This is a genomic window from Cytobacillus sp. EB106-05-05-XG126, from assembly GCF_058791715.1.
Map to the genome: position 1 here is coordinate 22,782 of NZ_JBYTDU010000001.1, position 56,622 is coordinate 79,403.

A 56,622-nucleotide genomic window follows, 5' to 3' on the forward strand; every position below is an offset into this window, starting at 1 on the left:
CCGAACTTGCAAAAAGATAGGTAAAATGCAAATAGAAACCCGGAACCTGCAAATAGATGAGTAAATTTGCAAATAGACTAGCCAATCTTGCAAATAGATAGGTAATTACAAATAGATGAGCAAGCCTGCAAATAGACCAGCCGAAATTACAAATAGATGATCGAACTTGCAAATAGACCAGCCGAACTTGCAAAAAGATAGGTAAAATGCAAATAGAAACCCGGAACCTGCAAATAGATGAGTAAATTTGCAAATAGATCAACCAAACCTGCAAATAGGCCCACCCCACAAAAAGCAACCCACCCATTTACGTCTCCAGACCGAGACATAATCATCCTCTTTATTGGTCAAAAAAGGAAAAAATCATACTAAAATAAAGATCAGTACGGTATGATTAGAATAGTTTGAAAAGTTAGATAGAAGGAGGGTCACTATGCTTTCACAATCAGTCATTCATGATGTTATTACGGCAGCTCTGGCCACTGGCGGGGATTTTGCCGAAATATTTGTTGAGGATCGTTTCACCAATAGCCTTGCGCTTCAGGGCGGGAAAATCGAGAGCAGCTTATCAGGCCGGGATTACGGGATCGGCATTCGTCTGTTTAAGGGGCTGCAAAGTGTGTATGCTTACACAACGGATGGATCAAAGGAAGGTTTGCTGAAAGCTGCGGGCAATGCTGCCCAGGCGATCAGAGGAGAAAAAATCATTCAGCCCGCACAGCTGCAAAAGGAAATTATTCCGGCAGGGCATCCTATATCTCTGAATCCGCGCGAAGTGGAGAAGCTCCGCAAAGTAGATGTCATGAAAAAGGCATACGAAATTGCGAAAAACTATCACAGCAGCATCCAGCAGGTTACGGTCAGGTATTTGGATGAAGAACAGAATGTGCTGATTGCCAATTCGGAGGGTAAGTTTGTTGAAGACCGACGGGTGCGAAGCCGCCTTGCCATTCAGTCGATTGCGGCAGAAGGAAACCAAATGCAGCCTGGATTCTATGGACCTGGAGCCCATAAAGGCTTTGAATTTATGGAAAACCTGAACTTGGAGCATTACGCCAATGAAGCATCTCGCATCGCCGTTACGATGCTTGGGGCAGACCCTTGTCCAAGCGGGAAGTTCCCTGTGATTATCGATAATGAATTTGGCGGGGTTATTTTCCACGAAGCATGCGGACATGGCCTTGAAGCTACATCTGTAGCGAAGGAAAACTCTGTTTTTGCAAACCGGATCGGCGAAAAAGTGGCCTCGGATGTTGTTACATATATTGATGACGGCACGCTTGCCAATGAGTGGGGATCGATTACGATCGATGATGAAGGCGAAAAGGCGCGTAAAAATGTCCTGATTGAAAATGGAATTTTAAAAGGTTACTTGATTGATAAATTCGGCGGACGCAGGATGGGCATGGAATCGACGGGATCGGGAAGACGGCAGTCCTACCGCTTTGCACCGACTTCGAGAATGACCAATACGTACATTGCAAACGGCAAGTCCACTCCGGAAGAAATCGTCTCAAATACTGAGTACGGAATATATACCAAATACATGGGCGGCGGCCAGGTCAATACCACAACTGGCGATTACAACTTCGCCGTCATGGAGGCGTATCTCGTAAAAGACGGAAAAATCGGCAAACCGTTAAAAGGTGCTACTTTAATAGGGAATGGCCCGAAAACGCTCCAGCTGGTTGATATGGTGGGAAATAACCTGGACCATGGTGCCGGCATGTGCGGGTCACAGAGCGGAAGCATTCCTGTCAATGTTGGCCAGCCGATGATCCGCGTAAGCGAAATGACTGTTGGCGGAACAAAGGGAGGCGAATAATATGAACCTGCAGGAATTTAAGGAAAAGCTATTTCAGCTTGGCGGGCAGCATGGTTTTACAGATATGGAGCTTTATTATGAGAGAGAGGAAAAGTTCGCCTGCGAGCTTTTCAAAGGTGAAATTGATTCCTACGACACTTCCGAAGTGTTCGGAACCTCCTTCCGAGGCCTTTACGAAGGCAGGATGGGCTATGCTTTTACGGAGAAACTGGATGAGGAATCCCTGTCTTTTCTGATCGAGAATGCGAAGGAAAACTCTCAATTTATTGAGGATGAAGTACAGGAAGAAATCTTTGCCGGCAGCGATAAGTATGTGTCTGGAAGCTACTATTCAAGCAGTCTTGCGGAAGTTACGATTGCTGAAAAAATAAATTTGCTTAAGGAAATAGAAAAGCACATCTATGCCTATGATGAGCGGGTAACCGGAACCGATTATTTCATGGTTCGCAGCGGTGAAACAGAAAGAGTTCTTCTCAACAGCAAAGGGTTGAGCCTCAGCGAAAAGAGCAATCATGCCGGCATCTATGTATCGGTCATCGTAAAGCAGGGAGATCAGGTGAAAAATGGCGAATATTCCAAGTTTACGAGAGACTTTTCGATCTTGAATCCGGAGGAAATAGCCAGGCATGCAGCAGAAGAAGCATTATCACAGCTGGATGCCAGGAGTGCTGAAAGCAAAAACTATCCTGTCCTGCTGAGAAACGATGCAGCCGGCGCCCTGCTGCAGACATACATCCCGATTTTCTCAGCGGAAAACACCCAAAAAGGGCAATCGGCTCTAAAGGGGAAAACGGGTGAAAGCATTGCTGTGGCGTCATTGAATATCATAGATGATCCATTTTTAGAAGAAGGTCTGCTCAGTTCTAATTTTGACAGTGAAGGGGTTGCCACTGCCAGAAAAGATATTGTGAAAGACGGCAGGCTTATTACCTTGATGCATAACCGCAAAACAGCACAAAAAGATGGTGTGGAATCGACAGGCAATGCCTATAAAGCTTCTTATAAGGGAGCTTTGACGGTGGCTCCAACGAATCTTTACGTCAATCCATCCAATCAAAGCTATGATGAGCTGGTATCTTCGCTCTCAGAGGGCATCATCATAACCGAATTATCCGGCCTCCATTCCGGTGCCAATACCGTATCTGGTGATTTTTCCATTGCGGCTAACGGCTATTATGTCAGCGACGGAAAAGTGCAAAACGCCGTTAACCAAATGACGATTGCCGGAAACTTCTATGAGCTGTTAAATAATATTGAAGACATCGGTTCAGACCTGGAATTTTCGTTGGGCTTCATGGCCACAGGCTACATTGGCTCCCCATCTCTATTAATCAGGGAGCTGGCTGTGACTATTGAGTAAGTCAGCGAGCGCATCACTAAGTGGTGCGCTTTTTTGAAAAAATTTTCGCAGAAGGAAATTAAATGGGGGGACTATTTATGGTGAAGATTATCGAAGCAAAAATAGGCGACGCAGTAAAAATATTATCCATTCAAAAGCTGGCATATAGAAGTGAAGCAGAACTTTATGGAGATTTTAATATAGAGCCATTAAAGCAAACCGTCAGCGATGTTGAAAAAGCTTTTGAAGATTATCTAATTTTAAAATACATAGAAGACGGGGAACTAGTTGGTTCCGTTAGAGCATACCAAAAGGATGAAACATGTTATATAGGCAAATTAATGGTGCATCCAGACTTTCAGAATAAAGGTATTGGAAAAGCACTAATGAATGAAATCGAACGTCAGTTTAATGTGGAACGATTTGAATTATTTACCGGCAGCAAAAGCGAGAAAAATATTAGATTCTATGAAAAGCTCGGTTACGCGGGATATAAGACAGAAAAGCTGGAGAGAGAAGAAACTATATTTATTTTTATGGAGAAGTTAGCGAAAGCAGGCACAACTGCTTTTTAAGATTAAAAAGGAGGCCCCATCAATGAAAACCCTAGAAACCAGCCGCCTGATTTTGCGCAGCCTTACCCTTGATGATGCAGCCAGGGTAGAAGAATACGCAAGTGATTATGATGTGGCAAAAACGACATTAAATATTCCCCATCCTTATCCTGAAGGGGGAGCAAGGGAATTTATTACAAGTATTTTGGAAGCAGAGAGAAACGGTAAGATTGCGATTTTCGCTATTACGAGAAAAGAGGATAATGGCTTAATAGGACTCATCAATATTACAGGCACTAATGCAAATAGTAGGGCGGAAATCGGCTATTGGATCGGCAAGCCTTACTGGGGCAAAGGGTATGGTACAGAGGCTGCCAGGGCAGTTATTAAGTACGGATTTGAAGAACTGAACCATAACCGGATTTATGCACTTGCCTTTACGGACAATCCCGGATCATGGAGGATTATGGAGAAAACGGGGATGAAGCATGAAGGGATTTTGCGGCAGCATGCAATAAGAGATGGGAGGCCGGTGGATTTGACCTACTATGCCATTCTGCGTGAGGAATACACCGGGTAAGGGAGCCGCTGTTTGAATCGCACTCCACAATATGTTTCAATAGAAGCAAATCCTTTTTAATCATGGAGGTTCATGTGCGGATCATTGCTTCCCATCCTTTTTTTATAGTAAGCAGGAAGATCGACTGGAACCAGCAGCAATACATTGAACAGGAACTTTTTCTTCACTTATTTGAGGATCATATCCTGTCGCCATCAGAAAAGTTTCTCCTTGATGAAGTTTGGGATATGTCATACAGAAATTCCAGCTGCGAATTTGGTTTCCTCTATCTTCATACCAATCGGGGTGTGTTTTCTTTTCAAGTAAAGTCAGAGCCGAGTCACTTTATAAACCTGTATAGAGATCTTAAAAAGTAAAAGCCGGAATTGTCACGATTAACAATTCCGGCTCCATTATTATGCCTGCTCTGTCAGGCGTACAAGCATATGTGCGAGCTTATGCCTTTCTTTATCATCCCCGACCTTCCATAATTCCTTCAGCAGCTGTTCTTCACGGTTTTTTGGCTCCACATTTTCAGCGAGGTAGCCAGCCACTTTTTCTGCGGTTACGGCAAGCTGTTCCTCATTTAATCCCAGCTTTTTGCCAAGCTCAATTCGTTCCGCCAGATAGCTCTTAAATTCATCGAAGCTGCTTAAGATGTCCTCAGCTCGTTCATTCGACATCTTGTCCATTGCGCTCTTAATATTTTTTGTATCCAGTTCACCATCTTGTTTGATTACATGTTCTTGTTCATTCATTTTTGTAAACCTCCCATAGGATTGTTTTCTTATTAAATATCCTTTCAGAAGGAGAGTTAAACTCTTTTAGATTTCACTGGACGGTGTTTCCTGAACAGCTTTCAGTTTCCTGAATTTTACTTTTGATAAAATAACGCCAATTTCAAATAGCCCGATAAGAGGCACGAGGACAAGAATCTGTGAAAATAAATCAGGCGGTGTAATGAGAGCTGATACAACGGCCATGATCAAATAAGCATATTTTCGCATTGAGCTGAGCATAGCTGGGGTGACAACACCAATTGTTGTCAGAAACAATAACAGCAAAGGCACCTCAAACAAAAACCCAAAAGGAATGGTCGACATTAAAAGAAACGAAAAATACTCCCTGGCCGTGATCATCATCGCAAAATGTGATTCACCCAATAGCATTAAAAACTGATAAATAGCAGGGAATATAATAAAAAATCCGAAGCCAAGCCCGCCGATAAAGCTGAAAAGAATGGCCGGAAAAAACATTAGAGATACTCTGCTTTCTTTTTCCGTTAAAGCAGGCTTTACAAACAGCCAGATCTGATAGGAAATGAAAGGAAGCGAAAGCCCCAGGCTGATGCTTCCTGCAATTCCTGTGTACAGCTTAATGACATCCAGCGGTCCAAGCATAACCAGCTCATGATCGTTTGCGAGCATAGGGATCAGCCGGTTGATGAAAAACAGACATAGGGCAAAGCTGACAATAAAGAAAATCAGAGATCGAATCAGCACTTTTCTCAGGTCTGTTAAATGTTCTACAAGGGTTTGTTCGTCCATTTTCATTCTAAACCCTCCTGTTAAAGCGGTTTATCCTTCCGGTCAGCCGTTTCAATTGAACGTGTTTTTTGATCAGGTTCCTCATCATCGCTCATAATATCTCTGGCTGATTTTTTGAATTCTGATAAGGTCCTTCCAAATGCAGACCCGATCTCAGGAAGCTTTTTTGGCCCAAAGATAATTAAGGTTATAACCAGGATGATAATCAATCCGGGTATTCCAATGTTTGAAAGCCCCATGGAGTTCACTCCTTCTTGAAAAATTTCTTAAAAGGTAAGTTAGTATTAGCTTGAACTTCGAGAACTGTCCAGCTCCAGCGCCTACCCCCTCGAGGTCACAAGCTTGTCTAGTTGCGGCTCCTAGGGACTCGGGGTAATAAGCCGTTTCCTTTCAGAAGGAAAAACACCTTATTACAGGAACCGTCTTATGCCTGTCGTCCCTGGGCAGTCGCCTCCACATTTCCGACAATCCTCCCAAAAAGGCAAAGAACACCTTTCCGGGAAGCTCGTCTTGTGCTTGAGGCCCACAGGACAAGGAAGGCTTCGTCAGCATAAACATCGCACGACCAAAAGCGACAGCTTTTGGGAGGATGTGGGTCATGCAGACGTTGCCACAGGACAAGGAAAGCTACGACAGCGATACATCGCACGACCGAAAGCGGTAGCTTTTGGGAGGACGTGGCGTTCTTAGTCTGCGTTCCTTGGTGAGCAAGGCGCTTGCGCTTTTCTTATGCAAGCAGGCCGCCTTCTTTGCTGTATTTGATGATTCCTTCAGCAGCACGGTAGGCGAGTGCCCCAACAGTTCCTGTCGGATTATATCCTCCATTGTGAGGGAAAGCGGAAGCACCAACGACAAAGACATTCTCTGCATCCCACATTTGGAGATAGTTATTTACGGCTGATGTTTCTGGCTCAGCCCCCATGATGACACCGCCTGTATTATGTGTCGTCTGGTAAGGGACGATATCGTAATGCTCCAGCTGCTGCCTGTCGTTAATTTTTGATGGTCCCATTTCCTTCATGATGTTGTCTGTAATTTTTCCAATATAGTTATAAAGATTCTTATCCTGTTCCGTGAAATCGTAAGTCATACGAAGCAGCGGAAGCCCGTAAGCATCTTTATAAGAAGGATCCAGATCCATATAATTGTGCTGAACAGGCATGGATGCTCCCTGGGTGCCAATGCTTAAAGCCCGTGTGAAATACTTGATGGAATTCTCCTTAAACTTACTGCCCCATTTCGGTGTATCAGTCGGAACCATATTATATTGAATCGGACGGTATCCTGACTGGTTGATAGATATAGAGCCGCCATGAATAAAGCCAAGATCCGAGTGGTCAAAATTGTCTCCATTGTAATCATCCACAGTTGCACCGAGGGCACCGGCACCCATGAAGGTGTTAAATTGTTCTTCATCAAAAAAGCCCGCTGACCCGGGAAGGATCTGGTAGCAATAGTTCTTCCCGATCACCCCTGTGCCTGTATCAGGATTGTATGGACGTCCCAGTTTGGATGTCAGCAGCAGGCGGGTGTTATTCATGACATAGCTGGTCAGAATAACCATTTCAGCCGGCTGAATGAATTCTTCTTTTGTCTGGACATCCACATAGCGCACACCGGTTGCTTTTTTGCCGTCATGAATAATTTCCGTTACATTCGCAAAGTTCCGGATATCCACATTTCCAGTTTCTTTGGCAAACGGAATAACGGCTACGGTCGGATCAGCCTTAGCTCCGTATTCACACCCAAAGCGTTCGCAAAACGCACAATACTGGCATGGAGCCATCTTGGCGCCATATTGGTTTTCATAAGCCTCGCTCATATTGCCCGATGGCATTTGGTAAGGTTTCATTCCCAATGATTTCGCGGCTTTTTTAAATCTCGCTGTTATAGGGGTTTCCTTCATTGGAGGATTTGGGAACGGATCCGCTCTTTTTGGCCCCAGCTCACCTTCTTCTCCGCCAATACCTGCGGCTTTTTCAAACTCGAAGAAATAAGGCTCCAATTCATCGTATGTAATGCCCCAATCTTGTACTTGAAGACCTTTAATCTTAGCTTCGCCATATTTTTTAATCGTCTGTGACTTGATTTCAAAATCATAAGGCAGAAAACGGAAAGTATGCCCATTCCAGTGAACACCTGACCCGCCTAAGCCTTCGCCCAGCAAAAAGGAGCCAAGCTGGCGCATTGGAAGCGCCCGTTCCTTCCCGTGGTTGCGGAACGTGATCGTTTCTTTAGAAAGATCTTGCATTAATTCATAGCGTATCCCATAGCGCAGTTCATCATGGACCACATAGTAGTCCTTGACGCCGCGCTCTTTTCCACGCTCCAGGCCGACAACTTTTAATCCCTGTTTCCCAAGTTCAGCCGCAATGATTCCGCCTGCCCATCCGACTCCTACAACGACTGCATCCGTTTTTGGCAATGTTTTCGCCATGTTTACCACTTCCTTAAAAGATAGTACTATTTCGTATATGAATGGAGACTGTTCGGTTTAATTTTCACGAATTTTTCAGACTCAATTTGATTGATATAGCTCATTTGATGGCCAGGAAAGTCTTTCATTTTCCAGCCTTCCATATTTTTGTTTCCGGCATAGGCAGGATCTGCATATACACCTTCAATGGTGGCGGCCCGGAGAATATTAAAGAACGTCCTTGAAGTAACACCCCTGAGCTTCACTTTATCCTCTTCAAAGGCTGTAAGAATTTCATCCTGCTGTTCGCCCTCCAGTTCAGCAAATGGCTTCTTGAACTTTTCATTGCTGTAGGTCTGCAGGGCAGCAAGTCCGACATCAAATACTTCATGCCGTTTTAAAGGGGACTGGTAACCCTGAAAGTTCGACCCAGGAAAGAACGGGCCTTGCATATATTCCCTTGTATTGTTGCCCCATGAGCCCGCAAGCTGATGGTCGATAAAAAATGGAACATCCAAATCATTGGCACCAGGGCCATTTTCATCCTTAGGATAAATTCTCTCAACGGCTGCCTGCAGGATTCCGAATGTCTCGGGGTTTGTGAAATATAAAGGCGACTGCTGATAGGAAATCTGATCATGCCCGTTTGTATGGGCATTCTCTTCCGTTGCTGTACCGTCTTTGTTCATGTTTGCACCAATTAAGCCGCCAAGAATACCGCCTCCTACTAAACCGCCGGCAACTAACCCGGAATTGCGGATGAATCTCCTTCGCGACATGGTTGATTCTTGTTTTTGTTCATGTTCAGACATTTATATGGAAACCTCCTTTTATTTGCCATTATGGAGAAAAATATACTTGTCTAAACAGTTTGATAGGATTATTTTTTGGATTGTGAAAAGAAGAGAGGAGATAAGGGGGTTTTTATGGCATTAAAAAAGATGCAAACCGATTGGTCTGCACCTTTTTTAAGTCCGAATGACGGACAACCTGGAGATTACGATTTGCATAGGGCCGAACCGATTTTAAATATATCGGTTATAGACGAGAGTGCCTTTCGAACGCTCTGCAAACCCTCCCTGGTTTCTTGCAATGCCAATGACGAACCTTGAAGTCGCTGTTACGCTTTTCATCGTCAACCAGTCCCTTCCGTTTTGTTATTGGCCTTGCATTATTTGTTTACCCCGTGAACTTGTCTTAAAACCTGTTTATTTAAAAAATTGGAGTTTTTTTCTTTAATAGATAAAATGAAAGAAAGGGAGTGAAACACGATGAAAACGAAGAAAGAAATCCGTGAGTACATATGGAATTTTCTTGAGGAGAACAAGCTTGGCCGCTTTCCGTTTCCTTTAACGAATAGAATTCCCAATTTCAAGGGAGCTGAAAAAGCGGCTGCATTTGTTTTTACTATGCCTGAATATAAAGAGGCTAAGGTGATTAAGGTTAATCCTGATTCTCCGCAGCTGCCGGTCCGCACCCAAATTCTGAAAGATGGAAAGACATTGCTGGTTCCCACTCCACGGCTGAAAGCAGGCTTTATTATGGTAAAGCCGGAATGGGTACCTGCGGGGGAGGAGCGAAAAGCAGCGAGCCTTAAGCATATTCACTCATACGGAAAAGAAGTTCCCCTCACACAATTGCCGAAGATTGATTTGTTTTTTGCCGGATCTGTGGGGCTTCACCGGGATGGCCGGCGGGTCGGAAAAGGGGAGGGCTATGCTGACCGGGAGTATGCGATAATCAGGGAACTGGGGAATCCTGAAATTCCTGTGATTGGAACGGTTAACAGCGCCCAGGTGACAGAGGAAGATATCCCGAGGGATCCTTATGATCTGACTGTCGACTGGATTGCCACTGAAAAGGAACTGATCAAAACCAATACGCCCTATCCAAAACCAACCGGGATTCAATGGGATCTTGTAACGGAGAAGGAAATGGAAGAGATGCCGGTTTTGCGTGAAATATGGGAGATCACAAAAGGAAAGGCAGCCAAGTAATTGACTGCCTTTTAAGCTTTAACTTCGTCCATTTTCTTTAAAACATCATCAATCTTTGCGTGATTTTCAGGGGATTCATCAATATGATTCCATAAAATTTTTCCCTGTGGCGAGAAAAGCCATGTCCCGCCCTGAATGTAGACATCCTGAGTTTTCATGGATTTCATGACAAACTCCTTTTGTTTTTCATCCTTAGGGATAAAGCCGCCGACTTTTCCTGTAATAAACCCAAGTGCTGCTTTTGAAAGAAGCTTCCACTTTGGCATGGTTTTATGTCCCATTCCTCTATAAGCTTCCCGGGAAGGGTCGCCGAGGATCGGAAAAGGGAACGGACCGAATTGCCCAAGGAATTGACTGATAAAGGTTCCTTTCGAAGGTGCAATGACTATGACTTGAAATCCTTTAGCTTCTACTTCATTTATGCGCTCGCGCAACTGCGCAAGATATTCCCGGCAGACCGGTCAGCCAAGATGGCGGACAAAGACAGCCATTGTGTACTGGCTGCTGATGGCCTGTTCAAGGGTAATGTTTTTATCAGAGTTTTGGGTTTCTAAAATATATTCCATGAATATCCCGCCTTTCGGATTTACATCTGATCATACCTAATTCTCTTGAAGGAATAAAGAATTGCGGCTTGCACATAAAAAAACAGGAGTTCGCACTCCTGTTTAGTCCCGGCTCCCCAATATCCCAAAAATGCGAAGGATATTAATGAACAGGTTGATAAAATCAAGGTATAGGTTAAGAGCCATCAAAGGCACTTCTTCCGGTGACACTCCATACTGCTTCATGCGGTTGAAGTCGAATAGCACATATCCGCTGAACACTAGCACTCCGATGAAGGAGAACGCGAGCATCGCATTAGAGCTTAATGGCCAGATGAGACTGAAAATTCCAATCGCAATAAGTGCGAGCAATGCCGCCATCAGCATGCCGCCAAGGAAAGATAAGTCCCGCTTCGTTGTCGAAGCATAAACGGCTAAGCCTGTGAACACAACCGTTGTCGTCGCTAGTGCTGTTAAAACAGGGTTAGGTCCAATAGCAGCCAGGTAGTGGGCAACAATCGGGTAGGTCGTCATCCCTGAAATAAATGTAAATACATAAAGGAATGTATACCCAATAGCTTTTTTGCGGCGGAGCAGGAAAGCGAAAAGCAGCATTCCGAGTTCAAGAAGCATTAGGGGCAAAAACAGGACTGGAGGGATGAAAACACCCGCCATCGTTCCGGTAAATGCAATCCCCAATGATAAGGCAAACGCCCGTAAAACAGAGGGCAAATAACTGTTATTTGCGGTATGCTGTACATACATTTCTTCATTTCTCCTCTTTAATCATTTGTATATGTATATACGACTGAGCTATTATTTAAGTTTCATAAATTATTTATTTTTTAAAAGGTCTCTTATTTCAGTTAAAAGCTCCACATTTTTATCCACAGCTGGTGCCGGTGCTGCCTCTTCTTTCTTTTTGAAACGATTGTTAATAATCCTGATAAAGAGGAAAATGGAGAATGCCACGATGAAGAAATCCACCACATTCTGTATGAATAAACCATATTTGACCTCGGCGCTGCCGACTTTTATCATCAGATCGCTAAAGTCCACTCCGCCCATCAGCAATCCGACAAGCGGCATAATAATATCATCTACAAGGGAAGATACAATCTTTCCGAAGGCAGCTCCGATTACAACCCCAACTGCCAAATCCAGGACATTTCCCTTTAGGGCGAATTTTTTAAACTCATTCCACATAACAAGTCACCTTTCTTTGAAAAATTACCGTTATTATACTATGAAGAATGTATGAAAACCAGATAGAGAAAGCACCTATTGACAGAAACAGGCTTTTTCTCTATAGTAACTATGACAATTATATTTCTATTATTCCCGTGTGAGCGGGAGAGGTTCATAGCTTCACCCTCTATAAAAAACTATGGCTTTGATTATAATAATCAACCATATCCATGAGAGGATATGGTTTTATTTTTCAAGCTGTACTTTTCGGACCTCTCTTTAGGATCAGCGGGATCATATAAAGGGAGGCTATTTTTATGTCAGGAAGAAAAGATGAGGAATTAACGGATATTACATTATTGGGAAATCAGGGTACTAACTATCTTTTTGAATATTCGCCTGAGATTCTGGAGGCTTTTGATAATAAGCATCCAAACCGCGATTATTTTGTTAAGTTTAATTGTCCTGAGTTTACGAGCCTTTGTCCGAAAACAGGCCAGCCGGATTTTGCGACCATCTATATCAGCTATATTCCGGATCAAAAGATGGTAGAGAGCAAGTCGTTAAAGCTATATCTTTTCAGCTTCAGAAATCATGGCGATTTCCATGAGGATTGCATGAACATCATTATGAATGATCTTATCGAATTAATGGATCCCCGCTATATTGAGGTTTGGGGGAAATTCACACCACGTGGCGGAATCTCCATCGATCCGTATTGCAACTACGGAAAGCCGGGTACGAAATATGAAAAAATGGCCGATTACCGCTTGATGAACCATGATCTATATCCAGAGACGATTGACAATCGTTAAGAACATAGCTTGCTTAAAGTTCATTTTTAAAATAATATCAAAAAAGGCAGAGGAATCTGCTTTTTTTGTTGCAGAAAATATACATAAGTGGGATTATATTTAGGGAATATTCTGTATTTTAATAGAGCAGTACAATAATAAAGCTCTGAAAGGGGACATAATGAAGAAAAGCATACATAAAAAAGATCCTCGCTTTAAAGTAGCAGAGAAAGAAGCGTGGATTGGCATTGGTCTCGTACTCTTTAATTTTATTTGGTGGTATGGGTTTGCCTATGGGCTGGGGTCCGAACCTGCCGATGAGTATACATTCATCATGGGCCTGCCTGCCTGGTTTTTCTGGAGCTGTGTAGCCGGATTTGTCGTCATGGTGATACTGGTATCAGCAGCTGTGAAATTCCTGTTTAAGGAAGTTACGTTCGAAGAAAACGGGGAAGGGGGAGAATCCGAATGAACTGGCAGGTCATTGCTCCTCTTATCTTCTTTTTAATCATTATTTTTCTGGTGGGTTTATGGTCCAGCAGGAAGATTGATACGAGCAGTTCGTTTCTGCAGGATTATTTTCTTGGAGGAAGGCAGCTGGGCGGTTTTATTCTGGCCATGACCATGATTGCCACCTACGGAAGTGCCAGCAGTTTCATTGGGGGTCCTGGTGTTGCATACACACAGGGGCTTGGCTGGGTACTGCTTGCCATGTCACAGGTTGTTACTGGTTATTTCGTCCTCATGGTTCTGGGGAAAAAATTTGCAATTACAGCAAGAAAGTATAATGCTGTAACACTCATCGATTTTCTGAAAGAAAGATATAACAGCAAATGGGTTGTCTGGCTATCCTCTCTCAGCATCATTATTTTCCTGTTTTCCGCCATGGCTGCCCAATGGGTTGGCGGAGCAAGATTAATTGAATCACTGACAGGATTAAGCTATTTATCGGCTTTGTTTATTTTCGCAGCTTCTGTCATGGTCTATGTTGTCATAGGCGGTTTCCGGGCTGTTGCCGTAACGGATGCCGTCCAGGGCGGGATAATGTTTATCGGAACCATGATCCTTCTGGTTGCTGTTATTGTGGCAGGTGGAGGAATACCGAATATTGTCAGCGATCTGTCTTCAGAGAACCCGAATCTGATTACACCGTTTGGCTTTGATGGCGGATTGACCCCTTTATATGTATCCTCATTCTGGATTCTGGTTGGAGTTGGGGTTGTAGGTCTTCCTCAGGTTGCAGTAAGGGCCATGTCTTATAAAAATGCCAGAGCCATGCATAGGGCCATTATCATTGGAACAATCGTGGTCGGCTTTATCATGCTTGGCATGCATTTAATTGGCGTGTTTGCCCGGCCGATTCTTCCCGGAATTGAGGTGGGGGATAAAGTTATGCCGATGATTGCCATGGAAGTCCTTCCACCATGGCTTGCGGGAATTGTGCTGGCTGCACCGATGGCTGCCATTATGTCAACTGTGGATTCCCTGCTCCTTCTGGTCAGCTCGGCGATTGTTAAAGATGTGTATATTAATTACATTAAACCTGATGCTGAAGAAAGCACGGTTAAGAAAATGAGTTTTGCAGTCACAGCCCTGCTGGGGGTTCTGGTATGCATCATGGCGCTCAGTCCGCCCGATTTGCTGATCTGGCTGAATCTCTTTTCTTTTGGAGGACTGGAAGCAGCATTCATATGGCCTGTTGTGCTGGGCCTTTATTGGGCGAAGGGAAATAAATATGGTGCAGTGGCCTCCATGATAACCGGAACGGCTTCCTATATTTTATTCCATACTTTTTATCCCAATGCTTTAGGCATGAATACAGTCGTATTGCCTATTGCTTTATCACTGGCCGCATATATAGCGGTAAGTCTATTTACCGAAAAAACAGCACCTGCGGCAGCAGAAATTTAACCAAAAGGCCCCGGAGAGGTATTCCGGGGCCTTTCGTATTAACCGGCAAAGTGCCTATAGATCAGGCCCTCTTCACTATAATCAAACGTTTGATTGAAGCAGGAGAAGAGTCATATATTAAGGATAAGGGAGGAAACATGGGTTTTTGTAAAAAAATGAGCATATTGATAGGTTTGTAGAAACGATCCCTATTTGTTACACTTAATTAGTTGAAACGTAATTGTAACATTTGACTTAAAATGGAAATGTTTTTTAACATTAGGGAGACTATAATGAAAAATTTTATAAATATGATCATGATTGCCATGCTGTCATCCGTTATAGCAGGCTGTTCAAGTGAAATAAATGCATCTTTAAATACAGAAGAAATAAAACTGGAAAAAGAAGATAAAGTGGAAGCAGAAGATAATATATCAGTACAAGAGGATGGTAAAGATAAAAAAGATACGGTTTGGCTTGAACGCAAGTCACTATTCCAGATTGACGCAGCAGACGGGATCATGAAATATACGGTTTACCTTTTTTCGGAAGACGAAAGAAGAACCATTCTGGAAGAGGACAGTGCGAAAGGAAAGAAAGGCGATTCCTATTTTACAGGACATTATTCAGTATACCTGGCTTTGAAGGGGTCAAAAGAGGCGTATAAACAAGCAGCTCTAAATGACAGTTCTGAAATGTCCTTTAATCCTTCAAAGGAACAGGTTTACACCCAGAAAATGAGGAATAAAACCATCATCTCGATCTTTCAGTCCAAGGGGGAAAACTTAGTCAAGGGCCAGCTGCTGGCGATTAAGGACGGAGAAGTGCAAAGAATCAGTACGGAAAAAGACATGACCACTACCTCCAAAGCGAAAATAAAAACTATTAATCAAAAATATCTTCAAACTGCCCAAAAAAAGAGTGACGGATGGGTTATTTCAACATGGCTTTTTAATGAGGAAGCCCATTCAATGAGCCTGCACGACCAAATCGAGCTTTCAGAAGAAGATCATTCTGAAATCGACTGGATGAACCTGTGGCTGAAAAAGGAAGCCCTTTACTATCCTTTTAAAAACCTGGCACTCAGTGGGGATGCCATTGAGAAAGCAAAACAGGGAATCCCCCTCGGAAGTCCATTTCCGATTGGCACAAACATATCTGAAATTAAAAAGTCAGATCCAAACTTTGTTGAAGAGGGGTTTGAAGGTGGAAGCCCTTTTGTGATGTACCCTGAAATTACCTATTATTATGAACGGGAAACGGGGAACGTAACAGCTATTTCCATTCCTGGACAGCGGGTGAGAACGTCAATGGACGAGATTACTGCCATGTTTGGCACTCCAGCGGAGGTTAGGGAAGAGAAGCTGTCAGGTGAAACCATCTCCACCTACCCGGCAGATAAATATTCCATCGATATGATTTCTGATTTAGAAGGAAACGTTAGTGAAATCGTATTAAGAAAAACAAAAAATCATGCGGGTCAATGACCGCATGATTTTTTATAGTCATGAAAGGGCGCTTCCGCTTTAAAATGCCCAATCACCTTTTCTGAATACAGGTTCAGCGCTGCCATCTTCAGTGATTCCGTCGATATCCATTTCAGCGGAACCGATCATGAAATCAACATGTGTTAAGCTTTCGTTCAAGCCGTTTTCACCCAGTTCTTCACTGGACATTTTCTTGCCGCCTTCAATACAGAATGCATACGCACTGCCGATGGCAAGGTGGTTTGAAGCATTTTCATCAAATAAAGTATTATAGAAAAGCAGATTGGACTTGGAAATTGGCGAGTTGAAAGGAACCAGTGCCACTTCACCAAGATAGTGGGAGCCTTCATCTGTCTCAACAAGCTGCTTGAGGATTTCTTCTCCTTCTTCAGCTTTCACATCTACAATCCGGCCGTTTTCAAATGTCAGGCTGAAGTTATCGATGATGTTTCCGCCATAGCTTAACGGCTTTGTGCTGGAAACTGTACCGTTCACACCTGTCTTGTATGGTACTGTGAACACTTCTTCAGTCGGCATGTTTGCCATGAATTCGTGTCCCTGTTCATTCACACTGCCTGCCCCGACCCATAAATGGCCTTTTGGAAGCTCGATTGTCAGGTCTGTGCCTGGAGCTTTATAATGAAGCTTCTGATAACGCTTGCTGTTTAAGTAATCCACTTTTTCATGAAGTGTTTCGTCATGCTTTTTCCAGGCTTCAACCGGGTTATCCAAGTCAGCGCGAGTGGCTTTGAAAATAGCGTCCCAAAGCATTTCCACTCTGGATTCCTCCGGAGCTTCAGGAAATACCATGTTTGCCCATGCCTGAGATGGAGCTGCGATAACTGTCCAGCTCACTTTATCAGACTGGATGAATTTGCGGTATTTTGCAAGCGCCTGTCCGGCTGCTTTCTGGAAGCTTGCGATTCGCTCTGATTTCACGCCTTTCAGCAAATCAGGGCTGGCTGAAACGATTGACATGAATGCCGCACCCTTTTCAGCTAAATCTTCGACTTCCTTCGCACGCCATTCCGGGTATTCCGAGAAAGACTCATCCGGTGCCAAATCGTACTTTGTGCGTGTGACCGCATCATCGCTCCAGTTCACAACAACGTTATGAGCTCCTGCTTCATATGCCTTTTTCACAATAGTGCGAACCAGTTCAGCTGAATCAAGTGTTGTGTTAATAACCAGCGTCTGCCCCTTTTGTACATTTACGCCGACCTTCACTGCAAGCTCTGCGTATTTCTCTAAATTCGTTTGAAATTGACTCATTATGTATTCTCCTTTTGTCAGAATCTTCATTTTCATTGTAGCTGTTCTGTCCGGAAAAAGAAACCTGTTGAACTGAAAATCATGCTGCAGAACTTCCGGGCTCCATCTCCGGGCGGAGACATATTAAAAAGGAATCTTAAACAGATTCCTTTTTTGCATGAAATGCTTTATTCCCCTCAGGCAAAGCAAACATCAGCCAATACAAAAACGCACTTATAACAGCCAGTAGCGCCAGTATAAAGAATGTCCAGTCATAACCGATCCAGACTGTAAGCGGTATGGAGATAGGCGCAATGGTTTTTCCGACTGTAAATCGAAGGGAGGCAGCTGCAAAGTACTGACCTCGCATATGATCGGGAGCAATCTTTGATACAAAACTCTGCTGGAGGCCAGCAGTCATTAATTCGCCCATAGTGAAAACGGCCATTGCCAGAATTAATCCCCATATCCATTGAGTTTGTCCAAACATGATGATGGCTGCCGCATACGTAAGAGATGATAAGATAAAGACATTCCTTTCCTTGTACTTTATCATCATTTTGGTGACAGCCACGGTAAATAAGGCGACAAGGAAGCCATTCTCGGACAGCAGAATGCCAAAAGCCTGTTCCCCCTGAACGGTAAAGGACCAGTCCATCCATTTAAAAAGCTGCTGGTTATGAATCACTTCGTTTGTATAGACAGGTATTAACAGATCAAGCTGCATAAAAGTCTGTGCAGCCAAAACACCTGCTATGATAAAAAGGAGAAAGGTCCTGTCCCTGAAGATAATGCCATAATCTTTGGTCTGCTTTATTAAAACATGATGCCATTTACTGTTTTCACTTGATCCATGTATCTGCGGGGGTAAAGTTTCCCTTGTCCATCGGTATAGGATGAAAGCTAACAGAATACAGATTATGCCTGCGGCCATAAGAAGCTGAAAACGGTAATGGACATAGAAAATGGCTCCTAAAATGGGACCCACCACAACCGCAATATTAATAGAAGTGTAAAAAATAGCAAATACCTGGCTTCTGTCTTTTTCCTTCACCACATCGGCAACCATTGCCTGGCTTGCCGGCCAATAAAATGAGCCAAATATTCCCACAAAAGCAAAGCATATAAAACCAATCACGGGAGAATCCAGCCAGGGTGAACTGGCAAATCCAAAAATCATAAATGAAAGTCCCTGACCGAAAGCAGAAAGAACCATCATTTTTTTGCGGCCAAAGCGGTCAGCTGTATAACCGCCCATTAAGTTGGCAAGCACGGAGAATACCTGAGAAAAAATGAGCAATAAACCAGCCTTGTCTTTTCCGAATTCATCCGCGAAATAAATCGTTAAAAACGGGAAGAACATCCAGAATGTAATATTCATAAGCGCTTCCCCAAATAATCTTACTTTTAGATTCTTATCCCAATCTTTTAATTTCATGCTGCGTCCCCATCTTCAATCTCAGAATAACGCTATCATACTACCAAATTCAGAAGAAACACAAGAAGACTTTTTGTTCAAAAAAGCCAAACCTTGATTAAGGTTTGGCTTTTCATATCAATAGACAAAAAACATCAAAACAGTGGTAACTATGCCCACCCATATGGCCAGCAATGCACAGTAGCCCATAATATGACGAATATGAAGGCCGACTACACTTAAAATAGGAAGTGCCCAGAAAGGCTGGATCAGGTTCGTCCAGGCATCTCCCCAGCCTACAGCCATAGCGGTAATGGCGGGATCCACACCCAGCTGCAGCCCGGCAGGAACTTGAAGCGGCCCCTGCAAAGCCCACTGCCCGCCGCCTGAAGGGGCAAGAATATTGACGATTCCAGCTGCCCAATAGGTGAAAATATCAAAGGTATCTTTACTTGCTATGGACGCCATTCCATTGATTATAGACTCTGCTAACCCGGAGCTGCCAAGAACGGCGATGATTCCGGCGTAAAACGGAAATTGCAGAATGATAGGGGATATGGCAGAACCCGCTTCTTTAAAGGCATTTGCGTACTGTACAAGCGATTTGTGAAGGATGAGCCCCAGGGATAGAAAGGTAATATTGATAATATTTAAATCAAGGTCACGCCCGTTTATGAACTCGAAAATGACATAGATTAAACCGATTAATCCGGTAACGATGCCGAGAAAAGGTGTTCTTTCAAGCTTTCCGGCGGGCGTTTCTAAAATTTCCTGCTGCTCAGCTTCCTGCTTGGATGCTTTAGGGGGTACGTAGGATATAATGTCTTTTTTGGGTGCCATCAGCACGATAAAAACCGGCATTGTAACAATAAGGGCAATTAATATTGCGATTGTTCCGGGATGAAAGATGGTCTCTGAAGTTGGAATCACCCCAGCAATATCCTCCAGAAAGTGACCCTTTGTCGCAACAGTCAAACCAATTGAACTCGATAAGCCGGCTGTATATAGAGCAGTAGGTGCATAGGCTGCAGCCACTAATAGAGGGAAGTGTGCGTTCTGATTTCTTTTTCCGACTTCACGGGCAATAATGGCGCCAACGACAACAGCAAGGCCCCAGTTAATATAATAAGCAGCAGAAGAAACAAGAAAAGTCAGTACGTAGGCCTGATTGGCTGTCTTCGCTTTGGAGGAAAGCTTTTCAAGTATACGCTGTACAGAAGGAACAGAAGCAAGCGCCATGCCTGTCATCAAGAGAAGCACCATTTGCATGGTAAAAGCAAGGTATACCCAGAAGCCGTCACCAAATGATTTAAACAGCTGGGCAGGTTCAGAAGGCTTCATGAAAAATCCGGCTATGAATACAAACAGAGTCATTAGTACAGCAATGACAAAGGCGTCAGGGAGATACCTTTCCACAAGCTTGGAGAAACGGTCTGCCATTCTGGTTAACATCCTGTCACTCTCCTTTCAGTATTAGTACATGCTATGGAGAGGACAAGCTGTGTATGCCAGTTCATATAGAAAAGCCCCGGCAGCAGCCAGGGCTATACATTAATCTTTATCATCCATTGCGGCCTTCAGCAAATCACCAAGGCTTGTTCCAAAGGACTCTTCCTTCTGGGTATATTTCTGAACAAGTTTTCGTTCTTCGCGTTTGTTGACGGCTTTCTTTTTGTCCTGGGCTTTCTCCACTACATTGCATGGACGGCACTGGAAGTAGGCGCCTGCCTTGCCCTGGTGGATCTCCATTTTTTTGCGGCACTGAGGGCAGCGGCGGTTTGAAAGCTTTGGATCCTTGCGCTTTCGGAAACTGCAATCAAGGTTGGAGCAGACAAGTATTTTTCCGTCCTTTGTATTCCTTTCTTTCAGGAAGGAATCGCATTCCGGACATTTTGAACCCGTGAGATTATGGGCACGGTACGATTTGTCGCTCTTTTTAATTTCAGAAACCAGAGATTGAGTCTGCTTGCGGATGTTCTGCAGAAACTCTTTTGGATTTGCTTTTCCGCGTGCGATTTTCTCCAGCTCCTGCTCCCATTTGGCTGTCAGTTCCGGTGATTTCAGATCTTCATTCACCAGGTCCATCAGCTGTTTGCCCTTTTTAGTCGGAAACAGGCGTCCATTTTGCCTTTCGAGGGCTTCAGTCTCAAGAAGCCGTTCAATGATTTCCGCTCTTGTCGCTGGTGTTCCGAGGCTGTATTTTTCCATCTGGGTCAATATGTCAGCTTCGGAATAGCGAAGAGGCGGTTCAGTGAGCTTTGCAGCGGATTCGGCATTTTGCAGTGTAAAGCTCTGTCCTTTCGAAATGTTCTTCAGGCTCTGTTTTCCTGTCTCTTCTTCAGTGTTCCGCTCAACCTTGCGATAACCGAGGTCGATTATGGCCGTCTCCCTGGCTGTGAATGTCTCACCATTAACATCGATAGCAGCATGGATGGTTTCATACTTATATGGGTTATGAAAAATGGCCAAAAATCTGCGCAGGATCATTTCGTACAGCTTCCGCTCATCAGGAGACAAATCAACGAGATGCACACGTTCTTCAGTCGGAATAATCGCATGGTGATCGGTTACCTTTTCATTATTAAAAACTCTTTTTGCCAGGACCCTGCCCTGATTCGCAAGGATTGGCTTCACTTCGTCCTTATAGGAAGCAGCGATGCCATGAAGGCGATCCATCATGGTTGCTTCCATATCCTTTGTCAAATAGCGTGAGTCTGTCCGTGGATAAGTGACAAGCTTATGCTGCTCATAAAGCTTCTGCAGCACATTCGACGTTTTCTTGGCAGAGAAGCCAAAACGTTTATTCGCATCACGCTGCAGCTCCGTTAAATCATAAGGAAGCGGCTGCGGCTCTGTTTTTTCCTTCCGGTTAATGGACTGGATAACCGCCTTTTGCCCCTTTACTTTGGAAAGGACTCCATCAGCTGTTTCTCTAGCGAAAATGCGCTTTTCACCATTTTTCTCCCAGTCAGCCTGCAGGGGGCCAATGTGGGCGCGAATCGTCCAGTACTCTTTTGGAACAAATTGCTGAATTACTTTTTCCCTTTCCATAACGAGCGCCAGAGTCGGTGTCTGCACCCGGCCTGCGGATAGGGGATCCTTGTATTTAGTCGTCAGAGCCCTTGTGACATTCAGCCCGATGAGCCAATCCGCTTCTGCCCGGCACACAGCGGATTCATAAAGATCTTCAAATTGTTTTCCGGGTTTAAGGTTTTGAAAACCGTCACGGATAGCACGGTCCGTTACAGAGGATATCCATAAGCGCTTGATTGTCTTGCGCCAGCGGATTTTCTCTAATATCCAGCGAGCGACAAGCTCCCCTTCACGGCCTGCATCTGTCGCAATAATTATTTCCTTAACATCCTTCCGCTTTGCAAGGTTTTCAATGGCTTTATACTGGTGACTGGTCTGTTTCATCACCTTCAGGCCCATTTGGTCAGGAATAATCGGCAGATCCTCCAGGTTCCAGTTTTTATATTTGCTGTCATAATGCTCTGGCATCTTTAATTCGATTAAGTGGCCAAGAGCCCAAGTGACGATATATTTATCGCCTTCCATGTAACTTTTATGAGATTGCCGGCATCCCAGTACCCTTGCGATTTCACGGGCAACACTGGGCTTTTCAGCAAGAACAAGTGATTTCATAATGACTCCTTTCAAATCCATTCAGTTCCTTTTGTATCCTAACTAAGTATAGCGGAAAATCATTTATATTTGTAATGGAAGAGGTTATTGTGGACAAAATGATATAGCTGCCATCTAAGCTGTATCGCTTTTCAATAGTCCTGATTCATTCTACAATGAACTTAACAGTTTGTTTACATTTAGAAAGACAAGGTGAAAATAATGAATCAAAAGAATCAGCACTTACTTGATTACATTCAGGAAAACTCGATAAACATCACAGACATGTGGCTGTCCTTAAGGGAGAAACAGAAGGGCTCCATTTATTCTGCGGATGCAGACCCTGTTTATGAACAGCTCCTGAGAGAACAAAATGCTTTTACCAACCGTACCGTTTCATCAGCCTTGCTTGATGACGAAGCAGTGTTTATTGAAAATATGGAGGAGTGGGCCAGAACTGTAGCTGAAAGCAGAGTGGATTCAAGTACCCCCATTTTTCAAGTGCTTGAAGCTTTAGGGACTGTAAGGGAAACCTATTGGCATTTTGTTGAAAAGTTCATTAAAGAAAACCAGTCAGAAGTGACAACAGATGATGTATTAGTATGGAGCAAGACCATTAATAGGGCTTTCGATAAACTGATCAACAAATTTTCGGAAAAGTATTATGAACTGACCACAAGAAGGCTTGTTGCCCAGCAAAGTCTGATCAATGAACTTGGCACTCCAGTCATTCCTGTTAAAGATGACACAGCTGTTCTGCCGCTTATCGGCGATATTGACACCGAGCGTGCGCAAATCCTGCTGGAGGAAATTCCGAAAAAATGTGCAAAAGAAAATATTGAGCATTTATTTATTGATTTATCTGGTGTAGCCATTATTGATACGATGGTTGCCCATCAAATATTTTCTTTAACGACAGCTCTCAAGCTATTAGGGGTCAAATCCACCATTTCCGGCATCAGCCCTGAGGTTGCCCAGACTTCCATTCAGCTCGGCCTGGATTTCACGGGTATTGAAACATATGGAAAACTAAAACATGCTTTAAGAAGACAAGGTGAAAACTTAAGATAGAAAGAAGAACGAAAAGCCGGCAGAACTGCCGGCTATTTATCGCAGTCTAACGGGCAGTAAGACCCCCACTTCAAGACTCAGAGGAATAAAAGGAGGATAAGCGGGGGTCAAACTGCCCGTAAAGGCCCGATTGGTGAGATACAGTGAAACTTGCCGACGCGCAGGCAGAGGCTTAGTTGAACCAATCGGGTTCGTAGTGTCGATTGATCGGAGCGCTAGCGGAGTTCTTAGCGACACTAGAACGCGACTAACAATCAGTGGGGATAAGGAACATCCCCACTGATTGAAGTTTCACTTTATATGGATATAATAAAATACGCTTTACTGTGTTACCATTCTAACAATCTAACTTGTTAAATAATGGGAATTTATTGTTGACATCCCTCCAATAGGAACATAAAATTAATTATATTCAGAAAATATAACAAAAATAGGCTGTGATAAAGATGAGACATCTGACAACAGATAGTGCAAATAATCTTCTAAAAAAGGCTGTATTTCAAACCTGTGTTTGAGATACAGCCTTTTCTTTATCTCGCTAATGTACCGGGGAGGATATAAAATGGAAAAATTGACAGAATCGATGATGACTTTAACTCACGGGGAGGAGAACAGGGTGGTCACTTTAAATGGAAATACTCTTACTTTGTCTGAAGTCAAACGAGTTCTTTTTGAAGGAGTAGAGGCTGCGGCATCAGAGGAAAGCATGCTTCGTGTAAAAAACAGCCATGAAGCCGTAAAGAGAATTGTAAGTGAAGAAAAAGTCATATACGGAATAAACACTGGCTTTGGAAAATTCAGCGATGTAAGAATCGACCAGGGGGATGTCGAGGATCTTCAGCTGAATTTAATCCGTTCGCATGCCTGCGGAGTAGGGGAGCCGTTCCCTGAGTCTGTCTCAAGAGCAATGCTTCTTTTAAGAGCAAATGCCTTATTGAAAGGATTCTCAGGCGTTCGTCCGGTCGTGATCGAAACTCTTTTAGCACTTGTGAATAAAAGTATCCATCCTGTCATTCCGCAGCAGGGCTCTCTTGGAGCAAGCGGAGATTTGGCTCCTTTATCCCACCTGGCATTAGTATTAATGGGAGAAGGGGAAGTATTTTACAAGGGGGAAAGGAAGCCTTCGTTAGAAGTGCTTGTTCAGGAAGGAATAGAGCCTGTAACACTACAGGCGAAGGAAGGGCTTGCTCTCATTAACGGCACGCAGGCGATGACGGCAATGGGAGTCATTGGTTATCTGGAAGCGGAAAAAATCGCTTATCAAAGTGAGCTGATCGCAGCACTTACAATGGAGGGATTGAACGGCATAATTGATGCGTTTGATGAAAACATCCATCAGGCAAGGGGGTATCAGCAGCAGGTAGATACAGCCAGAAGAATAAGGGAATACCTGTCAGGCAGCAGCCTGATCACAAGACAGGGGGAAATCCGGGTGCAGGACGCCTATTCCATCCGCTGCATCCCGCAGGTGCATGGAGCATCCTGGCAGGCTCTTGACTATGTAAAAGAGAAGCTTGAAATCGAAATGAATGCAGCCACAGATAACCCGCTTATTTTTGATAATGGGGAAAGTGTTATTTCCGGCGGAAACTTTCATGGACAGCCAATCGCTCTTGCAATGGACTTTATGAAAATTGCGGCAGCGGAACTGGCCAATATTTCAGAGCGCCGTATTGAAAGGCTGGTTAACCCTCAGCTGAGTGACTTACCGCCATTCTTAAGCCCGGAGCCTGGACTGCAGTCTGGTGCGATGATTCTCCAATATGTTGCAGCATCCCTTGTTTCGGAGAATAAAACACTAGCCCATCCCGCCAGTGTGGATTCGATCCCTTCATCAGGGAATCAGGAAGACCATGTGAGCATGGGAACTATCGGATCCAGACATGCTTACCAGATCATCCAGAATGTCAATAAAGTACTGGCAATTGAACTGATTTGCGCGCTTCAGGCAGCAGAATTCCGCGGCTCTGATAAAATGGCTGATAAAACAAAACGCTTTTACGAAGAAGCAAGAAAAGTGGTGCCTTCCATCACAAAAGACCGCATATTTTCAAAGGATATTGAAGCGTGTGCAGCCTGGCTGAAAGAAGTTGAAATAGACGCAATATAACAGAAGGGGTCTGAATGTTATTCAGGCCCCTTACTTTTTAATCCTTCGCTCTTTCCTCAAGTTCTTTTGCTTCATCTTCTTCAAAGCGGTTTTTAAACGCTTCTTGCGTCACAATAAATTCTTCATCTTCCTGTGCCTCAGTTGTATGGCGTTCAACCATTGTGTGTTCAGGGAATTCCCCCGGGTGATGCTTTCTTTTATGATTAAAATGGACTCCGCGTGACATAATCAGGCTCCTTTCATTATTGAATTTGCATTCTTCCACTATTTTTCCCTCAGGCATCAGGACTATGTACGACTGGTTCGATGAATATTTTCCGTTCAATTTTGATCTTGTTCGCATAAGTATATAGAGCAAAGACGAAAGAGAAAAGGAGGGGGAAAGCCGTGAATGATTCGAATGCTTCCGTGTTCTGTGCGGGAAGGGGAGACCGTGCGCCGGTTTTTATTGCAGATGCTGTCATTGATCATCAAATAAAAAAAGTCAATCTGGAGAACTATATTGGAAAATGGGTGCTGCTGTTTTTTTATCCGAGTGATTTTACATTTGTCTGACCGACAGAATTGGCGGCGGTCGCCGCTGTGAACCCTTATTTAAAAGCCTTAAATTGCGAAGTCATGTCCATCAGTACGGACAGTGTATATGCACATAAAGTATTTAAGGAAACATCTCCGTCATTAAAAAACGTGAATTATCCAATGGTCAGCGACCGGACACATCAAATAAGCAGAGCTTATAGGGTATTGGATGAAAAGTCAGGAGCGGCCATCAGGGCGTCCGTTTTTATCGATCCCAATGGCATTATCGCGGCAAAGCTCATTTACCCTGGAGAAGTCGGGAGAAATCTGCATGAACATGTCAGAATCATGCAGGGAATTCAATATGCGCAGCAGACAGGGAAGGGTGTGCCGGCAAACTGGCAGCCCGGCCAGCAGGGGATTAACAAGGATCCAAACTTAATAGGTAAAATTTAAAAGGAGGAGGCGCGAGCTTTCTCTTCCTATATACATAATTACTTTAATCTGCAGTGCCGAAAATATATAATAAGTACAAATGAAGTGGACAAATGAAGTGGAGGGGGAGCTTGAGTGGACTTTTTTTCTATACTTTCTGAAGAACGCATAAAAAAAGCTTACAAGGACGGCGAGTTTGATAATCTGCCGGGATATGGGAAACCGCTGCCGCCTGATGATTCGTCTTCCGTCCCTGAGAACTTGCGCATGGCCTATCGCATCATGAAGAATGCCGGATTCACTGAGGAAGAAAACCAGGTAAAAAAGGAAATGATGACGATTGAAGACCTGATGAAGAAATGTGAGGATCAGGAAGAAAAGAAGGTACTGCAGAAGAAACTAAACGAAAAGATGCTCCGCTATAACAGCATGATGTCGAAAAGAAGACAAAACACCAACTCATCCCTTTTCAAAAACTACGAAGAAAAAATAAACAATAAATTATTCTAATGAATTAGATGATTGGAATTGAGGAGAACACATGAATAAAGATGAATATATAAAGGTCCTTGAAAAAAGAGTGGAGGAATATGAGGCAGCCATAGCGGATATGACGGCACCCATAATTCCATCGATCATTCCCCAGACGATTCTTGTGCCAATTACTGGGTTGCTCATGGCTGAAAGATTCGAAAAAATTACGGCTAAGATCCTGAAACATATTAGAGACCATGATACAGAGTTTGCTATTATAGATTTTACCGATATTACGGTCGACCGATTAGAGCAGATGTGCCTGTCAGAGCTTGGGGAGCAAATCCGCAATCTGACTGATTCCATTAACCTCATGGGAGTTAAGCCTTACTTTGTAGGGATGACCCCGCAGCTGATAAAGGAAATCGTGTTGTCCGGCATTGAATTAAATGCTGAAACACATGCTAACTTCCAGGCGGCTTTAAAGCATTTAATGAAAATAAACAATCTTGCCTTTCAAAAAGGCTAATCTCGTTAAGTTTGCTGCTTTTGGGCAGGTAACCGCATCTTGCCTCCGAGTTGATTGAAGTGGAGGGCGCTCGCATTCCTCCCCGCGGGTTCGCTGCGTGCCTGGAGTGGAAATCAACGGCCTGAATTCATAGATATTAAAAGATTGATAAAGGTACCTTCAAAAAATCTAGATTCTAAAAGACTCCCCTCCTGAATAGGACAGGGGTTTTTTACATATACAGGCACATTTTCTTTCCGATTGGGGATTTGTCCATGCGAAAACCTCCTCTGGCACATATTCTATAGTATCCATGAGAAAGGAGGTAGACATATGTCGAGAGATTGGAGAAGAAGATTCGAGATTAATGCAGATGAAGTAGAAATCAGAGCCGAAAGAGTTATTGTAAAAGAAGATGATGATCGCCGCCGAGATGATGTGCGTGGAGCGGAAGACCGCCGCAGGAATCACCGCCGAGATGACGATGTAGCTGGAATCGAGGACAATCGCAGAAGACATTGCGGGTGTGGAAGAGACAGTGTGGGCGGAGCAGAAGACGACCGCAGAAGACATCGCCGCGATGATGTACGCGGTGCTGGTGACCTATGGTACAACAGAGATTTAGCTGGATCTGGAAGAGGATGCAGACGCCGCCGAGATGACGATGACCACAGAAGAAGAGGTTTCTGCGGATGCCGCTGGATCTAATATAGTGAAAACAAAGGCAGGGGAAGCACCTCTGCCTTTTATATATGAAAATTTCCCTAAAGAACTGTAAAAATCATCCGAAATTATTAATAGAAGGTTTTAGTGATTTTACATAGAAGGTGTGGCATGCATGGATAAAACAACGATTATTGGAGTTATATTAGGAATCATAGCAGTTGGAGTCGGAATGGTTTTTAAAGGGGTTTCCCCGTCTGTTCTGATTAACCCTGCCGCAATTCTGATCATTATTCTGGGAACTGCCGCAGCTGTGGCCATTGCATTTCCAACGAATGAAATCAAACGTGTACCCAAGCTTTTTGGCATTTTATTTAAAGAAGAAAAGCTGATGAACCCCCCTGAAATGATTAAGATGTTTTCGGATTGGGCTCAGCTGGCAAGAAAAGAAGGATTGCTTGCCCTGGAAGTCAAGACAAGCGAAGTGGAAGATGCTTTTTTAAGAAGCGGCTTATCTCTCGCTGTTGATGGGCAAAGTGCCGATTATATTCGGGATGTATTAAGTGAAGAAATCGAAGCAATGGAAGAAAGGCACCAGGCTGGAGCGCAAATTTTCAGCCAGGCAGGCACGTATGCGCCATCCCTTGGAGTATTGGGAGCCGTTATTGGATTGATTGCAGCACTAGGAAATATGGACGACACCACCACATTGGGACATGCTATAAGTGCGGCATTCGTAGCGACTTTACTGGGGATATTCACCGGTTATGTGTTCTGGCATCCGTTTGCCAATAAGCTAAAGAGAAAGTCCAAGCAGGAAGCAAAAATTAAAAGCATGATGATTGAAGGAATTCTTTCTATTTTAGAAGGGGAAGCACCGCGGGTAATCGAGCAAAAGCTTGCTTCCTATCTTCCTGCAGGAGAACGCCGTAAATTCCTTGAAGAAAGCAGCGTGGCAAAGGATGAGTAGGCGGAAAAAGAAGCAGCATCATGAGGAACATGTAGATGAATCCTGGCTATTGCCGTATGCTGATTTATTAACGCTGCTTCTCGCCCTGTTCATTGTCCTCTTCGCCATGAGTTCAGTGGATGCCCAGAAATTTCAGAAGCTGTCAAAGGCATTCAATGATGTCTTTTCAGGGGGAACGGGCGTCTTTGAATTCCCAAGTCCAATGCCGGAAGGACAAATGCAATCCACGGATGCAGTGTCGGAAAAACCAAGCAAGGATCTCGAGGAAATGGCAGCGCTGGATGAATTGGAAAAAGAAAAATTGAAGCAGGCTGCCGATCAGGAAGAACTGGCAGAGCTGCAGCTAAGAGTCAATGCCTTTATCGAAAATCAAAATCTGGCTGACAAACTGGAAACCTCTTTAACCACGGAAGGACTGCTTGTTTCAATCAGGGATAATGTCCTGTTCGGCTCAGGAAGTGCAGAGGTCCGTGAGCAGGATTTAAAAATGGCTGGTGAAATTGCCGGGCTTCTCATCATGGACCCGCCAAGAAATATCATCATCAGCGGCCATACAGACAATGTCCCGATCCGCAATTCGAACTTCGAGTCCAATTGGGAGCTCAGTGTCATGCGGGCGGTCAACTTTATGAAAATCATCCTGAAAAATGATCAGCTGGACCCGAAGTGGTTCAGTGCCAAAGGCTTTGGGGAATTCCAGCCGGTTGCCGGAAATGACACGAAAGAAGGCAGGGCGAAGAACAGACGGGTAGAGATTTTAATATTGCCAAGAACGGGGAATCAGCCATAGGGGGCTGGTTTCTTTTTTATAAGAAATAAAAAAAGGCTGTCAGCCAGCCGCTTTCCCGGGATCAGTCATTTGCTTCCTGTTCAGTGCTGTCCGGTTTGCACATGCGGTCGACCATTACACCAAATAGAAATACACAGGCGATTGGAATGGAAAAATTCAAAATATGAACAATGGTCATCTGCGAACCTCCCAAAATATATTAATTACATTATATGCCAACGTTCACAAAAAAGACAAATAATTTTCAGAAAATATACACAAGTTAAGATTGCCAAAGAAAAAGAGCCGCAAGGGGCTCTTTATAATGGAAGATCTGCTTCTGAATGAATGGTTTTGGGTTCTGTCTTTCTTCCATGAAGCAGGTAGTATACGAGCAGGCCAAATAACGCTACTCCGGCAAGCATAAAATACAGCGAAGCGAATCCTGTTTTTACCGCAAGTATTCCGAGAACATAGGATCCTAAACCGATCCCTGTATCAAAGAGGGTGAAAAAGGTCGAGGTAGCAAGACCCCGTTTGGCTGGATCGGCCTGCTTGATGGCAACAGTTTGAAGACTCGGAACAATCGTGCCATACCCCAATCCGATTACTGCACCTGACAGCAGAAATACAAAGGTACTGTTGGCCTGGCTGAGCAAAAACAATCCTGCCGCAAACAGAATAATCGCTGGATAGATCACTTTATTTTCTCCGTACGTATCAAACCAGCGGCCTGTAAATGGGCGGGACATAATAATGAACGCCGCATATACCACGAAAAAGAAGCTCGCGGCTTCAAGCAAATCAAGCTCCTTCGCATAAACGGAAATAAAGGATAGAATTCCTGAGTACGCGAAAGCAAGGATGCCAGCTGAAATCGCAACAGGAACGGCATTTTTTTCGAATAAGCTTGATAGTGTGAAATTCGGATGCTTCACAGAGCTTTCTGCTGTTTGCGGTATTTTAACAAAAGCACCCAGCACTATCGCAATAAATGATAAAACGGTGCATAACGCAAAAATCCATGTGAAGCTTGCGTATTGAACAATCGTCAAACCGGCAAACGGGCCGATGACCATAGCCAGATTCATGAACATGGCATAATAGCCAAGCCCTTCGCCTCTCCGCACATCCGGCACAATTTCAGCAACAATCGCTCCAGTCGCTGTGGTGGCCATGCCAAAACCTGCACCATGAAGGAATCTTAGAGCTAAAAGTGCAGGCATAGTGTCAGCCCAAAAATAAAGAAGAGATGAGACAGCAAACACAATCAGGGAAGCAAGCAGAATCTTTCGCTGTCCAACCTCGTCAATCCATTTTCCTGTAAACGGCCTGCTGATCACGGCAGCAATCAAAAAGACCGAAATAATCAGGCCAACCTGTGTTTCGTCCCCTTTCAGATCATCCAAAATATAAAGGGGAAGCGTTGTGAGCAACACATAAAACCCCATAAACAAGAAAAAACTCGTAACAGAAATACTCAAAAAATCCTTCGTCCATAATGGCTGTTTCTTCATGTTGTCCTCCTAACAATGAAGGTACCAGGTACCTATACCAATATCGTGAATTGGTCTAGGTGCCTGGTACCATATTTTCTCTCATTTTTGCCATAAGTCTGATCATCGTGCTGATTTCTTCTTCCGTAATGTTCTGCAGGACATTGCTTTCGCTTGATCTTACTGCGGCAAGCCAATTGTCGTATTCCTGGATGGCTGCATCAGTCAGTGAAATCAGTTTTTCGCGTTTGTCCTTACCGGATGTTCTGGTGATCCAGCCTGATTTCTCAAGACGGGCCAATGTCCTGGTCATGGTCGGAGCTTCAACTCCCAAATAAGAGGAAATCTCTTTTTGAGTGCTTGGTCCTCCGGTTTTCAGACGGTAGATAATTGTCCATTGGGCAGCATATAAACCAAGTGGCACCAGACTTTCATTAAGTACTTTGGAAAAGTGGCGTGTAAATTGGTTGATGGAATGAAAAAATTCACTTTGATTAGGGTGCATTGGTTTCACCTGCTTAAAATAGTTACCTAGCTAACTATACAGGATTTTCAAGAAAATGTCTACCTCACATATTTCTTTGCTAACTAAGTGTTTAACTGGCAAATGAAAGGGAATGAAATAACAAGGGCATCTGTGCATAACAATAAGGGGGAAATTTTTTTGGATAAGTTATTAGAAGTCGTAGGAGATATTTCAGGATGGCTGTGGGGATATCCCATCATCCTATTATTAGCTGGAACAGGTCTGTATTTAACCTTTTTGCTGGGTTTCTTCCAGTTCCGTTATCCGGTATATATTTTTAAACAGACATTCGGAAGTGTTTTTAAAAAGCCGAAGGGAAAAGGAACCGTTACACCGCTGCAGGCACTCACTTCAGCACTGGCTTCCACCATTGGAGCTGCGAATATTGTAGGTGTGCCCGCAGCCATCATGTTTGGCGGTCCTGGTGCCGTGTTTTGGATGTGGATCATTGCGTTAATAGGAATGTCCATTAAGTTCTCAGAAAGTGTCCTGGCCATCAAGTACAGAGAGAAAAATGAAGATGGAGAATATGTGGGCGGCCCAATGTATTACATGACAAAAGGGCTTAACATGAAGTGGCTTGGTGTGATATTTGCCTTTGCGCTCATGATCGAATTAATCCCAAGCATCATGGTTCAGGGTAATGCCGTAGCATCTGCGGTTGGCGAGACTTTTAAGATTGATGGCCTTTATACAGGCATCGCTGTAGCCTTACTGGTTTCATTGGTTGTTTTTGGCGGAATTCAGAGAATCGGCAAAGTAACTGAGATCTTCGTTCCGTTTATGGCTCTTATTTATGTAGGAGCAGCTTTAGTGGTTTTATTTATGAATTTGGGCAAGCTTCCTGAAGTGTTGGAATTAATCTTCACTTATGCGTTTCAGCCAATGTCTGCAATAGGCGGATTTGCCGGTGCGGCAATTGGCGAAATCATTCGCTGGGGATTTGCAAGAGGATTATATTCCAATGAGGCAGGACTCGGAACCGCTCCGATTGCCCATGCTGCTGCCACAACCGATCACCCGGTGCGCCAGGGCTTCTGGGCGATTGTCGGTATTGTTGTTGATACGCTGATTGTGTGTACCGCCACTGCATTTGTTGTGCTTTCATCAGGTGTGTGGACAAGGGAAGGGGCAATGAAGGATCCTTCAGCCCTGACGGCAGCGGCATTTACGGAGTACTTTGGATCATTTGGAGGTATTCTCGTAGCTATATCACTCGTATTTTTTGTCATTTCAACGATCATTGTCGTCGTCTTTTATGGATCCAAAATGGCAGAATTCCTTTTTGGCTCTTTTGCCGGAAAAGCCATCAAAGTCGTTTACATTGCTGCCATTGTTCTTGGTTCAGTAGGAGCGGCGAAAACGATCTGGCAATTCCTTGATCTGGCTCTTGCCATGATCTTAATACCGAACATCGTGGCTGTCCTCCTTCTAAGCAAAGAGGTCAAACAGCTGAAAAACGAGTTTTTCACTTCAGAAAAGTATTATTTAAAGGATATTAAAAAAGACGATAAGGCTGCGTAAAGCTTGGTCTTCCGCCTAAGGCGGGAGGCTTTTTTATTATCTCTGCAAATTTTTCGAAAAATAACACTTGTTTTACAAATAGACATAAGTTTATAATATAGACAAAAGTTTAATAAGGCAGGGCTGGTCAATTATGAATGATAAAGAACTATTGATTTTGCAGCTGATTAAAGAGGATCCTTTTATTGCCCAAAACGAGCTGGCTGAAAAAACGGGGCTCTCAAGGTCCGCTGTTGCCGGCTATATCTCTTCACTGACCAAGCAGGGGAAAATTCTCGGCAGAGCCTATGTTCTGCCGCAAAAGAAAGAAGTGCTTTGTGTGGGAGGAGCCAATGTTGACAGGAAAATCCAAACAACCGGGCAGCTCCAATTCGGAACATCGAACCCTGCAGAAAGCTCCCAATCCTGCGGCGGAGTGGCCCGCAACATTGCTGAAAACCTTGGCAGGCTGGGCTGTGATGTGGGTTTGATGACCGTAGTGGGAGATGATCCGGAAGGCGAATGGCTTCTGGAATATACGAAAGCTTTTGCTGATATCACTCCTTCACAGTCGCTGGCAGGGTCTACCACTGGTACTTATACAGCAGTGCTTGACCTTGAAGGAGAAATGGCTGTAGCACTCGCTGATATGTCCATTTATGAAAGCGTTAACAGAGAGTTTGTCGAGAAAAAGTGGGGTTACCTGGCATCATCCGAAATGGTGATTCTCGATACAAACTTCCCGCCCAAGGTTCTGGAACAGATTATTAAAAGGTGTTATGAAGAGAACATTCCGCTTTGCATTACACCTGTTTCAGCACCAAAAATAAAAAATCTGCCGGAAGACCTGAAAGGTGTTACCTGGCTGATTGCCAACAAAAATGAAGCAGAAGCACTAACAGGGAAAGAGATCAGCAATGAAGGAGACTTCTTTAAGGCGGCACAGGAGATTATGAAAAAAGGTGTTGAAAAAGTCGTCATCAGCCGGGGAGATAAAGGACTGATCTATTTTACAAACAGGGGTGAAGCAGGTGTGCAGCTTCCTCCGAAGGTGAAAATTGCTGATGTGACAGGGGCAGGGGACTCGCTTGTATCGGGTATTATTTTTGCCCATTTAAAAGGCCTTAGCACTGAGGATGCCTGCAAAATCGGCATGTCCTGCTCGATGCTTACTCTCCAGTCCCTTGAAACCGTTAACCCTAATTTAAACAACACACGCTTGCAGGAAACATTCAAACAATATTTCGACTAAGGAGAAGTGACATCATGTTAGAAAAATGGCTTGAGTACTCAGAAGAAGTGTTAGAAGCAAAGAAAGCAAATAAACCGGTTGTTGCCCTTGAATCCACCATCATTTCACATGGAATGCCATACCCTCAAAACGTTCAGACAGCAAAAGAGGTAGAGGAAATCATCCGCAAAAACGGTGCTGTACCTGCAACCATTGCCATTTTAAACGGTAAAATTAAAATTGGTCTTTCAGATGAGGAGCTGGAGTTCCTGGCCCAAAGCAGGGACGTTGAAAAAGCAAGCCGCCGCGACCTTCCATACTTAGTTGCTAAGAAGAAAAATGGTGCCACAACTGTAGCGGCCACCATGATCTGTGCAGAGCTTGCCGGCATTGAAGTGTTTGTCACAGGCGGAATAGGCGGAGTTCACCGCGAAGCTGAAACCACAATGGACATCTCAGCTGACCTTCAGGAGCTTGCAATGACCAATGTTGCCGTAATCTGTGCAGGTGCGAAATCAATCCTGGATATTGGTTTGACGCTTGAATACTTAGAAACCAACGGCGTTCCGGTCGTTGGCTTTGAAACAGATGTATTGCCCGCCTTCTACACACGCACAAGTCCGTTCAGTGTAAACTACCGGGTGGACAATGCAGAAGAAGCAGCCGAAATGATCCGCACAAAATGGGAGCTGGGCTTAAAAGGCGGCGTTGTCATCGCTAACCCGATCCCTGAAAAAGATGCGCTGGAAGAGGCATTAATTACTGGGGTTATTGAAACAGCTTTAAAAGAAGCGAATGAAAACAATATCGCAGGGAAAAAAGTGACTCCATTCCTTCTGGGGAAAGTGAAGGAATTGACAGAAGGCAGAAGCTTGATAGCGAATATTGCATTGGTGAAGCATAATGCCGAAGTGGGATCGAAGATTGCTGTTAGTTTGAATAAGTAAAGGGAAAAGCCAGGCTTGGGAAGTCTGGCTTTTTATATTGATAGCATGATAGCTGTGATGATGATGGCTAAATATAATAGTAATCTTAAGAAATTGATCATCTGGCTCTGTCCCTTCTGGAAACCCATATATTAGATGATATGTACAGGTTCAAATATGGGGGAAGGGTGTTTGTCTATATGCAGTAAAAAGGGCACTTTCCTGGGGAAAGAGCCTCTTAATTTTGTATTCTTTTAGCATTCAGGATATATCGGGAGGGGGCATTGCCCACATATGAGAAGGGATAGCAGGTGGAAACAGTGAGAAATTCGTTAGGAGCGGTGGATCGGATCACAGTGGTATCATCTGCATCAACAATCTTCGAATCGGTAATTTCATATGTAAACTCACCATATGGCATGCTGACTAGGAAAATATCACCGATTTCAAGTTCGCCGAGGCTGCGAAACACCGTATCCCGATGCCCTGATAATAAAATCTGGTTGGGCTGCCCTGGAAATACAGTTGTGGAGTAATGGCCAACCCCTTTTTCCAGCTCATCCTCATCGGTTCCTTCTATTATGGGAAGTTCAGCTTTCAAACGGGGAATTTTTAAAATGCCAATGACTTCACCCTGCTCAAAGGAAACATCTAAAGGCTGTTCTGTTTGAAGAACATTTTTGCTTTCTTTTTTTACTCCATTTTGAATTCTATCTTTTGCCAGGGTTAAAGAATCTTTGGTTTTCTTCTCCTGAGCATACATTTCCTGCAGAGAGAACAGGACCAAACTGCCTCCGATTAAGATAAGGAAGGAGGCAGCTACAATCAGCAAACGGCCTCTAACCTTCAATTAAACTTTACCCCCGTTCATCTTCTTAAATTTAATAAACTCCAAATAATAGGAGAAATCCTCTTTTGTGATACCCTGCCTGATTGCTTCTTTGACAAGGGAAACCCACTCTTCATCCAGCTTATGCAAGTCGGTAATGTCCTCTTTGTTCTCTTCTAGCAGATCCTCAAGATTAGCATCCAGTGTCCTGGCGATCCGCGATAAAACCTGCAGTGAAGGATTCTCCTGTATGCCTCTCTCAATATAGCTCAAATACGATTTGGATACCTCCGCTTTTTCAGAAAGCTCATTAATTGAGTATCCCTTTTTAATCCTTAAACTTTTAATCCGGTCACCTATCATAGGCATAATACTCCCTTAACATAAAATATAAAGATATTTTCATTATAACGAACAAATTGTTCAATAAAAAATACAAAATAATGAGAATTCTTGAGCTATTTTTAGAAAAAGAACGAAAAACGTTCTTTAAAACGAAAAAACGGCTGAATTTGGAATTGTTCAAAAACAGTTAGTTAGTCCTAGACTATTCCTAAGGAGTAATGTAAATGCATGGCATTAAGAAGCTTAATCGGGAATAAATATGTTATTTAGTAAGGTAGGTGGGGGTTAATGTATAAAAAGGTTTGTAATCACTGTAAAAAGTCTTCTTTTAGCAGCAGTGAAATTGGAAAGTGGATTTGTCCTATTTGTGGTTCGGACTTAACAGGTAATCCGTTTTTTGATGCTATGACAAGGGAAAGAGTTTTTGTTTCTTACGCTTTTAAGACATTAGTTCCACATAGTGGAGTAAAACAGATAAGCAGAAATTATAGAAAAAGGATTGGTCTTTCTTTCTATTCCAAAATGAATATTAATCCTTAGACTAATTTTTTGCCCGATTTAAATTATTTTAATGATACTTATTAAAATCAGTAACAAATTGTCGAGATATAAACTAATTTAATATTAAAATAATTCATAACATTGACAAAAAATGACATAATTATCAATATGGACATAGTAGAATACACCTATAGGAAAATAATAGTAAAGACACAGAAAAGGGCAAACTCATTGAAAAATGAGGACGCAAAGTCACAGGTCTAAGGTATTGAAGGATACTAGGATGGCTGGATTGCCTGGAATACGAATCGTATTTTGGGGGGAAAAGAGTGATTAACACAAAGGTACAAACTGAGCAATTAGATCAGGATTGGATCCAGCTTATTAATGAGGCAAAGAATTTGGGCATTGAGAAAGAAGAACTCAAAAGGTTCTTTCTAGAGAACTCGGCAAAAGAGCGATTGGTGAGAAATTAATAAAATGTTAATTGTCTAAGTATTTCTTAAAAGGAGAAAGTGTTCCTTTAAGGAATGCTTTTTATTTTTGTGTTGTTTTATATAAAGAACAAAATGTTCTAAATAAATTACAAAATAGTAAGAAAACTAGAGATAAATAAAGAAAATATGAGAAAAACGTTCTTTAAAACGAAAAAACAGCAATATTTGGGGTTTTCCAATTTTAAAACCATGGAATATACTCAAATTACAAGTTCTTTAAAACGAACAAATATTAACGAAATAAAGATATAACCAATAGGAGGGACTCCATGAGTGATTACTTGAGTCGCAAAAACAAATCACGAAAACTGCGGTTTAAGAAAAATAAAAAGCTAAAGCTTGTGGCTAACTTGTGGGTTTGTTACTTCTTGCTAATAGGTTTTAGCTACTTAGTATCTGATACATATTCGGCGTTTAATGACACAGAAAGTATATCGGAAACAATTGGTGCCGCAAAAGACTTTTGTGAAGGCGATGATGAATACACCAAAAAAAATTGCAAGGACAATGCTGGTATAGGAAACGGAAAAGATCCAGCAGATGGTGAAGATACCGGTGAAAAATGCGATCCTGATAACCCTGCACATGGGAAAGATTGTCCGGAAGGAAATGATCAAAATGAAGGTCAGGGCCCAGGCAATAAAAATGGTGGAGGCCAGGGCAATGAAAATAGCGGAGGCAAGGGCAATGAAAATAGCGGAGGCAAGGGCAATGGAAATGGCGGAGGCCAGGGCAGCGAAAATAGTGGAGGCCAGGGCAGTGAAAATGGCGGAGGCCAGGGCAATGAAAATGGCGGAGGCCAGAGCAGCGAAAATGGCGGAGGCCAGGGCAATGGAAATGGCGGAGGCCAGAGCAGCGAAAATGGCGGAGGCCAGGGCAATGGAAATGGCGGAGGCCAGGGCAGTGAAAATGGTGAAGGCCAAGACAGCGAAAATAGCGGAGGCGAAGGTAACGACAAAGTAGAAGACCAAGGCAGCAGTAATAACGAAGATCAAGATAAAGTTAACAACAGTGAAAATAGCAGCGATTCTAGTGGGAGTCAAGAATCAGGAACAGAAGCTAATACCAGCAAAAAAACAGAAAATGAGAGTGTAAACTCATCTGGAGAAGAAGAATCTTCTGCGATTGGTGAAAAGAAAAACAACTAAAATTAAAAAACTTGAGGTGAATGTAATGAAACTAGTTATGAAGGTTTTGAGTAACACCTTAACTATCCTGTTATTTTTGCTGCTGTTAACGATGGTATTCATAGTCATATCTTCCAAAGCGTCTGGAGGGGAACCACAGATCTTTGGGAATCAACTGAAAACTGTTTTATCAGGTTCAATGGAACCAACCTTTAAAACAGGTTCTATTATAGCAGTAAAACCAGTTGATGATCCATCTACTATAAAAAAAGATGATGTCATCACATATGTTCAAGAAGATGGAACTTTTGTAACTCACAGAGTAATAGAATTAATAAAAAATGGCGAGAACATCATGTTCCAGACAAAAGGTGACAATAACGAAGACATGGATAGTCAGCCAGTCTTATCTCAAAATGTATCTGCCGTATACACCGGTATTACTATCCCTTACTTAGGATATTTAATAGATTTTGCAAAATCAAGCAAAGGTACAGCAATGCTGCTGATTATTCCCGGAATTCTATTGTTGGGATACTCAGGTCTAACAATCTATCAAGCAATTAGAGAAATTGATAAAAACAGCAAGCCACAAACAGATCAGAAAACTGCTTAATTTGGTTGATTCTCTTATGGAAACGTAAGAGTCAATATAAAAAATTACATACCTCGTATAACGAGGGAGAAACCAGGGAGGAATAAAGAAATGTCAATTAAAAAGAAATTAGGTTTAGGTGTAGCATCAGCAGTACTTGGAGTGTCATTGGTAGGTGGAGGAACTTGGGCAGCGTTTAACGATACTGCTACTATTAATAACCATTTTGCGTCGGGTACTTTGGACTTGGAGGTTGGAAAGAGTGGCCAGAAGCCGATCAGCTTTGATTTAACAAATATGAAACCTGGGGACAATGTTCAAAGAATCTTCAAGCTTAATAACAATGGTTCGTTAGCTATTAAAGAAGTATTACTAAATGTAACTGCAGAAAATTTCATTGATGATCTAACTACTGAAAATGGCGGTTCAAACAGCAAAGAAGAATATTTATCTCAATTTGAAGTTAATTTTATGTCAGCTGATACGGAATCCGCTGCCTGGGAACCTACAGGTGATATCGTTAAATCAGGTTCAAAGTTAACTTTAGCAGATCTTGTAGCAGGTCCTTCTGCATATGAAAGTAAAATCAATAGCGCATATCTAGCAACAGATGGTACTAAGAGAATCAATTTAGCACCTTTAACGGTTGCTGCTAGTGGATTAGATTATAAAGGTCTTCCTGTCAATCCTACTGATACAGATGATGTATTTATTCAAATTACATTTAAAAACGACAAAACTAAAACAGATGGTAAAAATTATAACCAAAATAAATTCCAAGGAGATAAAATTGACTTCTTCTTTAATCTTGAAGCAACTCAATGGGATGGTGTACATGTAGATTCACATAATGGAAATGGAGCAATAAATAATGATGTTCAAGGGTCTGCAGATGGTACAACCATGCCTAATCCTGTAACTGAAGGCAATGCAACAAAAGCGGAAGAAGTGTCTGATAATTAATTTATTAATTAACTAATTATAATTATAAAATGTGAAAAGGTGGGGTTTCCCGCCTTTTCTCTCTATATTTCAAGGCTTTTTGCTTCAAGAATTTTTTTGTATTATAAATTTATCTGAAGGTGCGGCCATGAAAAAAGGAATCTACATTTTTACTATCATTTTTTCGATTATTTCTATATATGTATTCCCAAATGGTGTCAATGCAAATGTGAACCCGGAGTTTAATATTGATACCAATCAACATGATCAATCCCTATTTAATCTTTCTAATATAAAACCAGGAGATTGGTCAACTCGTATACTTACCGTCCAAAACCGAGGGGAAAAGTTCTTCACTTATAATACGAAAGTTAAATTCTTAAATGGATCAGAAAAGTTATACAACGAATTTCAATTAAGAATCTGGGATTCTAAAGGGCTACTATTCGATGACAAATTACACAAGTTTAATGGTCTAAATCCAAGGTTTCTGCAGGCTGGAAATCAAGAAGATATTAAATTCGAAGTGAAATTTCCTTATGAGCTTGGGAATGAGTTTCAAAATCTGGGTTTTAACTTTGAGTTAAGGTTTATGATCGAAGAAAGAGATCTAGACCCAGATCCAGATAATCCTTCCGATCCATCTGATCCTGGAAAACCAGATCCAAGTGATCCTGCAAATGATGGTGAAGAACCTATTCTGCCGCAACGTCCTATACCTGCAGAGGAATTAGATAATCTTCCTTTAGAGGGTCAAATTCTGCCTTCAACGGCTACGAGTACGTATAACAATTTGTTGTTAGGGATATTGCTAGTCATAAGCGGTGGAGGATTGTTTATTCATCAAAAAAGGAAGAGAAAAGTAAAACAAGATTAGTTAAGGCCTTGGTGGGGATTGGAGACCAACAAGGTCTGCTTTTATTTAAGAATAGAGGCGGGGAAAGAGATGAAGTGGATATTTGCATACCTTGCATTTTTGAACTTTCTTGATGGCTTTATTACTTACTTTGGAATACAGTATGGTCTCATTCAAGAAGGAAACCCATTAATGGAGTTTGTTTATAATGCAAATCCTGTCTTTTTTCTTCTTCTAAAGGAAGCACTATCTTGTTTTCTTGTTGCTTTAATTTTCGTACAGAGTTTTTCTTTTAGGAGGCCTATCCCGGAGCTTTCTATCGTTGCGTCTGTTTTATATACAGCGGTAATGGGATTGCATCTAAGTTGGATAATTTAAACCAAATAAAAAACCTGTCCCAATCTGACAGGTTGCACTTAGTCCTTCTTCTGTTCAACTCTCCACTTATTAAAATCCAAAAACTCCCGAAACTGCTCCTTTGAAACTCCAGACTCCATCGCTTCCTTAACAATTTTCATCCATTCGGAATCCAAATCTTCCTTGTTAATCTGCTCATGGATCAAATGGTCCACAGGTACATTCAGAACACCCGCGATTTTCTCGAGAAACTGAATCGATGGGTTTGTTTGAAGGTTGCGCTCAAGTGAGCTTAAATATGATTTTGCCACACCGGCTTGGTCTGCAAGCTCGGATAAGGACATTTTCTTTTCCTGACGAAGTTTTTTTACACGATCACCGATCATCGTATACCACACACCTTATTTTGTATGTAATAGGATTATATCAAATTTAGTTCCATATTAAGAACGTTTTGTTCAATATTATTATCATCATACCACAGTGTCAACTGACTAAAATAGATAGTTATCACAGTTTTATAAAAATATTACTTTTGTCGCTCTCAAAAAGTAATGCTCCGCGTCATAAGACGGGAGCATTTTGCTTTTCAATTATTTGAATAACCTGCTGTGCAGCTGCTTCCACATCATCTGCATTTACATGGTGGAATTCGCCCTCATAGTCATGCTGTTTAAAAGCATAGCGCGGATCGTAATAGTGTTCTAATAAAAGCTTGATAAATAGTTCGTAGTCCTCCGTTTCAACTGATTCATCAAGCTGCTCGCGGATTTCAGTATCCTTCAGCCGTTTTTTAATAAACACAAGGCTTTCATCCACTTTCGGCTTGAACCATTCTTCTTTTTGATAAGGTGCAACATAGTCACGGAGGATGCGCTGGACACGGAACTCCATGCTTGCAAACATATCAATATGAATACCGGTTTTTTTGGTATCCAGAAGCTCGTCCGGCTGAACAACCTTGCCTATTCGCTTGCTTTCAGCTTCCATAATAATATAAGGGGAGCCTTTAACCTCTGAAAGGGCTTGATACAATAGTGCATCAAATGTTTTCTGTGTACTGCCGTTTCCCATACCAAAGGAGCCAAAGATCGATCCGCGGTGTCCTGCCATTTCTTCAAGGTCAATAACAGGATAGCCTTTTTCGCTTAATACCTTCAGCACATCTGTTTTCCCGACGCCGGTCATTCCGTGCAGAACAACTGCTTTTTCAGGAATCAAATCTGCTGTGTTTTCCAGAATATATTGACGGTACGCTCGATAGCCCCCGATTAAACGGGGGATTGAAACGCCCGCATACGTGATAAAAGTAGTGACCGCTTTGCTGCGCATGCCGCCGCGCCAGCAGTAAATGACAGGCTGTAAGCCATCATTTTTCAGGTCTCTGATTTTCTGCATCATGGACGGAATTTTAGGTGAAACGATTTCCATCGCTCTCCACTTAGCGGCATCAGATCCTTCTCTTTTATATAGTGTTCCGATTTCCACACGTTCTTCATTAGTGAAAAGCGGCACATTGACAGCACCGGGAATGCTGCACTCCTCAAATTCGATTGGAGACCTGACATCGATCGGAACTGCGTTGTCCATCTGGATATATTGTTCGACTGCTATTTCTCTCATTTTATTGCCTCCAAAATTAAAGTGAAACTCCATTCAGTGGGGGTTTTCCCGCTAATTGGTTAGTTGAACTAATCAAGCCTTACGGGCAGTTTGGGCCCAGTTAATTCACCTTTGATTTAATGCAGTTTTAAGTGGGGATCTTACTGCCCGTTAGACTGCGAAAATGCTATATATCGCCCAAAAAGGAAAGTTAATTGATTTGACTCTCTCTATTATACAGGATTTTGAAATTATAGGTGTCTATCACAATCATACTCCTATTTTCAAAAGATTGTTCTTATAATTTTTTCCAGACTTTGTAATATCAGCATATCCATTGGTTTTGCTTTTTAAAAAGAAGGTTAAATAAAAGGCAAAGGTGGTGGAAACATGTCCTTGAATACAGAGGTTGCCATTATAGGCGGAGGGATTGGCGGTTTAACGCTGGGACTGAAGCTGGCTCAAGCCAATATTAATGTCACCGTTCTGGAAAAGCTGGATGCCCCCTCTTCCGTTTATAAGGGAGAACTCCTGCAGCCAAAGAGCTTGAAAATTTTTAAGGGGCTGGGTGCTTTGGATGAAATCCTTGATAACGGCTTTTCTTTTTCCCGAATAGCGTTTGATGAAGGGGAAAAAGAGTTTGCCATGGATTACAGCATCCTCCCGGGAAATTATGATTACTCGCTTATGATCGAGCATGAAAGGCTGAAAGGAATCCTTCTGAATCAGGCGCTTCAATATCCGAACTTTCATTATCTGTCAGGATCCCTGGCAAAAGGGTATGACAATGGCGAATTAATGGTTGAGCGGAAGAATGTAAAGGAGCAGCTGACAGTGAGGGCTGATTTTTATATAGGCGCTGAAGGAAGAAATTCCATTACCAGAAAAGAAATGAACAGCAAAATTAAAAAGATTGAGTATAACCATCAATTCTTAACGGTTACCTTCCCCCGGCCCCAATCTTTGGAGGAAGGGAAAATCATCTCTAAGGATGAGCGGTTCCTCGGTTTATTTCCGCTGCCGGAAGCGAAAGTGCGATCTGTTTATTTAATTCCGGAGGGCACGTATAAGGAGCATCTCCAAAAAGGAATTCACTATTTCCATAAAAATTATGTAGAGCTTTTTCCGGAATTGGAAGGGTATGTGACCAGGCTGAAAAACTGGAAGGATATCCAGCTGATGATCCCGACAGCTTTTTATGCAGATAAATATGTGGATGGAAGACTCGCGATACTGGGCGATGCGGCCCATACGGTCCACCCGATGGCAGGGGAAGGCATGAATATGGCGATTCAGGATGCGGATGTGCTGGGGGAATTGCTTGCAGAGATGTATGCGAGCGGAAGAATTTCGCCGGACAAGCTTAAATGGTATGAAAAAGTCAGGAAGCCACGCGCTGAAAACATGATCAGCCTCAGCCATTTATCCGCCATAGCTTATTCCTATTCGAATCGGGTTATTACAGGAATACGCCGCAAAGGACTAAAGCAGATCGAAAGAGATAAAACCCTGCAATATAAGCAAATGCTGAATGTTTCAGGTCTTGGATATTGGTCAGAGAGCCTTTGGGACCGATTGATTCAGGCAGGAATGCTGCCGGCAAGAAAAACAGAATTATCAGCTGCCGATAAAAGCCATTATTTTTATACAGAAGAAGAAGACTATCCCTGGAAGAAGGTTGAACAGCCATGATAAATGAATATGTGAGATTGTTAAAAGCACGAAATTGGATGAAAAAGAACCAGCCCTTTTTATACAGCTGGCATGCATATGTTGGATTTGAGCTGGACCTTTTTTCACAGTTCCGCAACTGGAGAACGGTAAAAGAGGTGGCCTCAAGCAGAAATCTTCAGGAGGAGCTGCTTTTAAGATGGGTGGAGGTGGGACTTGCGATCCGCCATTTGAAAAAGAAAGGCAAGGATAAAATCAAGACAGCATCTAAATTCAGCCTTCCGTCCACGCCGAAAAATCCCCGATCCACAGGAATCATTCTGAAGGAAATGATGGAATTGCATATCCCGACTTTACTCTCTTATCCAGAACTGCTCCGTTCCAATACGAAAAATACTTTTGACCATGAAGAACATGGACCAACCGTCGCGAGAACTTCATCACTGCTTGAACAGCTTGCACTGCCGCGGCTTATGAAAACCATTAAGAAAAACAAAATGGAAAGAATCATCGACATTGGCTGCGGGGAAGGCGGCTATTTAAGCAGAATCAGCCAGAAGTTCCCCCATGCAAAACTGGCGGGAATTGAAATTAATGAAGACGTCGCAGAATCTGCCCGAACCAATTGCAAAGACATTCCCAACATTAATATTGTGACAGCAGATGTTCATGAATACTCACCTGATCATCAGGCTGATTTAATCATGGTCAACAACCTGCTGCACTATATCCAGCCGGAGGATCGCAAACAGCTGCTGTCCCGATTGAAAAGCTGGCTTAGCCGGAAAGGATCCATTACGATTATCACACCTATTCTTCATTCAAAAAAAGGCGAGGAGTTTTCAAGTGTGTTTAACAGCTTCTTTTCTGCTTTTGAAAATCTTTATCCAACCCCGACTGAGGAGAATATCCACCAGCTTGCGAAAGAGCTGAAGCTGAAAGTGAAAACCTTCAAACCTGTTGTCACGGAAGGCGGATGGTATTTTATCCAGCTGTCCAACCGATAATTCAAAGAAAGCCCGTTTAATGGTAGAATGGTGTTAACTTGACTGAAATGGTGATTGAAATGAGAAATAATAAATATTTAGTGATTTATGAGGAGCTAGCCCAGCAAATCCAGGAAGGCAAGTATCCCGCCAGATCCATTCTGCCATCTGAACATGAATTGACGGAGATGTATTCCACTTCAAGGGAAACCATCCGCAAAGCCTTGAATTTGCTTGCACAAAACGGATTTATTCAGAAAATCCGCGGAAAAGGATCGATGGTCCTTGATTTAAAAAAGCTGCAGTTTCCCATATCGGGTCTGGTCAGCTTTAAAGAGCTGGCCGGGAAGATGGGGCAGCGTGCTGAAACGATTGTAGACGAATTTTCGCTTATTCAGCCTGACGCAGAGAAGATGAAGCACCTCCATATTGATAAAGATGAAAAGGTCTGGAAAGTCTATCGGGTCCGAAAAATTGAAGATGAGCGGATCATTTTGGACAAGGATTTTTTAGTTGAGAAATATGTCCCGGGCTTAACGAAGGACATATGCCAGAGCTCTATTTTTGCCTACATTGAGGGCGATCTCGGCAAAAAAATCAGCTTTGCCAAAAAGGAATTTACAGTGGAAGAACCGACTGCTGAAGACCGCAGGCTTCTTGATATGGAAGGTTTCCATGCCATTGTCGTGGTGAAAAATTATATTTATTTTGACGATGCCACCCTTTTTCAGTTCACAGAATCCAGACACAGGCCGGACAAGTTCAGGTTTGTTGATTTTGCGAGAAGAATGGACAGCGGAGTGTAACATGCTTTTTTTACGTTTAAGATTGTTCATTCAGGGAAATCTCCTTATGTGAAGATTTTTAAAAGGAGATGGTATAGATGAGTAAAAAAATCGCATGCTTAATTACCGAGATGTTCGAGGATAGTGAATACACGGAACCTGCTAAAGGCTTCAAAGAAGCAGGACATGAAGTGGTTACAATTGAAAAGGAACAAGGGAAATCTGTTAAAGGCAAACAGGGTGAAGCCACTGTTCAAATAGATCAGAGCATTGATAACGTAAATCCGCAGGACTTTGATGCCCTATTCCTGCCAGGCGGATTCTCACCGGATCAGCTTCGTGCCGATGACCGATTCGTTCAATTTGCGAAATCATTTATGGATGAAAAGAAACCAGTCTTTGCGATCTGCCATGGACCGCAGCTGCTGCTGACAGCCAAGACTCTAGAAGGGCGCGACGCAACCGGCTACAAATCCATCCAGGTTGACATGGAATACGCAGGAGCCAAATTCCAGGACTCAGAAGTCGTCGTCTGCCAAAACCAGCTCGTCACAAGCCGCCAGCCGGAAGACATCCCGGCATTCACACGTGAATCGCTTAAATTGTTAGGATAATGAAATTTACTTACCCTCTGCCTGACTGGCAGTGGGTTTTTTATATTTTATTAATGATTTTTTAAGGGATTATCCATCAGGGCTTTGATTTCCTAAATTCCTTATTAATATCGTGCTGATTGTAGCGGAAGGGGCTCGACTCCTGCGGGAGCAGCGGGAAACGAGAGACCCCGCAGACGCATAGCGTCGAGGAGGCTCCCGGGCCGCCCGCGGAAAGCGAGCCCCTGCAGCGGAAATCAGCACCCAAATCAACAGTTGCACATTAAGTTTATAAGGATACTCAAGTCCAATCAAAAAAGCAGCCCTCAAAAGGCTGCTCCCAAGTTATTTATTCTTTCTCAAATTCCCAAGCTCCTCAACCAAAGCCTGCATTTCATTCGGACTAAACGAATCTTTTTTCATGACAAGATCATAAATATCCTTCAATTCCTCATACATTTCCTCATCAAAATGTGAAGGCTTAATAGCACCTAAATTCAAAACCTTCAGCTTCTCCTTAATAGCCTCAATCATAAATTCCACATTCTCAACCGATTTCTCCGATAAATTATTCATTACAGACACCCTCTCATAGCTATGTATTAGGACGAACACACTTTTCTTATCATCTTTCCACGATATCAGCAAAATGTCAACTTAAATTAGACTTGCATGTAACAAGGAAATTAGTAGAAAATAAAGGAGAAGTTGTACAAATTACATAAGATAATACAGGAAAAGGACGAGTCAGGTTTCATTAAACGAAAAAAAGGGAAAAATTGAATAAAATTTTCATATAATAATTTTACTAAAGGAGAATAAAATATGGGGAAATCATTGTTTTGGAAAGGTGTACTATATGGAGCACTTGCAGGCGGTGCGCTAAGCCTTCTTGACAAATCCACAAGGGAAACCGTTTTTGACAATTGCCGGAAAACGTCCAGCAATGTCGGCTATTACTTAAAACACCCAAGTGAAGCCGTGAATCAGGTGAAGGATGTTTCCAATAAGGTCAAAACCGCTATTGACCAGGTTAGTGAAGACGTTGCTTTTATAACCGGCACTGTGGAAGAAATAAGAGAAATGGCACCGGAAGTAACACAGATTGTCCAGAATACAAAGCAGGCCTTTTCAGATATTAAGCTGAATGGATCAGGTGAACTGCCCGAAAAATCGGCTGACGATTCGGTTCAGGTTCCGCATTAATAACAAGTGAGGTGTTGGAATGGGACGAACTTTTTCGGCTCTGATTCCAAACTTATGGAAAAGAGTAGAAGAAGATGATGTCTTTGGACTTGCTGCCCAATTGGCTTATTTCTTTCTTCTCTCTCTTTTTCCTCTGCTGATTTTTCTGGTCACACTCGTGCCTTATTTGCCGATCACACAGCAGGATATTTTAAATGTTGTCCGTGATTTTGCGCCGGGAGAGACCATGAAGCTCATTGAAACCAATATCTATGAAATTACGCAGCGAAATGGAAAGCTGCTATCCTTCGGGATCATCGCGACGCTCTGGTCGGCTTCAAATGGAATCAATGCCGTGGTGAAGGCTTTTAATAAGGCGTATGATGTAAAGGAAACCCGTCATTTTATTCTTGCACGCGGGATGGCGATTCTGCTTACCTTTGCGATGATTTTTGTGTTTGTACTGGCCCTGCTTCTTCCTGTTTTCGGAAGACAGATTGGCTTGTTTATTTCTTCAGAATTTGGTTTGTCAGGCCAATTTCTGGCGATATGGAATATGATTCGCTGGTTAGTGAGTCCTTTCATCCTTTTTGTGGTGTTTACAGGGTTATACTGGATTGCCCCCAATAAAAAATTAACCTGTATAAGCGCTGTGCCTGGTGCCATTTTCGCAACAGTCGGCTGGGTGCTGTCCTCGCTTGCTTTTTCATACTATGTCAGCAGCTTCGGCAATTTCTCCGCGACCTATGGAAGCATTGGGGCCATAATCGTCCTTATGATCTGGTTTTACATATCCGGCATTATTATCATTTTGGGCGGCGAAATCAATGCCATCAGTTCGAAGATCAATAAAGAGGATTGCTGATAAAAGTTTCCTTCTTAAAAAGTCCCTCTTCGTTACACACTAGTAATGGGGGAAAATGAATACATTGGAGGGGACCGATATGACAAAGCACACGAAAAAAGACGGCGGCACTAAGCAAAAAGGCAAAAACAAACCAAAACAAAAAACATCCGGTTCTGCTAACGGGCAGAACGGCTATCATTAATTAGAAAAGCGGAAGCGCCTTCGGAACAAGCCAAAAACGCTTGTTCCTGCGAAGAACATCCAAGGAAGCTTTCCCTTGGTGCTCACCCCCGACACCTCGAGGGGGCAGGCTGCTTGCGCCAGACATAAAAAAGCCTGGGAATCTGAATTCCCAGGCTTTCCTTATGATCTCAATAGCCTCAGGCTGTTTAAAATAACCAAAATGGTTGACCCTTCATGGCCGATTACTCCATAAGGAAGGTCAAGCAGCTGCAGGAAGTTGGATGCAATCAAAAACATAATCACCGTGATGGAGAAGATGACATTTTGTTTGATGATGGTATTCATGCGTCTTGAAAGTTCGATGGCTTCCGCAATTTTCGGCAGGTCATTTTTCATTAAAACCACATCAGCTGTTTCAAGTGCTACGTCCGTTCCTTCGCCCATGGCGATTCCGACATTGGCAGTGGCCAGGGCAGGGGCATCGTTAATTCCGTCACCAACCATGGCGACATTGCTGTATGTTTCCTTCAGCTTTTTCAAATGCTCCACTTTGTTTTCAGGCAGGCATTCGGCGATATGCTCATTGACATGGCTTTCGCCCGCAATTGCTGCTGCTGTTGTCTGGCTGTCACCTGTCAGCATGATCGTGTAGATTCCCTGTTTCTTTAAAAGGTCAATGGCCTGTTTGGTTTCCTGCCGGACAACATCCTTCAGGGATAGGAGGCCGATGATTTCATAGTTTTTCTGGACAAATACAACCGTCTTTCCTTCGCTTGCCATGCGGTCGGCAGCTCCGTCTGCAAATGCCATGGCCTCTGATTTACCGACAAAAGAGGCTTTGCCGATTTTCCATTCATCATGATCAACCTTCGCTTTGACCCCAAATCCGGTAACATCTTCAATGCTCTCCGGGTGGACAAGGGCCTCTGTAAGTGTGCTCTTGGCATATTTGACAATGGCATTAGCCAGCGGGTGGTTTGAATGACTTTCAATGGATGCGACCTTTAGAAGCAGTTCTTCCCTGGAAAGCCCATCCTTGACTACTACATCGGTTACTTCCGGTTTTCCTTTTGTCAGTGTGCCGGTTTTGTCAAAGGCAATCGCCTTAAGATGGCTCAGGTTTTCGAGGTGCACACCGCCTTTAAAAAGGATGCCGTGTCTCGCTCCATTCGAAATGGCTGACAAAGTCGCAGGCATGATGGATGCGACCAGGGCACAAGGTGATGCTACAACAAGAAGAATCATGGCCCGGTAAAAAGTTTCAGTCCAGCTCCATCCTAACAGAAAGTGTGGAGCAAACATCATCAGAACAACAACAGCCAAAACAATTTTGACATAGGTGCCTTCAAATTTTTCAATGAAAAGCTGTGAAGGTGATTTCTCGCTTTGAGCTGATTGCACAAGCTCAATAATTTTTTGAAAAAGGGTTTCGTTATTCGGTTTTGTGATTTCAACCGTAATCGATCCGTTCAAATTCACAGTACCGGCAAATACCTGGTCATCCGCCCCTTTTGAAACAGGCAGGGACTCACCCGTAATAGCGGCTTCGTCCAGGGATGAATGGCCTTTTACGATGGTTCCATCAGAGGGAACCCGCTCACCCGGCTTTACAAGGATGAAATCCCCAATCTCCAGCTCGGAAACATGCACACGCTCCTCGGAACCGTCTGTGATCCTCAGGGCTTCTTCCGGCTGGAGCTCCATAAGAGAAGAGATTTCCTTATGGCTTTTGTTCATGGTGTAGGTTTCCAAAGCACCGCTGACTGCGAAAATAAATATCAGGATTGCGCCTTCTGTCCAATAGCCGATAATTGCTGAGCCGATTGCAGCGAAGATCATCAGCATTTCAACATTCAATTCTTTATTCTCAATGGTTTCTTCAATGCCTTCTTTCGCTTTCGCAAAACCGCCGATAACGAAAGCCAGCAGGTAAGCGGCAATCGATGGGGTTTCCATTCCGCTTCGGTCTAACAGCCAGCCTGCCAGAATCAATACACCGCTCAGAAGTGCGGCAATTAATTCAGCATGGGGTTTGATTTTTTCTAAAAGATTTTCTTCAGATCGATTGCTGCTTTTAAGCAGAGCCTTTGCCTCCATACTCATCGTTTGTCCTCCTATAATGGTTTTAATGTTTTTTCAATTGTCTTATTGAGAAGAATAATCACATTCAATACCCCTAAAAAACGACGAAAGCTGCCACCAGATAGGTGACAGCGTTAAAATCAGTAATGCAGCTTGCACTATGCAATTATGGTAATCTATTACACTTATATTACTATATAGCCTATGAAAAGAAAAGTTAAACGGTCTTTAAAAATTAGTAAAATTAATTTTAGGTTACGAATTCTACCCGTTGCTTTCCACTTTTGAAGCTCCAACTATTACGAAGCTTAGAAAGACTGGCTTTTCTCCAATACTTGCTGTTTATTTCCAAACAATGTGACGGCACCAAAGATTATCAGCAGCATCACACTGATAATATTGAAAAAGCTGATCGTCTTGAATAATTCAATGAAAAGGCCGCCGAAGTAGGGGCCAATCAGGCTTCCGATGCTGAAGGCTACGCCGCAAAGCAGGTTGCCTGTTGGAAGCAGGTTCTTTGGCATTAAGTCTGCCATATAGGTGATCCCAAGTGAAAAGGTTGATCCGACGGCCATGCCTGCTATGAATAGGCAAATGGTCAGTGCAAGCACGATTTCCTCAAGCAGGCTTGCAGCGACAAAGCTGATAAACCCGATAAAAAGAACACTCATTAACACCTGGCGTCTTCCAAATTTATCACTCATGATGCCTAAAGGAAGCTGGAATAGGATGCCCCCGATCGCAAATGAAGTCAGCAGCAGGGAAACACTTGAAACTTCGAGCCCGATGCGCAGGCCATAGATGGGAAAGCTTCCGTTCAATGAAGCTTCAAGAAACCCGTATCCCATTGCCGGCAGGAAGGCAACCCAGCCATATTTTGTGGCTTTTGAAAAACGCTTCATTGTTTCTCTGAATGAATTAATTTCTATGGACTGTTCAGGGAAATCATTTTTCAATGAGAATAAAAACAGCCAGGCAATCAGACATAGAATAGAAGAAATGACAAACGGCATGGTTTCATTGATTTTGACAAGCGGTGCCATTAATGGACCTACTGCAAATCCAACTCCGAAGAAAAGTCCGTACAGGGAGATATTCCGTCCGCGTCTGTTTTCCGGGGAAAAGGATGTGATCCAGGTTTGCGTTCCAAAATGCAGGGCATGGTCGCCGATGCCGATAAGAAGCCGCAGGATGAACCAGAACCAAAACGATTTCCACAGCGGAAAAAGCATGAGAGATACAACCACTAATAATCCTCCAAGGATAATGACCGGCTTGTAGCCGTATTTTCGCAATGGATATTCCATAAAAGGTGAAATGAGAAGGATACCAATATATAAACCAGTTGCATTTAAACCATTCAAACTGGAGGATATGCCGTCATTTTCGAAAATAATAGCAATTAACGGCAGCAGCATTCCCTGGCTGAAGCCGGAAATGGCCACAATGCTGATGAGAATCCAAAAACGCATTGTTTCTTTATTCATAATAAAACCTCTTTTTTCTGACGTGAAATTAAATGTCTCCTAAATGATGGTATCGGGAATAAGGTATCTTGGCAAGAGTAAGTTTGTGGTCATAATAGTTTTGTTCGAAAGCAAAATAGTGTAATCTCTACTAATAATAAGATAAAAAGGGGCGAATACCATGGAATTTAAAATGAAGGAAGAAGCAGGCTTTTATGCCGATTTGCCATTCGGGCGTCTGGAGGTGGCCGGGGATGAAGAGTATGGCTTCAGGCCGTACCAGCTGCTTGTCGCTTCGCTGGCTGTTTGCAGCGGCGGTGTTCTAAGAAAAATCATGAAAAAAATGCGCATGGAATTCGAGGATATCCAAATGAAAACCAGTGTAGAAAGAAATCCTGAAATCGCTGACCGTGTGGAAAAGGTGCAAATCCACTTCATTATTAAAGGAACGGATTTGAATGAGGCGAAACTCCACAAGGCATTGGAATTGACCAGAAAGAATTGTTCAATGGTGCGCTCAGTGGAAGGAAGCATTGAAATAGAAGAGACATTTGAACTTATTTAACACGCAGACAGGGAAGAGGATGCCTCTTTCCTGTTTTTTTAAAAGATAAGAAAAGTATATAATTTTTGAACGTCGATAACTGTCTAGCTCCACAAGGAACGCTTCGACAGCATCATCATCGCACGGCTAAAAGCGTTAGCTTTTAGGAGGAGCGCCTACCCCCTCGAGGTTCGGGGGTGGGCAAGGCGCTTGCGCTTTTCTTATACCAGGCGTACTTTTGTGAAAGGCGGGAGAATAATAGTATAATAATTCCTATACAAATAATAAGAATTTAAGTGAAACGAGGTGCCCCTCATTGAAATTCCAAGACTTAAAAACCCCCGAAGAAAGAATCAGGCTCATGGAAGAGCTCTCAAAAAAATTTTTATCAAGAGCAGCTAAAAACGATGAAGAAGGCCTTTTTCCGTTTGAAAATATGAAAGAACTAAAAGAATCCGGCTACACCTCCTTGACCGTCCCTAAACGATACGGGGGAAAAGAAATCTCCCTATCTGAATTTCTGCACCTCCAGGAAAAGATAGCGGAAGGTGATGGCTCCACCGCCCTGTCCATTGGATGGCATATGGGGATTATCAAAAGCCTTGGCGAGAAAAACAACTGGGAAGAAGCAGTATTTAAGAAGCTGTGTGAAGACGTCAAAAAGGGTGCCCTAATGAATAACTGTGCAACAGAACCGCAGACCGGCAGCCCTACAAGGGGAGGCAAGCCTGTTACCTCTGCACGAAAAGAGGAGGATTCCTGGATCATTAATGGCCGGAAAAGCTTCACAACCATGGCTCCCGTGCTGGATTACTTCAATGTGAGCGCCACGATTGAAGAGAGTGGAGAGATTGGGAACTTTTTAATTCCGGGAAATTCTGCAGGTCTGGAGATTGAGGAAACGTGGGACAGTATTGCTATGAGAGGAACAGGAAGCCATGACCTTCTTATAAAAGATGTAAGGGTAAAGGAAGAGGCCCTTGTTGAGCTGTTTCAGCCCGGGAAAAAAGGCGCTGCCGGCTGGCTTCTCCACATTCCGGCCTGTTATTTGGGCATTGCACAGGCTGCTCAGGATTATGCGATTACCTTTGCGAAAGACTACTCCCCGAACAGCATAAAGGGTGCCATCATTGATTTGCCCAATGTTCAGCAAAAAATTGGAGAGATGGAATTTGAACTCATGAGAGCACGCTATTTCCTTTATTCAGTTGCAGATAAATGGGATGAAGCAAACGATGAAACGAGAAGCGGGATGCAGCCTGAATTGGGAGCGGTCAAGCTGGCTGTAACGAACGCGGCCATTACAGTAGTCGATTTGGCCATGCGGGTGGCAGGTGCCCGCAGTTTATCAGTAAAAAACCCGCTGCAGCGCTATTACAGGGATGTGCGTGCCGGGCTGCATAACCCGCCAATGGATGATATGACAATTCAGGCATTAGCAAAAAATGCGATAAAGTAACGAAGAAAGCTGCTGTTTTAGACGGCAGCTTTTTATATTTCCAACGGTTCAAGTTTGAATTTTTTCGGAATCGGCTAAAGAGAAAGTACGTTTTACATAAAGTGACTGCATATAATCACATAGGCAGGAATGTGCAGGCAATACTAAAAAATATTATAAAACGTAAGGAGTTAAAGATATGACAAATAAAGTGTTTATGGTATTGGCGTTTGCGGGTGTTCCGCTGTCTGTCATCGGAACATTGATGCACTGGTCCAATATATTGCTGTTTGTGATATACTGCATCACAATTATCGCATTAGCCAGCTATATGGGAAGAGCGACAGAAAGCCTTGCCGTAGTAGCGGGTCCCCGAATTGGCGGATTACTGAATGCCACCTTTGGAAATGCGGTTGAACTTATCATTTCGATTTTCGCTTTAAAGGCTGGCCTGATCAGTGTTGTGCTTGCATCACTTACAGGATCCGTATTGGGGAATTTACTTTTAGTGGCAGGCCTGTCATTTTTCGTTGGAGGAGTAAAATACAATACCCAGTCCTTTAATGTCTTTGATGCACGCCACAATTCAGGACTTCTGATGTTTGCGGTCATTGTGGCTTTTGTAATCCCTGAGGTTTTTTCCATGACCATGGATGAAGCTGAAACGATTACGTTCAGCATCGGAATTTCAGTCATTTTAATCGCTCTGTATTTAGCGGCTTTGTTCTTCAAATTGGTCACCCACCGGGGCGTCTATCAATCAAAAGAGGAGAGCAAAAGCTCTCATGAGGAGGAAACCCCCGAATGGAGCAAAGGGAAGGCCATTGCGGTGCTGGCCATTTCGACCATTGCCGTTGCCTATGTATCAGAGAATCTGGTGCATACCTTCGAAACAGTCGGAGAAGCGTTTGGCTGGACAGAGCTGTTTATTGGGGTAGTGATTGTGGCCATCGTCGGAAATGCGGCAGAGCATGCTTCTGCCATCATTATGGCTTATAAAAATAAAATGGACATTGCTGTTGAAATTGCCGTTGGTTCCACACTTCAGGTGGCGATGTTCGTAGCGCCAGTCCTTGTACTGCTTTCGCTGCTGTTCCCGACAGCCATGCCGCTTGTTTTTACATTACCTGAGCTGATTGCCATGGTGACGGCCGTCCTGCTGATGATTGTCATTGGCAATGACGGGGAAACCAACTGGTTTGAAGGAGCCACTCTCCTGGCAGCTTACGTAATCATGGGAATCGGATTTTATCTTTTATAGCACATAGAAAACCGGCTCTGAAAATTCTCAGGGCCGGTTATTTATATGGGTATTTAAGTACTTTTCTTAAAGGATTATGTTTTTTCAGAGAATGGTTCTGTTCGCTTCTGTCATTGATCACCAACCTTCATGCTGATTTTTGATCATTAACCTGACTTGCAGATGACTTAACAAAAAAACGATTCTCCTCCTTTTACATAGTAGTGGGGTTGATTTCCACTGCCCTCCTTTAATTTAGTAATCTCATTATAAACTTTTATTTGATATTTGTAAATATTCTGATTTTTACAATTATG

General features: G+C 43.0%; 59 protein-coding genes and 2 riboswitches. Of the genes, 36 read left to right on the forward strand and 23 right to left on the reverse strand.

What is annotated here, in order from left to right; genetic code table 11:
• On the reverse strand, positions 1-307 hold a 307-nt coding region (locus tag AC3WTL_RS00125), incomplete at its 3' end, for a hypothetical protein (RefSeq protein WP_492368737.1).
• Between the two features lie 126 nt (positions 308-433).
• Here AC3WTL_RS00125 and AC3WTL_RS00130 point away from each other — a divergent pair.
• From AC3WTL_RS00130 to AC3WTL_RS00145, 4 genes are all read left to right on the forward strand, one after another.
• The gene (locus tag AC3WTL_RS00130) at positions 434-1,825 is read left to right on the forward strand and encodes a TldD/PmbA family protein (RefSeq protein WP_492368738.1); all 1,392 of its coding nucleotides are present in this window, start codon (positions 434-436) and stop codon (positions 1,823-1,825) included.
• 1 nt (position 1,826) lies between these two features.
• Complete coding sequence (locus AC3WTL_RS00135) at positions 1,827-3,185, forward strand: TldD/PmbA family protein (RefSeq protein WP_492368739.1); 1,359 nt, start codon at positions 1,827-1,829, stop codon at positions 3,183-3,185.
• A gap of 77 nt (positions 3,186-3,262) precedes the next feature.
• Positions 3,263-3,739, forward strand: a complete 477-nt coding sequence (locus tag AC3WTL_RS00140; protein WP_248348825.1) for a GNAT family N-acetyltransferase — start codon at positions 3,263-3,265, stop codon at positions 3,737-3,739.
• Between the two features lie 22 nt (positions 3,740-3,761).
• Entirely contained in the window at positions 3,762-4,298 is a 537-nt protein-coding gene (locus AC3WTL_RS00145; RefSeq protein ID WP_248348813.1) for a GNAT family N-acetyltransferase, read from the forward strand.
• A gap of 395 nt (positions 4,299-4,693) precedes the next feature.
• On the opposite strand, the gene AC3WTL_RS00150 is transcribed toward AC3WTL_RS00145, so the two are convergent.
• From AC3WTL_RS00150 to AC3WTL_RS00170, 5 genes are all read right to left on the reverse strand, one after another.
• Complete coding sequence (locus tag AC3WTL_RS00150; protein ID WP_048010509.1) at positions 4,694-5,035, reverse strand: DUF3243 domain-containing protein; 342 nt, start codon at positions 5,033-5,035, stop codon at positions 4,694-4,696.
• A gap of 66 nt (positions 5,036-5,101) precedes the next feature.
• Positions 5,102-5,830, reverse strand: a complete 729-nt coding sequence (tatC, locus tag AC3WTL_RS00155; RefSeq protein WP_222498561.1) for a twin-arginine translocase subunit TatC — start codon at positions 5,828-5,830, stop codon at positions 5,102-5,104.
• Between the two features lie 14 nt (positions 5,831-5,844).
• Positions 5,845-6,063, reverse strand: a complete 219-nt coding sequence (gene tatA, locus AC3WTL_RS00160; RefSeq protein WP_197214377.1) for a twin-arginine translocase TatA/TatE family subunit — start codon at positions 6,061-6,063, stop codon at positions 5,845-5,847.
• 488 nt (positions 6,064-6,551) lie between these two features.
• The gene (locus AC3WTL_RS00165; RefSeq protein WP_248348811.1) at positions 6,552-8,261 is read right to left on the reverse strand and encodes a GMC family oxidoreductase; all 1,710 of its coding nucleotides are present in this window, start codon (positions 8,259-8,261) and stop codon (positions 6,552-6,554) included.
• A 26-nt stretch (positions 8,262-8,287) separates the two neighbouring features.
• Positions 8,288-9,052, reverse strand: coding sequence for a gluconate 2-dehydrogenase subunit 3 family protein (locus AC3WTL_RS00170; RefSeq protein WP_248348809.1), 765 nt, complete (start codon positions 9,050-9,052; stop codon positions 8,288-8,290).
• Positions 9,053-9,511: 459 nt separating this feature from the next.
• Here AC3WTL_RS00170 and AC3WTL_RS00175 point away from each other — a divergent pair, with 459 nt between their 5' ends.
• Positions 9,512-10,237, forward strand: a complete 726-nt coding sequence (locus AC3WTL_RS00175; protein WP_248348807.1) for a 5-formyltetrahydrofolate cyclo-ligase — start codon at positions 9,512-9,514, stop codon at positions 10,235-10,237.
• 11 nt (positions 10,238-10,248) lie between these two features.
• Here the strand turns inward: AC3WTL_RS00175 and AC3WTL_RS00180 are convergent, their stop codons facing one another.
• The 3 genes from AC3WTL_RS00180 to mscL all read right to left on the reverse strand — a co-directional run bounded on the left by AC3WTL_RS00180 (position 10,249) and on the right by mscL (position 11,988).
• Positions 10,249-10,671: an AhpC/TSA family protein gene (locus AC3WTL_RS00180; protein ID WP_222498570.1), complete on the reverse strand. Its 423-nt coding sequence runs from the start codon at positions 10,669-10,671 to the stop codon at positions 10,249-10,251.
• A gap of 234 nt (positions 10,672-10,905) precedes the next feature.
• Complete coding sequence (locus AC3WTL_RS00185; RefSeq protein ID WP_248348805.1) at positions 10,906-11,547, reverse strand: Bax inhibitor-1 family protein; 642 nt, start codon at positions 11,545-11,547, stop codon at positions 10,906-10,908.
• Positions 11,548-11,616: 69 nt separating this feature from the next.
• Positions 11,617-11,988 carry a large conductance mechanosensitive channel protein MscL gene (gene mscL, locus AC3WTL_RS00190; RefSeq protein WP_248348803.1) on the reverse strand — a complete coding sequence of 124 codons (372 nt, stop codon included), beginning with the start codon at positions 11,986-11,988 and terminating at the stop codon, positions 11,617-11,619.
• Positions 11,989-12,131: 143 nt separating this feature from the next.
• Positions 12,132-12,177: riboswitch (PreQ1 riboswitch) on the forward strand.
• Positions 12,178-12,287: 110 nt separating this feature from the next.
• Here mscL and queF point away from each other — a divergent pair.
• The 4 genes from queF to AC3WTL_RS00210 all read left to right on the forward strand — a co-directional run bounded on the left by queF (position 12,288) and on the right by AC3WTL_RS00210 (position 16,141).
• Complete coding sequence (gene queF / locus AC3WTL_RS00195; RefSeq protein ID WP_095244376.1) at positions 12,288-12,785, forward strand: preQ(1) synthase; 498 nt, start codon at positions 12,288-12,290, stop codon at positions 12,783-12,785.
• A 160-nt stretch (positions 12,786-12,945) separates the two neighbouring features.
• Positions 12,946-13,236: a YhdT family protein gene (locus tag AC3WTL_RS00200; RefSeq protein WP_248348801.1), complete on the forward strand. Its 291-nt coding sequence runs from the start codon at positions 12,946-12,948 to the stop codon at positions 13,234-13,236.
• Positions 13,233-14,675 (forward strand): sodium/pantothenate symporter, encoded by a 1,443-nt coding sequence (gene panF / locus AC3WTL_RS00205; protein ID WP_048010521.1) that lies wholly within the window; start codon positions 13,233-13,235, stop codon positions 14,673-14,675. Before AC3WTL_RS00200 ends, panF begins: the two co-directional genes overlap by 4 nt.
• A gap of 272 nt (positions 14,676-14,947) precedes the next feature.
• On the forward strand, positions 14,948-16,141 hold the full coding sequence (locus tag AC3WTL_RS00210) for a hypothetical protein (RefSeq protein ID WP_252221024.1): 1,194 nt from the start codon (positions 14,948-14,950) through the stop codon (positions 16,139-16,141).
• Positions 16,142-16,180: 39 nt separating this feature from the next.
• On the opposite strand, the gene AC3WTL_RS00215 is transcribed toward AC3WTL_RS00210, so the two are convergent.
• The 4 genes from AC3WTL_RS00215 to AC3WTL_RS00230 form a co-directional block, all read right to left on the reverse strand.
• Positions 16,181-17,413 carry an aminopeptidase gene (locus tag AC3WTL_RS00215; protein WP_095244380.1) on the reverse strand — a complete coding sequence of 411 codons (1,233 nt, stop codon included), beginning with the start codon at positions 17,411-17,413 and terminating at the stop codon, positions 16,181-16,183.
• 136 nt (positions 17,414-17,549) lie between these two features.
• Positions 17,550-18,830 carry an MDR family MFS transporter gene (locus AC3WTL_RS00220; protein WP_252221025.1) on the reverse strand — a complete coding sequence of 427 codons (1,281 nt, stop codon included), beginning with the start codon at positions 18,828-18,830 and terminating at the stop codon, positions 17,550-17,552.
• A gap of 117 nt (positions 18,831-18,947) precedes the next feature.
• Positions 18,948-20,261: a short-chain fatty acid transporter gene (locus tag AC3WTL_RS00225; RefSeq protein ID WP_222498582.1), complete on the reverse strand. Its 1,314-nt coding sequence runs from the start codon at positions 20,259-20,261 to the stop codon at positions 18,948-18,950.
• Positions 20,262-20,360: 99 nt separating this feature from the next.
• Positions 20,361-22,454 carry a DNA topoisomerase III gene (locus AC3WTL_RS00230; protein ID WP_492368740.1) on the reverse strand — a complete coding sequence of 698 codons (2,094 nt, stop codon included), beginning with the start codon at positions 22,452-22,454 and terminating at the stop codon, positions 20,361-20,363.
• A gap of 201 nt (positions 22,455-22,655) precedes the next feature.
• Between AC3WTL_RS00230 and AC3WTL_RS00235 the strand changes: the two genes are divergently transcribed.
• Positions 22,656-23,504 carry an STAS domain-containing protein gene (locus tag AC3WTL_RS00235; RefSeq protein WP_248348794.1) on the forward strand — a complete coding sequence of 283 codons (849 nt, stop codon included), beginning with the start codon at positions 22,656-22,658 and terminating at the stop codon, positions 23,502-23,504.
• 616 nt (positions 23,505-24,120) lie between these two features.
• Positions 24,121-25,614 (forward strand): histidine ammonia-lyase, encoded by a 1,494-nt coding sequence (gene hutH / locus AC3WTL_RS00240; protein ID WP_248349315.1) that lies wholly within the window; start codon positions 24,121-24,123, stop codon positions 25,612-25,614.
• A gap of 37 nt (positions 25,615-25,651) precedes the next feature.
• On the opposite strand, the gene AC3WTL_RS00245 is transcribed toward hutH, so the two are convergent.
• Positions 25,652-25,840 (reverse strand): hypothetical protein, encoded by a 189-nt coding sequence (locus AC3WTL_RS00245; RefSeq protein WP_159346951.1) that lies wholly within the window; start codon positions 25,838-25,840, stop codon positions 25,652-25,654.
• A gap of 161 nt (positions 25,841-26,001) precedes the next feature.
• Between AC3WTL_RS00245 and AC3WTL_RS00250 the strand changes: the two genes are divergently transcribed.
• The 6 genes from AC3WTL_RS00250 to motB all read left to right on the forward strand — a co-directional run bounded on the left by AC3WTL_RS00250 (position 26,002) and on the right by motB (position 29,973).
• Positions 26,002-26,589 (forward strand): peroxiredoxin, encoded by a 588-nt coding sequence (locus AC3WTL_RS00250; protein WP_435869263.1) that lies wholly within the window; start codon positions 26,002-26,004, stop codon positions 26,587-26,589.
• Between the two features lie 114 nt (positions 26,590-26,703).
• Entirely contained in the window at positions 26,704-27,078 is a 375-nt protein-coding gene (locus tag AC3WTL_RS00255; RefSeq protein ID WP_492368741.1) for a DnaJ family domain-containing protein, read from the forward strand.
• A 31-nt stretch (positions 27,079-27,109) separates the two neighbouring features.
• A complete protein-coding gene (locus tag AC3WTL_RS00260; protein ID WP_492368742.1) occupies positions 27,110-27,571 on the forward strand; it encodes an STAS domain-containing protein in 462 nt (153 codons plus the stop codon).
• 312 nt (positions 27,572-27,883) lie between these two features.
• Positions 27,884-28,258, forward strand: a complete 375-nt coding sequence (locus AC3WTL_RS00265; protein ID WP_492368743.1) for a hypothetical protein — start codon at positions 27,884-27,886, stop codon at positions 28,256-28,258.
• A 130-nt stretch (positions 28,259-28,388) separates the two neighbouring features.
• Complete coding sequence (gene motA, locus AC3WTL_RS00270) at positions 28,389-29,183, forward strand: flagellar motor stator protein MotA (RefSeq protein ID WP_048011976.1); 795 nt, start codon at positions 28,389-28,391, stop codon at positions 29,181-29,183.
• Positions 29,176-29,973 (forward strand): flagellar motor protein MotB, encoded by a 798-nt coding sequence (motB, locus tag AC3WTL_RS00275; protein ID WP_222498594.1) that lies wholly within the window; start codon positions 29,176-29,178, stop codon positions 29,971-29,973. Before motA ends, motB begins: the two co-directional genes overlap by 8 nt.
• A 299-nt stretch (positions 29,974-30,272) precedes the next feature.
• On the opposite strand, the gene AC3WTL_RS00280 is transcribed toward motB, so the two are convergent.
• Positions 30,273-31,469 carry an MFS transporter gene (locus AC3WTL_RS00280; RefSeq protein ID WP_492368744.1) on the reverse strand — a complete coding sequence of 399 codons (1,197 nt, stop codon included), beginning with the start codon at positions 31,467-31,469 and terminating at the stop codon, positions 30,273-30,275.
• Between the two features lie 55 nt (positions 31,470-31,524).
• Positions 31,525-31,953: a MarR family winged helix-turn-helix transcriptional regulator gene (locus tag AC3WTL_RS00285; protein WP_197247395.1), complete on the reverse strand. Its 429-nt coding sequence runs from the start codon at positions 31,951-31,953 to the stop codon at positions 31,525-31,527.
• A 159-nt stretch (positions 31,954-32,112) separates the two neighbouring features.
• Here AC3WTL_RS00285 and AC3WTL_RS00290 point away from each other — a divergent pair, with 159 nt between their 5' ends.
• The 3 genes from AC3WTL_RS00290 to AC3WTL_RS00300 all read left to right on the forward strand — a co-directional run bounded on the left by AC3WTL_RS00290 (position 32,113) and on the right by AC3WTL_RS00300 (position 35,655).
• On the forward strand, positions 32,113-33,498 hold the full coding sequence (locus AC3WTL_RS00290; protein WP_492368745.1) for an alanine/glycine:cation symporter family protein: 1,386 nt from the start codon (positions 32,113-32,115) through the stop codon (positions 33,496-33,498).
• Between the two features lie 133 nt (positions 33,499-33,631).
• Positions 33,632-34,729 (forward strand): carbohydrate kinase, encoded by a 1,098-nt coding sequence (locus AC3WTL_RS00295; protein ID WP_492368746.1) that lies wholly within the window; start codon positions 33,632-33,634, stop codon positions 34,727-34,729.
• A gap of 14 nt (positions 34,730-34,743) precedes the next feature.
• Entirely contained in the window at positions 34,744-35,655 is a 912-nt protein-coding gene (locus AC3WTL_RS00300) for a pseudouridine-5'-phosphate glycosidase (RefSeq protein WP_492368747.1), read from the forward strand.
• A 217-nt stretch (positions 35,656-35,872) separates the two neighbouring features.
• Here AC3WTL_RS00300 and srtD read toward each other — a convergent pair whose 3' ends face one another.
• Both srtD and AC3WTL_RS00310 read right to left on the reverse strand, forming a co-directional pair.
• Positions 35,873-36,484: a class D sortase, LPxTATN-specific gene (srtD, locus tag AC3WTL_RS00305; protein WP_492368748.1), complete on the reverse strand. Its 612-nt coding sequence runs from the start codon at positions 36,482-36,484 to the stop codon at positions 35,873-35,875.
• A complete protein-coding gene (locus tag AC3WTL_RS00310; protein WP_492368749.1) occupies positions 36,485-36,826 on the reverse strand; it encodes a helix-turn-helix domain-containing protein in 342 nt (113 codons plus the stop codon). It lies immediately after the preceding gene.
• Between the two features lie 270 nt (positions 36,827-37,096).
• Between AC3WTL_RS00310 and AC3WTL_RS00315 the strand changes: the two genes are divergently transcribed.
• The 7 genes from AC3WTL_RS00315 (at position 37,097) to AC3WTL_RS00345 (ending at position 41,704) form a co-directional block, all read left to right on the forward strand.
• Complete coding sequence (locus tag AC3WTL_RS00315; RefSeq protein WP_492368750.1) at positions 37,097-37,348, forward strand: hypothetical protein; 252 nt, start codon at positions 37,097-37,099, stop codon at positions 37,346-37,348.
• Between the two features lie 172 nt (positions 37,349-37,520).
• A riboswitch (cyclic di-GMP riboswitch) is annotated at positions 37,521-37,609 on the forward strand.
• A gap of 29 nt (positions 37,610-37,638) precedes the next feature.
• A complete protein-coding gene (locus tag AC3WTL_RS00320) occupies positions 37,639-37,785 on the forward strand; it encodes an anti-repressor SinI family protein (protein ID WP_222498609.1) in 147 nt (48 codons plus the stop codon).
• Between the two features lie 290 nt (positions 37,786-38,075).
• Complete coding sequence (locus tag AC3WTL_RS00325) at positions 38,076-38,954, forward strand: hypothetical protein (protein WP_492368751.1); 879 nt, start codon at positions 38,076-38,078, stop codon at positions 38,952-38,954.
• A 25-nt stretch (positions 38,955-38,979) separates the two neighbouring features.
• Positions 38,980-39,549, forward strand: a complete 570-nt coding sequence (gene sipW, locus AC3WTL_RS00330) for a signal peptidase I SipW (RefSeq protein ID WP_492368752.1) — start codon at positions 38,980-38,982, stop codon at positions 39,547-39,549.
• 90 nt (positions 39,550-39,639) lie between these two features.
• Entirely contained in the window at positions 39,640-40,491 is an 852-nt protein-coding gene (locus AC3WTL_RS00335; RefSeq protein ID WP_492368753.1) for a TasA family protein, read from the forward strand.
• A 127-nt stretch (positions 40,492-40,618) separates the two neighbouring features.
• On the forward strand, positions 40,619-41,347 hold the full coding sequence (locus AC3WTL_RS00340; RefSeq protein ID WP_492368754.1) for an LPXTG cell wall anchor domain-containing protein: 729 nt from the start codon (positions 40,619-40,621) through the stop codon (positions 41,345-41,347).
• A 69-nt stretch (positions 41,348-41,416) separates the two neighbouring features.
• The gene (locus tag AC3WTL_RS00345; protein WP_492368755.1) at positions 41,417-41,704 is read left to right on the forward strand and encodes a DUF5658 family protein; all 288 of its coding nucleotides are present in this window, start codon (positions 41,417-41,419) and stop codon (positions 41,702-41,704) included.
• A gap of 38 nt (positions 41,705-41,742) precedes the next feature.
• On the opposite strand, the gene AC3WTL_RS00350 is transcribed toward AC3WTL_RS00345, so the two are convergent.
• Together AC3WTL_RS00350 and mnmH are read right to left on the reverse strand one after the other, a co-directional pair.
• Complete coding sequence (locus tag AC3WTL_RS00350; protein ID WP_159346328.1) at positions 41,743-42,069, reverse strand: helix-turn-helix domain-containing protein; 327 nt, start codon at positions 42,067-42,069, stop codon at positions 41,743-41,745.
• Between the two features lie 178 nt (positions 42,070-42,247).
• Complete coding sequence (gene mnmH / locus AC3WTL_RS00355; protein WP_248348775.1) at positions 42,248-43,306, reverse strand: tRNA 2-selenouridine(34) synthase MnmH; 1,059 nt, start codon at positions 43,304-43,306, stop codon at positions 42,248-42,250.
• 369 nt (positions 43,307-43,675) lie between these two features.
• On the opposite strand from mnmH, the gene AC3WTL_RS00360 reads away from it, so the two are divergent.
• The 4 genes from AC3WTL_RS00360 (at position 43,676) to AC3WTL_RS00375 (ending at position 47,341) form a co-directional block, all read left to right on the forward strand.
• Positions 43,676-44,977, forward strand: coding sequence for an FAD-dependent oxidoreductase (locus tag AC3WTL_RS00360; protein WP_252221037.1), 1,302 nt, complete (start codon positions 43,676-43,678; stop codon positions 44,975-44,977).
• Positions 44,974-45,963: a class I SAM-dependent methyltransferase gene (locus tag AC3WTL_RS00365; protein ID WP_492368756.1), complete on the forward strand. Its 990-nt coding sequence runs from the start codon at positions 44,974-44,976 to the stop codon at positions 45,961-45,963. Before AC3WTL_RS00360 ends, AC3WTL_RS00365 begins: the two co-directional genes overlap by 4 nt.
• Positions 45,964-46,022: 59 nt before the next feature.
• Complete coding sequence (treR, locus tag AC3WTL_RS00370; protein WP_492368757.1) at positions 46,023-46,748, forward strand: trehalose operon repressor; 726 nt, start codon at positions 46,023-46,025, stop codon at positions 46,746-46,748.
• Between the two features lie 77 nt (positions 46,749-46,825).
• Positions 46,826-47,341 (forward strand): type 1 glutamine amidotransferase domain-containing protein, encoded by a 516-nt coding sequence (locus tag AC3WTL_RS00375; protein WP_048010425.1) that lies wholly within the window; start codon positions 46,826-46,828, stop codon positions 47,339-47,341.
• A gap of 324 nt (positions 47,342-47,665) precedes the next feature.
• Here AC3WTL_RS00375 and AC3WTL_RS00380 read toward each other — a convergent pair whose 3' ends face one another.
• Positions 47,666-47,896 carry a DUF1128 domain-containing protein gene (locus AC3WTL_RS00380; protein ID WP_035326433.1) on the reverse strand — a complete coding sequence of 77 codons (231 nt, stop codon included), beginning with the start codon at positions 47,894-47,896 and terminating at the stop codon, positions 47,666-47,668.
• Between the two features lie 249 nt (positions 47,897-48,145).
• On the opposite strand from AC3WTL_RS00380, the gene AC3WTL_RS00385 reads away from it, so the two are divergent.
• The gene (locus AC3WTL_RS00385) at positions 48,146-48,526 is read left to right on the forward strand and encodes a YtxH domain-containing protein (protein WP_222498628.1); all 381 of its coding nucleotides are present in this window, start codon (positions 48,146-48,148) and stop codon (positions 48,524-48,526) included.
• Between the two features lie 19 nt (positions 48,527-48,545).
• Positions 48,546-49,370, forward strand: coding sequence for a YihY/virulence factor BrkB family protein (locus tag AC3WTL_RS00390; RefSeq protein ID WP_048010423.1), 825 nt, complete (start codon positions 48,546-48,548; stop codon positions 49,368-49,370).
• A gap of 345 nt (positions 49,371-49,715) precedes the next feature.
• On the opposite strand, the gene AC3WTL_RS00395 is transcribed toward AC3WTL_RS00390, so the two are convergent.
• Complete coding sequence (locus tag AC3WTL_RS00395; RefSeq protein ID WP_492368758.1) at positions 49,716-51,638, reverse strand: heavy metal translocating P-type ATPase; 1,923 nt, start codon at positions 51,636-51,638, stop codon at positions 49,716-49,718.
• Positions 51,639-51,925: 287 nt separating this feature from the next.
• The gene (locus tag AC3WTL_RS00400) at positions 51,926-53,104 is read right to left on the reverse strand and encodes an MFS transporter (protein ID WP_197214407.1); all 1,179 of its coding nucleotides are present in this window, start codon (positions 53,102-53,104) and stop codon (positions 51,926-51,928) included.
• Between the two features lie 160 nt (positions 53,105-53,264).
• On the opposite strand from AC3WTL_RS00400, the gene AC3WTL_RS00405 reads away from it, so the two are divergent.
• The 3 genes from AC3WTL_RS00405 (at position 53,265) to cax (ending at position 56,326) form a co-directional block, all read left to right on the forward strand.
• Positions 53,265-53,648: an OsmC family protein gene (locus AC3WTL_RS00405; RefSeq protein ID WP_163140195.1), complete on the forward strand. Its 384-nt coding sequence runs from the start codon at positions 53,265-53,267 to the stop codon at positions 53,646-53,648.
• A gap of 295 nt (positions 53,649-53,943) precedes the next feature.
• The gene (locus AC3WTL_RS00410) at positions 53,944-55,086 is read left to right on the forward strand and encodes an acyl-CoA dehydrogenase family protein (RefSeq protein ID WP_163140197.1); all 1,143 of its coding nucleotides are present in this window, start codon (positions 53,944-53,946) and stop codon (positions 55,084-55,086) included.
• Positions 55,087-55,264: 178 nt separating this feature from the next.
• Complete coding sequence (cax, locus tag AC3WTL_RS00415; RefSeq protein ID WP_492368759.1) at positions 55,265-56,326, forward strand: calcium/proton exchanger; 1,062 nt, start codon at positions 55,265-55,267, stop codon at positions 56,324-56,326.
• Positions 56,327-56,622 lie beyond the last annotated feature (296 nt).

What these genes read in the sequence shown, in the direction of transcription:
- cax (WP_492368759.1), top strand. Translation starts at nt 55,265, where the DNA reads ATGACAAATAAAGTGTTTATGGTATTGGCGTTTGCGGGTGTTCCGCTG.
- AC3WTL_RS00295 (WP_492368746.1), top strand. Translation starts at nt 33,632, where the DNA reads ATGAATGATAAAGAACTATTGATTTTGCAGCTGATTAAAGAGGATCCT.
- AC3WTL_RS00165 (WP_248348811.1), bottom strand. Translation starts at nt 8,261, where the DNA reads ATGGCGAAAACATTGCCAAAAACGGATGCAGTCGTTGTAGGAGTCGGA.
- AC3WTL_RS00265 (WP_492368743.1), top strand. Translation starts at nt 27,884, where the DNA reads ATGTCGAGAGATTGGAGAAGAAGATTCGAGATTAATGCAGATGAAGTA.
- AC3WTL_RS00135 (WP_492368739.1), top strand. Translation starts at nt 1,827, where the DNA reads ATGAACCTGCAGGAATTTAAGGAAAAGCTATTTCAGCTTGGCGGGCAG.
- motB (WP_222498594.1), top strand. Translation starts at nt 29,176, where the DNA reads ATGAGTAGGCGGAAAAAGAAGCAGCATCATGAGGAACATGTAGATGAA.
- AC3WTL_RS00225 (WP_222498582.1), bottom strand. Translation starts at nt 20,261, where the DNA reads ATGTTAACCAGAATGGCAGACCGTTTCTCCAAGCTTGTGGAAAGGTAT.
- AC3WTL_RS00400 (WP_197214407.1), bottom strand. Translation starts at nt 53,104, where the DNA reads ATGAATAAAGAAACAATGCGTTTTTGGATTCTCATCAGCATTGTGGCC.
- mscL (WP_248348803.1), bottom strand. Translation starts at nt 11,988, where the DNA reads ATGTGGAATGAGTTTAAAAAATTCGCCCTAAAGGGAAATGTCCTGGAT.
- AC3WTL_RS00175 (WP_248348807.1), top strand. Translation starts at nt 9,512, where the DNA reads ATGAAAACGAAGAAAGAAATCCGTGAGTACATATGGAATTTTCTTGAG.
- AC3WTL_RS00325 (WP_492368751.1), top strand. Translation starts at nt 38,076, where the DNA reads ATGAGTGATTACTTGAGTCGCAAAAACAAATCACGAAAACTGCGGTTT.
- AC3WTL_RS00185 (WP_248348805.1), bottom strand. Translation starts at nt 11,547, where the DNA reads ATGTATGTACAGCATACCGCAAATAACAGTTATTTGCCCTCTGTTTTA.
- AC3WTL_RS00405 (WP_163140195.1), top strand. Translation starts at nt 53,265, where the DNA reads ATGGAATTTAAAATGAAGGAAGAAGCAGGCTTTTATGCCGATTTGCCA.
- AC3WTL_RS00220 (WP_252221025.1), bottom strand. Translation starts at nt 18,830, where the DNA reads ATGAAATTAAAAGATTGGGATAAGAATCTAAAAGTAAGATTATTTGGG.
- motA (WP_048011976.1), top strand. Translation starts at nt 28,389, where the DNA reads ATGGATAAAACAACGATTATTGGAGTTATATTAGGAATCATAGCAGTT.
- AC3WTL_RS00300 (WP_492368747.1), top strand. Translation starts at nt 34,744, where the DNA reads ATGTTAGAAAAATGGCTTGAGTACTCAGAAGAAGTGTTAGAAGCAAAG.
- AC3WTL_RS00385 (WP_222498628.1), top strand. Translation starts at nt 48,146, where the DNA reads ATGGGGAAATCATTGTTTTGGAAAGGTGTACTATATGGAGCACTTGCA.
- mnmH (WP_248348775.1), bottom strand. Translation starts at nt 43,306, where the DNA reads ATGAGAGAAATAGCAGTCGAACAATATATCCAGATGGACAACGCAGTT.
- AC3WTL_RS00340 (WP_492368754.1), top strand. Translation starts at nt 40,619, where the DNA reads ATGAAAAAAGGAATCTACATTTTTACTATCATTTTTTCGATTATTTCT.
- AC3WTL_RS00285 (WP_197247395.1), bottom strand. Translation starts at nt 31,953, where the DNA reads ATGCACCCTAATCAAAGTGAATTTTTTCATTCCATCAACCAATTTACA.
- AC3WTL_RS00345 (WP_492368755.1), top strand. Translation starts at nt 41,417, where the DNA reads ATGAAGTGGATATTTGCATACCTTGCATTTTTGAACTTTCTTGATGGC.
- AC3WTL_RS00130 (WP_492368738.1), top strand. Translation starts at nt 434, where the DNA reads ATGCTTTCACAATCAGTCATTCATGATGTTATTACGGCAGCTCTGGCC.
- AC3WTL_RS00170 (WP_248348809.1), bottom strand. Translation starts at nt 9,052, where the DNA reads ATGTCTGAACATGAACAAAAACAAGAATCAACCATGTCGCGAAGGAGA.
- AC3WTL_RS00395 (WP_492368758.1), bottom strand. Translation starts at nt 51,638, where the DNA reads ATGAGTATGGAGGCAAAGGCTCTGCTTAAAAGCAGCAATCGATCTGAA.
- AC3WTL_RS00245 (WP_159346951.1), bottom strand. Translation starts at nt 25,840, where the DNA reads ATGTCACGCGGAGTCCATTTTAATCATAAAAGAAAGCATCACCCGGGG.
- AC3WTL_RS00365 (WP_492368756.1), top strand. Translation starts at nt 44,974, where the DNA reads ATGATAAATGAATATGTGAGATTGTTAAAAGCACGAAATTGGATGAAA.
- AC3WTL_RS00230 (WP_492368740.1), bottom strand. Translation starts at nt 22,454, where the DNA reads ATGAAATCACTTGTTCTTGCTGAAAAGCCCAGTGTTGCCCGTGAAATC.
- AC3WTL_RS00200 (WP_248348801.1), top strand. Translation starts at nt 12,946, where the DNA reads ATGAAGAAAAGCATACATAAAAAAGATCCTCGCTTTAAAGTAGCAGAG.
- AC3WTL_RS00210 (WP_252221024.1), top strand. Translation starts at nt 14,948, where the DNA reads ATGAAAAATTTTATAAATATGATCATGATTGCCATGCTGTCATCCGTT.
- tatA (WP_197214377.1), bottom strand. Translation starts at nt 6,063, where the DNA reads ATGGGGCTTTCAAACATTGGAATACCCGGATTGATTATCATCCTGGTT.
- AC3WTL_RS00315 (WP_492368750.1), top strand. Translation starts at nt 37,097, where the DNA reads ATGTATAAAAAGGTTTGTAATCACTGTAAAAAGTCTTCTTTTAGCAGC.
- AC3WTL_RS00380 (WP_035326433.1), bottom strand. Translation starts at nt 47,896, where the DNA reads ATGAATAATTTATCGGAGAAATCGGTTGAGAATGTGGAATTTATGATT.
- AC3WTL_RS00390 (WP_048010423.1), top strand. Translation starts at nt 48,546, where the DNA reads ATGGGACGAACTTTTTCGGCTCTGATTCCAAACTTATGGAAAAGAGTA.
- AC3WTL_RS00360 (WP_252221037.1), top strand. Translation starts at nt 43,676, where the DNA reads ATGTCCTTGAATACAGAGGTTGCCATTATAGGCGGAGGGATTGGCGGT.
- AC3WTL_RS00350 (WP_159346328.1), bottom strand. Translation starts at nt 42,069, where the DNA reads ATGATCGGTGATCGTGTAAAAAAACTTCGTCAGGAAAAGAAAATGTCC.
- AC3WTL_RS00140 (WP_248348825.1), top strand. Translation starts at nt 3,263, where the DNA reads ATGGTGAAGATTATCGAAGCAAAAATAGGCGACGCAGTAAAAATATTA.
- AC3WTL_RS00335 (WP_492368753.1), top strand. Translation starts at nt 39,640, where the DNA reads ATGTCAATTAAAAAGAAATTAGGTTTAGGTGTAGCATCAGCAGTACTT.
- queF (WP_095244376.1), top strand. Translation starts at nt 12,288, where the DNA reads ATGTCAGGAAGAAAAGATGAGGAATTAACGGATATTACATTATTGGGA.
- sipW (WP_492368752.1), top strand. Translation starts at nt 38,980, where the DNA reads ATGAAACTAGTTATGAAGGTTTTGAGTAACACCTTAACTATCCTGTTA.
- AC3WTL_RS00235 (WP_248348794.1), top strand. Translation starts at nt 22,656, where the DNA reads ATGAATCAAAAGAATCAGCACTTACTTGATTACATTCAGGAAAACTCG.
- AC3WTL_RS00150 (WP_048010509.1), bottom strand. Translation starts at nt 5,035, where the DNA reads ATGAATGAACAAGAACATGTAATCAAACAAGATGGTGAACTGGATACA.
- AC3WTL_RS00280 (WP_492368744.1), bottom strand. Translation starts at nt 31,469, where the DNA reads ATGAAGAAACAGCCATTATGGACGAAGGATTTTTTGAGTATTTCTGTT.
- AC3WTL_RS00145 (WP_248348813.1), top strand. Translation starts at nt 3,762, where the DNA reads ATGAAAACCCTAGAAACCAGCCGCCTGATTTTGCGCAGCCTTACCCTT.
- AC3WTL_RS00310 (WP_492368749.1), bottom strand. Translation starts at nt 36,826, where the DNA reads ATGATAGGTGACCGGATTAAAAGTTTAAGGATTAAAAAGGGATACTCA.
- treR (WP_492368757.1), top strand. Translation starts at nt 46,023, where the DNA reads ATGAGAAATAATAAATATTTAGTGATTTATGAGGAGCTAGCCCAGCAA.
- panF (WP_048010521.1), top strand. Translation starts at nt 13,233, where the DNA reads ATGAACTGGCAGGTCATTGCTCCTCTTATCTTCTTTTTAATCATTATT.
- AC3WTL_RS00375 (WP_048010425.1), top strand. Translation starts at nt 46,826, where the DNA reads ATGAGTAAAAAAATCGCATGCTTAATTACCGAGATGTTCGAGGATAGT.
- tatC (WP_222498561.1), bottom strand. Translation starts at nt 5,830, where the DNA reads ATGAAAATGGACGAACAAACCCTTGTAGAACATTTAACAGACCTGAGA.
- AC3WTL_RS00215 (WP_095244380.1), bottom strand. Translation starts at nt 17,413, where the DNA reads ATGAGTCAATTTCAAACGAATTTAGAGAAATACGCAGAGCTTGCAGTG.
- AC3WTL_RS00260 (WP_492368742.1), top strand. Translation starts at nt 27,110, where the DNA reads ATGAATAAAGATGAATATATAAAGGTCCTTGAAAAAAGAGTGGAGGAA.